Source organism: Serratia sp. GW822-FHT06E05, from assembly GCF_058799445.1.
This window is the reverse complement of the sequence record NZ_JBXALM010000015.1, coordinates 1-49800: the sequence shown is the minus strand read 5'-3', so window position 1 is coordinate 49800 and position 49800 is coordinate 1. Positions and strand designations below refer to the sequence as shown.

General features: G+C 52.9%; 42 protein-coding genes and 2 tRNA genes. 23 read left to right on the top strand and 21 right to left on the bottom strand.

Annotated features, from left to right (window positions below; translation table 11 throughout):
• Position 1: 1 nt before the first annotated feature.
• Positions 2 to 77, bottom strand: a tRNA-Gly gene (locus AC1RKC_RS23670).
• Positions 78 to 281: 204 nt separating this feature from the next.
• A complete protein-coding gene (orn, locus tag AC1RKC_RS23665; protein WP_020824899.1) occupies positions 282 to 827 on the bottom strand; it encodes an oligoribonuclease in 546 nt (181 codons plus the stop codon).
• 183 nt (positions 828 to 1010) lie between these two features.
• Here orn and rsgA point away from each other — a divergent pair, with 183 nt between their 5' ends.
• From rsgA to mscM, 3 genes are all read left to right on the top strand, one after another.
• Positions 1011 to 2060: a small ribosomal subunit biogenesis GTPase RsgA gene (rsgA, locus tag AC1RKC_RS23660; protein ID WP_020824898.1), complete on the top strand. Its 1050-nt coding sequence runs from the start codon at positions 1011 to 1013 to the stop codon at positions 2058 to 2060.
• A 76-nt stretch (positions 2061 to 2136) separates the two neighbouring features.
• Positions 2137 to 3033 (top strand): archaetidylserine decarboxylase, encoded by an 897-nt coding sequence (gene asd / locus AC1RKC_RS23655; protein ID WP_261135953.1) that lies wholly within the window; start codon positions 2137 to 2139, stop codon positions 3031 to 3033.
• Between the two features lie 13 nt (positions 3034 to 3046).
• On the top strand, positions 3047 to 6394 hold the full coding sequence (gene mscM, locus AC1RKC_RS23650) for a miniconductance mechanosensitive channel MscM (RefSeq protein ID WP_046374665.1): 3348 nt from the start codon (positions 3047 to 3049) through the stop codon (positions 6392 to 6394).
• 69 nt (positions 6395 to 6463) lie between these two features.
• On the opposite strand, the gene epmA is transcribed toward mscM, so the two are convergent.
• The gene (gene epmA / locus AC1RKC_RS23645) at positions 6464 to 7441 is read right to left on the bottom strand and encodes an elongation factor P--(R)-beta-lysine ligase (RefSeq protein WP_020824895.1); all 978 of its coding nucleotides are present in this window, start codon (positions 7439 to 7441) and stop codon (positions 6464 to 6466) included.
• Positions 7442 to 7826: 385 nt separating this feature from the next.
• On the opposite strand from epmA, the gene frdA reads away from it, so the two are divergent.
• The 5 genes from frdA to blc all read left to right on the top strand — a co-directional run bounded on the left by frdA (position 7827) and on the right by blc (position 11751).
• A complete protein-coding gene (frdA, locus tag AC1RKC_RS23640) occupies positions 7827 to 9623 on the top strand; it encodes a fumarate reductase (quinol) flavoprotein subunit (RefSeq protein ID WP_020824894.1) in 1797 nt (598 codons plus the stop codon).
• Positions 9616 to 10350: a succinate dehydrogenase/fumarate reductase iron-sulfur subunit gene (locus AC1RKC_RS23635; protein ID WP_493092771.1), complete on the top strand. Its 735-nt coding sequence runs from the start codon at positions 9616 to 9618 to the stop codon at positions 10348 to 10350. Before frdA ends, AC1RKC_RS23635 begins: the two co-directional genes overlap by 8 nt.
• Before the next feature lie 15 nt (positions 10351 to 10365).
• Positions 10366 to 10758 (top strand): fumarate reductase subunit FrdC, encoded by a 393-nt coding sequence (frdC, locus tag AC1RKC_RS23630; protein WP_020824892.1) that lies wholly within the window; start codon positions 10366 to 10368, stop codon positions 10756 to 10758.
• A gap of 12 nt (positions 10759 to 10770) precedes the next feature.
• Entirely contained in the window at positions 10771 to 11130 is a 360-nt protein-coding gene (gene frdD, locus AC1RKC_RS23625; RefSeq protein WP_020824891.1) for a fumarate reductase subunit FrdD, read from the top strand.
• An 87-nt stretch (positions 11131 to 11217) separates the two neighbouring features.
• A complete protein-coding gene (blc, locus tag AC1RKC_RS23620) occupies positions 11218 to 11751 on the top strand; it encodes an outer membrane lipoprotein Blc (RefSeq protein ID WP_116691417.1) in 534 nt (177 codons plus the stop codon).
• Here blc and sugE read toward each other — a convergent pair.
• The 4 genes from sugE to efp form a co-directional block, all read right to left on the bottom strand.
• A complete protein-coding gene (gene sugE, locus AC1RKC_RS23615; protein WP_020824889.1) occupies positions 11745 to 12062 on the bottom strand; it encodes a quaternary ammonium compound efflux SMR transporter SugE in 318 nt (105 codons plus the stop codon). The genes blc and sugE overlap by 7 nt on opposite strands.
• A gap of 214 nt (positions 12063 to 12276) precedes the next feature.
• Positions 12277 to 12408, bottom strand: coding sequence for an entericidin A/B family lipoprotein (locus tag AC1RKC_RS23610; RefSeq protein ID WP_020824888.1), 132 nt, complete (start codon positions 12406 to 12408; stop codon positions 12277 to 12279).
• A 122-nt stretch (positions 12409 to 12530) separates the two neighbouring features.
• Complete coding sequence (locus AC1RKC_RS23605) at positions 12531 to 12662, bottom strand: entericidin A/B family lipoprotein (RefSeq protein WP_115061111.1); 132 nt, start codon at positions 12660 to 12662, stop codon at positions 12531 to 12533.
• Between the two features lie 70 nt (positions 12663 to 12732).
• The gene (gene efp / locus AC1RKC_RS23600; protein ID WP_020824887.1) at positions 12733 to 13299 is read right to left on the bottom strand and encodes an elongation factor P; all 567 of its coding nucleotides are present in this window, start codon (positions 13297 to 13299) and stop codon (positions 12733 to 12735) included.
• A 42-nt stretch (positions 13300 to 13341) separates the two neighbouring features.
• Between efp and epmB the strand changes: the two genes are divergently transcribed.
• Positions 13342 to 14370, top strand: a complete 1029-nt coding sequence (epmB, locus tag AC1RKC_RS23595) for an EF-P beta-lysylation protein EpmB (RefSeq protein WP_048762794.1) — start codon at positions 13342 to 13344, stop codon at positions 14368 to 14370.
• 83 nt (positions 14371 to 14453) lie between these two features.
• Here epmB and AC1RKC_RS23590 read toward each other — a convergent pair whose 3' ends face one another.
• The 4 genes from AC1RKC_RS23590 to AC1RKC_RS23575 all read right to left on the bottom strand — a co-directional run bounded on the left by AC1RKC_RS23590 (position 14454) and on the right by AC1RKC_RS23575 (position 17698).
• A complete protein-coding gene (locus AC1RKC_RS23590) occupies positions 14454 to 14798 on the bottom strand; it encodes a DUF4156 domain-containing protein (protein ID WP_174573637.1) in 345 nt (114 codons plus the stop codon).
• Positions 14799 to 15037: 239 nt separating this feature from the next.
• Positions 15038 to 16684: a chaperonin GroEL gene (groL, locus tag AC1RKC_RS23585; protein WP_020824884.1), complete on the bottom strand. Its 1647-nt coding sequence runs from the start codon at positions 16682 to 16684 to the stop codon at positions 15038 to 15040.
• 44 nt (positions 16685 to 16728) lie between these two features.
• The gene (locus AC1RKC_RS23580; RefSeq protein WP_004952634.1) at positions 16729 to 17022 is read right to left on the bottom strand and encodes a co-chaperone GroES; all 294 of its coding nucleotides are present in this window, start codon (positions 17020 to 17022) and stop codon (positions 16729 to 16731) included.
• 184 nt (positions 17023 to 17206) lie between these two features.
• Entirely contained in the window at positions 17207 to 17698 is a 492-nt protein-coding gene (locus AC1RKC_RS23575) for an FxsA family protein (RefSeq protein ID WP_020824883.1), read from the bottom strand.
• A 345-nt stretch (positions 17699 to 18043) separates the two neighbouring features.
• Here AC1RKC_RS23575 and aspA point away from each other — a divergent pair, with 345 nt between their 5' ends.
• The 6 genes from aspA (at position 18044) to AC1RKC_RS23545 (ending at position 23892) form a co-directional block, all read left to right on the top strand.
• A complete protein-coding gene (gene aspA, locus AC1RKC_RS23570; protein ID WP_020824881.1) occupies positions 18044 to 19480 on the top strand; it encodes an aspartate ammonia-lyase in 1437 nt (478 codons plus the stop codon).
• Positions 19481 to 19606: 126 nt separating this feature from the next.
• Positions 19607 to 20908: an anaerobic C4-dicarboxylate transporter gene (locus AC1RKC_RS23565; RefSeq protein WP_044553921.1), complete on the top strand. Its 1302-nt coding sequence runs from the start codon at positions 19607 to 19609 to the stop codon at positions 20906 to 20908.
• Between the two features lie 124 nt (positions 20909 to 21032).
• On the top strand, positions 21033 to 21356 hold the full coding sequence (cutA, locus tag AC1RKC_RS23560; RefSeq protein WP_020824880.1) for a divalent cation tolerance protein CutA: 324 nt from the start codon (positions 21033 to 21035) through the stop codon (positions 21354 to 21356).
• The gene (locus AC1RKC_RS23555; protein WP_493092772.1) at positions 21332 to 23041 is read left to right on the top strand and encodes a protein-disulfide reductase DsbD; all 1710 of its coding nucleotides are present in this window, start codon (positions 21332 to 21334) and stop codon (positions 23039 to 23041) included. Before cutA ends, AC1RKC_RS23555 begins: the two co-directional genes overlap by 25 nt.
• A gap of 40 nt (positions 23042 to 23081) precedes the next feature.
• Positions 23082 to 23657, top strand: a complete 576-nt coding sequence (dicD, locus tag AC1RKC_RS23550; protein ID WP_020824878.1) for a division control transcriptional repressor DicD — start codon at positions 23082 to 23084, stop codon at positions 23655 to 23657.
• A 159-nt stretch (positions 23658 to 23816) separates the two neighbouring features.
• Positions 23817 to 23892: transfer RNA gene (locus AC1RKC_RS23545), tRNA-Phe, on the top strand.
• Positions 23893 to 25052: 1160 nt separating this feature from the next.
• On the opposite strand, the gene AC1RKC_RS23540 is transcribed toward AC1RKC_RS23545, so the two are convergent.
• Positions 25053 to 26876 (bottom strand): WG repeat-containing protein, encoded by a 1824-nt coding sequence (locus AC1RKC_RS23540; protein WP_493092773.1) that lies wholly within the window; start codon positions 26874 to 26876, stop codon positions 25053 to 25055.
• A 603-nt stretch (positions 26877 to 27479) separates the two neighbouring features.
• On the bottom strand, positions 27480 to 30221 hold the full coding sequence (gene torS, locus AC1RKC_RS23535) for a TMAO reductase system sensor histidine kinase/response regulator TorS (RefSeq protein ID WP_493092774.1): 2742 nt from the start codon (positions 30219 to 30221) through the stop codon (positions 27480 to 27482).
• A gap of 81 nt (positions 30222 to 30302) precedes the next feature.
• Between torS and torT the strand changes: the two genes are divergently transcribed.
• The gene (gene torT / locus AC1RKC_RS23530; RefSeq protein ID WP_434682214.1) at positions 30303 to 31421 is read left to right on the top strand and encodes a TMAO reductase system periplasmic protein TorT; all 1119 of its coding nucleotides are present in this window, start codon (positions 30303 to 30305) and stop codon (positions 31419 to 31421) included.
• Here torT and torR read toward each other — a convergent pair.
• Positions 31332 to 32027, bottom strand: coding sequence for a two-component system response regulator TorR (torR, locus tag AC1RKC_RS23525; protein ID WP_041414129.1), 696 nt, complete (start codon positions 32025 to 32027; stop codon positions 31332 to 31334). The genes torT and torR overlap by 90 nt on opposite strands.
• A gap of 134 nt (positions 32028 to 32161) precedes the next feature.
• Between torR and torC the strand changes: the two genes are divergently transcribed.
• Genes torC through torD form a run of 3 tightly spaced genes read left to right on the top strand, consistent with a single transcriptional unit; the run spans position 32162 to position 36526 of the window.
• Positions 32162 to 33325, top strand: coding sequence for a pentaheme c-type cytochrome TorC (gene torC / locus AC1RKC_RS23520; RefSeq protein WP_020824872.1), 1164 nt, complete (start codon positions 32162 to 32164; stop codon positions 33323 to 33325).
• Between the two features lie 12 nt (positions 33326 to 33337).
• Positions 33338 to 35872 carry a trimethylamine-N-oxide reductase TorA gene (gene torA / locus AC1RKC_RS23515; protein ID WP_493092776.1) on the top strand — a complete coding sequence of 845 codons (2535 nt, stop codon included), beginning with the start codon at positions 33338 to 33340 and terminating at the stop codon, positions 35870 to 35872.
• A 12-nt stretch (positions 35873 to 35884) separates the two neighbouring features.
• Positions 35885 to 36526, top strand: a complete 642-nt coding sequence (gene torD, locus AC1RKC_RS23510; RefSeq protein ID WP_493092777.1) for a molecular chaperone TorD — start codon at positions 35885 to 35887, stop codon at positions 36524 to 36526.
• Positions 36527 to 36656: 130 nt separating this feature from the next.
• Here the strand turns inward: torD and AC1RKC_RS23505 are convergent, their stop codons facing one another.
• The 6 genes from AC1RKC_RS23505 to AC1RKC_RS23480 form a co-directional block, all read right to left on the bottom strand.
• The gene (locus AC1RKC_RS23505) at positions 36657 to 37550 is read right to left on the bottom strand and encodes a fimbrial protein (RefSeq protein ID WP_493138077.1); all 894 of its coding nucleotides are present in this window, start codon (positions 37548 to 37550) and stop codon (positions 36657 to 36659) included.
• A 645-nt stretch (positions 37551 to 38195) separates the two neighbouring features.
• Entirely contained in the window at positions 38196 to 39212 is a 1017-nt protein-coding gene (locus AC1RKC_RS23500; protein WP_129941262.1) for a fimbrial protein, read from the bottom strand.
• Positions 39213 to 39281: 69 nt separating this feature from the next.
• Positions 39282 to 39809 carry a fimbrial protein gene (locus tag AC1RKC_RS23495; protein ID WP_261440033.1) on the bottom strand — a complete coding sequence of 176 codons (528 nt, stop codon included), beginning with the start codon at positions 39807 to 39809 and terminating at the stop codon, positions 39282 to 39284.
• An 11-nt stretch (positions 39810 to 39820) separates the two neighbouring features.
• A complete protein-coding gene (locus tag AC1RKC_RS23490; RefSeq protein WP_261440032.1) occupies positions 39821 to 40390 on the bottom strand; it encodes a fimbrial protein in 570 nt (189 codons plus the stop codon).
• 530 nt (positions 40391 to 40920) lie between these two features.
• On the bottom strand, positions 40921 to 41667 hold the full coding sequence (locus AC1RKC_RS23485) for a sulfite exporter TauE/SafE family protein (protein WP_115057997.1): 747 nt from the start codon (positions 41665 to 41667) through the stop codon (positions 40921 to 40923).
• 79 nt (positions 41668 to 41746) lie between these two features.
• Entirely contained in the window at positions 41747 to 42370 is a 624-nt protein-coding gene (locus AC1RKC_RS23480; protein WP_174573629.1) for a DUF2238 domain-containing protein, read from the bottom strand.
• 219 nt (positions 42371 to 42589) lie between these two features.
• On the opposite strand from AC1RKC_RS23480, the gene actS reads away from it, so the two are divergent.
• On the top strand, positions 42590 to 43339 hold the full coding sequence (actS, locus tag AC1RKC_RS23475; protein WP_041414127.1) for an amidase activator ActS: 750 nt from the start codon (positions 42590 to 42592) through the stop codon (positions 43337 to 43339).
• Positions 43340 to 43410: 71 nt separating this feature from the next.
• On the opposite strand, the gene gltP is transcribed toward actS, so the two are convergent.
• Positions 43411 to 44727 (bottom strand): glutamate/aspartate:proton symporter GltP, encoded by a 1317-nt coding sequence (gene gltP / locus AC1RKC_RS23470; protein ID WP_493092779.1) that lies wholly within the window; start codon positions 44725 to 44727, stop codon positions 43411 to 43413.
• Between the two features lie 833 nt (positions 44728 to 45560).
• Here gltP and acs point away from each other — a divergent pair.
• The 3 genes from acs to actP all read left to right on the top strand — a co-directional run bounded on the left by acs (position 45561) and on the right by actP (position 49572).
• Positions 45561 to 47519, top strand: coding sequence for an acetate--CoA ligase (gene acs / locus AC1RKC_RS23465; protein WP_174573627.1), 1959 nt, complete (start codon positions 45561 to 45563; stop codon positions 47517 to 47519).
• 92 nt (positions 47520 to 47611) lie between these two features.
• Positions 47612 to 47923 (top strand): DUF485 domain-containing protein, encoded by a 312-nt coding sequence (locus AC1RKC_RS23460; protein WP_493092780.1) that lies wholly within the window; start codon positions 47612 to 47614, stop codon positions 47921 to 47923.
• Positions 47920 to 49572, top strand: coding sequence for a cation/acetate symporter ActP (gene actP / locus AC1RKC_RS23455; RefSeq protein WP_048762781.1), 1653 nt, complete (start codon positions 47920 to 47922; stop codon positions 49570 to 49572). The genes AC1RKC_RS23460 and actP overlap by 4 nt, the downstream gene beginning before the upstream one ends.
• Positions 49573 to 49800 lie beyond the last annotated feature (228 nt).

The following is a 49800-nucleotide window of genomic DNA, read 5'->3' as shown; positions in this document are numbered from 1 at the left end:
TTGGAGCGGGAAACGAGACTCGAACTCGCGACCCCGACCTTGGCAAGGTCGTGCTCTACCAACTGAGCTATTCCCGCCCGGCGTATCGATGTCGGAACTAAACGAAATTCTTCATCGGTACGGGGTGCGCATTATACGAGAAATCCTTTTTGCCGCAAGCCCCTGAAAGCAAAAAAACGCGATTTTTGTTTGATTGCCGATTAAAGCGCCAAACTGATTAATTAAGCGGCGGAATCGGCTGCTTTCGGCAGTAGGGCCCCGATCAAGAGGCCCTGCATTCGTTATAACTGGATGAAATGCTCGCGGTAATAGGCCAGTTCACCTACCGACTCGCGAATGTCGTCCATTGCCTGGTGGGTGCCCTGCTTCTTGAAGCCACTGAGGATTTCCGGCTTCCAACGGCGCGCCAGTTCTTTCAGCGTACTGACGTCCAGATAACGGTAATGGAAGTAGGCTTCCAGTTCGGGCATATAGCGGAACAGGAAACGGCGGTCCTGACCCACGCTGTTGCCGCAGATCGGCGATTTGCCCGCCGGTACCCACTGCTGCAGGAAGGCGATGGTGGCCAGCTCAGCGGCATGGTCGTCGAACTGGCTGGCTTTCACCCGCTCCACCAGGCCGCTGCCGGTATGGGTGCGCACGTTCCAGTCATCCATCAGGGCAAGCTGTTCATCGGATTGGTGTACGGCGATCACCGGCCCTTCCGCGAGAATGTTCAGATTGGCATCGGTGACCAGCGTAGCGATCTCGATAATGCGATCGCGTTCAGGATCCAAGCCGGTCATCTCCAGATCGATCCAAATCAGGTTATTTTCGTTTCCTGTCATGATATTTCCTGCGTAAAAGCCAAAAGATAAACAAACTGTAGGCAAGGCGGCGACCGGCGCTGGCCGTTCAGCGGCCAAGGTGCGCTGCGCGTGGCGGCTAACAACGGTTATTTAATATAAAATAGCGTGTATCATAGTCCTTTTGGTCGCCATGAGCGATAAAGCGGATTCAAGTGAGGCGCAGTGAGCAAGAACAAACTGTCCAAAGGTCAAGAACGCCGTGTACAGGCGAACCATCAACGTCGCCTGAAACGCACCGATAAAAAACCGGAACTGGATGATTCCCAGCTGGGCGAGCCGCAGGACGGCATCGTCATCAGCCGTTTCGGGATGCATGCCGACGTTGAGGCAGCGGACGGCACCCAACACCGCTGCAATATTCGCCGTACGCTGCGTTCGCTGGTCACCGGCGATCGCGTGGTGTGGCGCCCTGGCGTTGGTACCCATGAAGGGGTCAAAGGCATTGTCGAGGCCGTGCATGAACGCACCTCGGTGCTGACACGCCCAGATTTCTATGACGGCGTGAAACCTATCGCCGCCAATATCAACCAAATCGTTATCGTTTCGGCGATATTACCCGAGCTTTCGCTGAACATCATCGACCGCTACCTGGTGGCCTGTGAAACGCTGGAAGTTGAACCGCTGATCGTACTGAACAAGATCGATCTGTTGGATGCCGAAGCGCGCAAACGGGTCGACGGCATGATGGATACCTATCGCAAGATTGGTTATCGAGTGCTGGAAGTTTCCAGCCAGACGCGCGAAGGCATGGAAGCGTTTGAACAAGCGCTGGTCGGCCGCATCAGTATCTTTGCCGGGCAGTCGGGGGTCGGCAAGTCCAGCCTGCTTAACGCTCTGCTGCCAGCTTCCAAAGAGCAAATTCTGGTAAATCAGGTTTCCGATGTCTCTGGGCTCGGGCAACATACCACCACCGCTGCACGGCTGTATCATTTCCAGCACGGCGGCGACGTGATCGACTCCCCAGGCGTACGTGAGTTTGGCCTGTGGCACCTTGAACCGGAACAAATCACCCAAGGTTTTGTCGAATTCCGTAACTATTTAGGCGGTTGCAAGTTCCGTGATTGCCGCCACGATACCGATCCAGGCTGTGCTATCCGTGCCGCAATGGAAAAAGGCGATATCGCCAAAGAACGTTTCGACAACTATCACCGTATTCTGGAAAGCATGGCGCAAGTGAAGGTTCGCAAGAACTTCACCGATGCCGCAGACTGATAATGCCGGGCGGCGTTGACGGTGGCAGAGCCAGCGTTACAATGCGCGCCCTTTACCCTGATTCAAGAGGTTAAACGTGCTGGATAGCATCAAAATTAAATTGCAGTACTGGTTACCAAAGCTGGCTCTGACCCGCCTGGCGGGCTGGGGTGCGGACAAGCAGGCCGGTTGGTTGACCCAATTGGTTCTGAAGGGCTTTGCCCGTTATTACCGCGTAAACATGCAAGAGTCCCAACATCCAGAGCTGAGCGCCTACGCCAGCTTCAACGAATTCTTTGTACGCCCGCTGCGTGACGGCGCCCGCCCGATCATCAGCGACGCCAACTGGCTGGCCCTGCCCGCAGACGGTGCCATCAGCCAGCTCGGCCAGATCCACGACGACCAAATTTTCCAGGCCAAAGGCCACAACTACAGCCTGGAAGCGCTGTTGGCCGGCAACTATGTACTGGCAGAGCCGTTCCGTAACGGTCTGTTCGCCACCACCTACCTGGCTCCGCGGGATTATCACCGCGTACATATGCCGTGCAACGGCGTGCTGCGCGAAATGATTTATGTGCCGGGTGACCTGTTCTCCGTTAACCCATTGACCGCGGCCAACGTGCCAAACCTGTTCGCGCGCAATGAGCGTGTGATCTGCGTGTTTGATACCGCTGTCGGGCCAATGGTGCAGATCCTGGTGGGCGCCACCATCGTCGGCAGCATCGAAACCGTCTGGGCCGGCACGGTAACCCCGCCACGCGAAGGCATTATCAAACGCTGGACCTATCCTGAAGAAGGTGCGGATGGCGCTATCGTGCTGGAGAAAGGCGAAGAAATGGGCCGCTTCAAGCTGGGTTCGACGGTCATTAACCTGTTTACCCCAGGCAGCGTACAGTTCGCGCCGCAGTTGAACAACGGCACCGTGACCCGCATGGGCGAAGCCTTCGCAGAAATCCCGGCCGCGTCTGCTGCCGTTGAAACACCGCAGATCTGAAGGAATTGACGCTGTGCGCCTGATTATCACGTTATTGCTCGGTTGCTTACTGGCTCAACCGGTGCTGGCCGCCACGGTGCCCACCGAAACACAGCTCAAACAGGAGCTGAAGCAGGCCGAGAGCAACAAGAGCGCGCCTAATCAGGCGGAAACCACTGAGGCGTTGCAAAGCGCCCTCAACTGGCTGTCGGAGCGTAAAGAGTCGCTAACGCGCGTTGAGCAGTATCAGCGCGTGATCGACGATTTCCCGAAGATGACACAGGAACTGCGTCGTCAGTTAGCGCTGGAAGACAGCAAAATCCTGCCGAACGGCGATAACCTGCCGGCCAGCGATTTGGAACAGCAAATCCTGCAAACCAGCAGCCTGCTGCTGGAACAGGCGCGTTTGCTGCAGCAAGAGCAGGAACGCACGCGGGAAATCAGCGATTCCCTCGGCCAATTGCCACAGCAGCAGACCGACGCTCGCCGTGCATTGACCGAAGTTCAACGTCGCCTGCAGGCACAACCCGCCAACCCGACCACTCCGCATGCTCAGGCTGCGCTGGCGTTATTGCAGGCGGAAGCCGCTGCACGCAAAGCCAAAGTCGATGAGCTCGAACTGGCACAGCTGTCGGCCAACAACCGCCAGGAACTGGCGCGGATGCGCGCCGAAGTCTACAAAAAGCGCCACGAGAAGATTGACGTTCAACTGCAGGCACTGCGCAATAACCTCAATGCCCAGCGACAGCGCGAAGCCGAACTGGCACTGGAAAAAACCGAGCAGTTGGCCGAGCAAAATGGCGATCTGCCGAAAAGTATCAGTCAGCAGTTGCAAATCAACCGTGAACTGTCTGCGGCGCTGAACAATCAGGCCCAGCGCATGGATCTGATTTCATCCCAACAACGTCAAGCCGCCGCGCAAACGCTGCAGGTGCGCCAGGCATTAAGCACCATTATCGAACAGGCCCAGTGGCTCGGCTCCTCATCGGCGCTGGGAGAAACCCTGCGTGCTCAGGTCGCCACGCTGCCGGAAATGCCCAAGCCGCAGCAGCTCGATGGCGATATGGCCCAACTGCGCGTACAGCGCCTGCAGTTTGAAAGCCAACTGGAAAAACTGTCACAGCGCGAATTCAAACGTGACGACGGCAGTGAACTGACCAGCGCGGAAAGACGCATTGTCGACGCCCAGTTACGCACTCAGAGGGAACTGCTGAATTCACTGCTGTCCGGGTGCGATACTCAGATCCTCGAGCTGACCAAGCTGAAAGTGGCCAACACCCAGTTGATCGAGGCGTTAAACGAAATCAAGGACGCCACCCACCGCTATCTGTTCTGGGTGCCTGACGTCAATCCTATCACCCTGTCCTATCCGATTAACGTCGCGCACGATCTGACGCGTCTGCTGTCGCTGGATACGCTGTCACAGCTCGGTGGGGCCTTCATGATGATGGTGACCAGCCGCGAAACGCTGATCCCCATCTTCGGAGCCCTGCTGCTGGTTATTTTCAGCATCAGCTCTCGCAAGCACTACCACGCCTTCCTGACACGCGCCAGCAGCCGGGTTGGCAAAGTGACCCAGGACGAATTCTTCCTGACCCTGCGCACCGTATTCTGGTCGATTTTGGTGGCACTGCCGCTGCCGGTGCTCTGGGCAGCGCTCGGCTTTGGCCTGCAAAGCGCCTGGAACTACCCGGTAGCCGAAGCGATCGGCAAGGGTGTCACCGCCACGCTGCCGATCCTGTGGGTATGTATGATTTGCGCCGCCTTCGCCCACCCGCAGGGGTTGTTTATCGTGCATTTCCGCTGGCCGGTGAAGCAGGTTTCACGCGCCATGCGCTATTACAAAATGTCGATCTGGCTGATAGTGCCGCTGATCATGGCGTTGATCACCTTCGACAGCCTGAAAGAACGCGAGTTTGCCAATACCCTGGGGCGGCTGTGCTTTATCCTGCTGTGTCTGGCTTTGGCCATCGTCACCAATAGCCTGAAACGCGCCGGCATCCCGCTGTATCTGGATAAAAAAGGCTCTGGCGAGAACATGGTCAACACCGCGCTGTGGGGGCTATTGCTGTCCGCGCCGCTGCTGGCGGCGCTGGCCTCTGCCGTCGGCTATCTGACCACCTCTCAGGCACTGTTGGCGCGGTTGGAAACGTCGGTGGCCATCTGGTTCTTCCTGCTGGTGATTTACCACATTATTCGCCGCTGGATGCTGATCCAACGGCGACGTATCGCCTTTGACCGCGCCAAGCAACGCCGGGCCGATATTCTGGCTCAGCGCGCACGCGGTGAAGAAGAAACGCCGCATACGCCCAATAGCACCGAAGGATCGATGGACATGGATGATTCAGAGATCGATCTGGATACCATCAGCGCCCAGTCGCTCCGGTTGGTTCGTTCGATCCTGACGATGATCGCGCTGGTGTCGGTGATCGTGCTGTGGTCAGAAATTCACTCGGCCTTCGCCTTCCTGGAAAACATCTCCCTGTGGGACGTGACGTCGACGGTCAACGGCGTGGAAACCGCGCATCCAATCACCTTGGGTGCGGTATTGATCGCCATCCTGGTGCTGATCGTTACCATGCAGTTGGTGCGTAACCTGCCGGCCCTGCTGGAGCTGGCGGTACTGCAGCACCTGGATCTGTCGCCGGGCACCGGCTACGCCATCACCACTATTACCAAGTATCTGTTGTTGTTGTTCGGCGCCATCCTCAGCTTTTCCTGGATCGGTATCGAATGGTCGAAATTGCAGTGGGTAGTGACCGCGCTCAGCGTGGGGTTGGGCTTTGGTATGCAGGAGATCTTCTCCAACTTTATCTCCGGCCTGATCATCCTGTTTGAAAAACCGATCCGCATTGGTGATACCGTGACGATCCGCAACCTGACCGGTACCGTCACCAAGATCAACACCCGCGCCACCACCATTTCAGACTGGGATCGCAAAGAGATCATCGTGCCGAACAAGGCGTTTATCACCGAGCAGTTCATTAACTGGTCGCTGTCGGACAACCTGACTCGTGTGGTACTGACCGTACCGGCACCGGCAGAAGCCAATAGCGAAGAAGTGACCAAGATCCTGACCAATGCCGCCGAACGCTGTTCGCTGGTGCTGGATAATCCGGCACCGGAGGTTTATCTGGTCGATCTGCAGCAGGGTATCCAGATCTTTGAACTGCGTATTTACGCCGCCGAGATGGGCCACCGCATGCCGTTGCGCCACGAGATCCATCAGTTGATCTTGTCCGGCTATCGCGAGCACGGCATTACGCTGCCGTACCCACCATTCCAGGTACGCAGCGAGACGCTGTCCCGCCTGACCAGCAACGGTCGCACGCCGGCCTCCACACCGGCGCCCAACACCAAACGCGAATCGGGCAGTTTGTAACCGCCGTATGCAAAAAGGGTTCGGCCATGGCCGAACCCTTTTTTTATCGCAATGGCACTGAATTAGCGGTTATGCGCGCCCGACCGGGAAGGCCAACACTTCACTCAGGCTTTCAGCGCCCAACGCCAGCATCACCAGCCGATCAACGCCTAGCGCCACACCGGAACACTCCGGCATACCGTGCTGCAGCGCATCCAGCAGGTTGTTATCAATCGGGTGCTGCGGCAAACCGCGTTCCGCTCGCTTGCGGTTATCCTGATCAAAACGCTGACGCTGCTCGCGGCTGTCGGTTAGTTCACGAAAGCCATTCGCCAGTTCAATACCTTTGAAATAGACTTCGAAACGCTCCGCCACGCGGTGATCTTCAGTGCTGATCTCCGCCAGCGACGCCTGGCTGGCCGGGAAGTGATAAACGAACGCCGGTTTGTCACGGCCGATGTACGGCTCCACGCCAACGGTAAACAACAATTGCAGCAGCGTATCGCGATCCTCTTCGGTATCGGCAATGTTGCTCAGATCGAGTTTGGCCGCCGCTTCACGCAGTTGTACCTTCTCCGCTGACAGCGGATCGATATCCAGATGGCGCAGGAAAGCCTGTTGATAAGACAGGGTCTCCGCACTCTCGCAGTCCAGAACCTGCTGCAGCAGATCATCCACCTCGTTCATCAACCGGTACATGTCGTAGTGAGGGCGGTACCACTCCAGCATGGTGAATTCAGGGTTGTGATGACGACCGGCCTCTTCGTTGCGGAAACTGCGCCCCATCTGATAGATCGGCCCGCTGCCCGCCGCCAGCAGACGTTTCATGTGGTATTCCGGGCTGGTCATCATGTACAGCGTCATGCCATCCGCCGCACCGGGCCCGACAAAACGCGTCTGGAACGGGAACAGGTGAATATCGGTGACCGTCGCCTGGCTCATGGTTGGCGTCTCAACTTCCAGCACGCCACGATCGGCGAAGAAACGCCGGATCTCAGTCAGGATCGCTGCGCGTTTCAACAAATTGGCGATGGGTGCACTTGGCTGCCAGCTTGCCGTTTCGCTCATGGTAATTACTCCGAAATCAAACAGGGGATGCAGTCTACTCGTATCCTGGCATGCAAACAAATTCTTAACAGCCCGGCCGCTTTAACCTCGACATTACCTGATAAATAGTTGGCAAAAAGGTTAATAAAAGTTGAATAAACGTTAAATCTAACCCACAGGCAATTATCCTTCCGCCCGCCGGTTAAAAGGCAAAACAATCGATCACATCAAATTTCTTCTACTTAACTTTAGGTATAGTTAATTCCACATTATTGGTGGGAGATATCTATCCTTAAGCTTTATGCAACGACAATGAACTCAGTTAGTTAGCACCCGAAGAATATTTATAAATATTAAGCATAGATATTTAATTTGCCGTTCTTAACAAGAATATTGGAGGAATGCAGTGCAAACCTTTAACGCCGATCTTGCCATTATTGGGGCCGGGGGTGCTGGTTTACGTGCAGCAATAGCCGCAGCGGAAGCCAACCCCCAACTGAAAATCGCGCTCATCTCAAAAGTCTACCCGATGCGCAGCCATACGGTAGCCGCCGAAGGGGGATCCGCCGCCGTCACTCAGGATCATGACTCTTTTGACTACCACTTCAATGACACCGTTGCCGGTGGCGACTGGTTGTGTGAGCAGGACGTGGTCGACCATTTCGTCCACAACTGCCCGCGGGAAATGACCCAGTTGGAACAGTGGGGCTGCCCGTGGAGCCGTAAACCGGACGGTTCGGTCAACGTGCGTCGCTTCGGCGGCATGAAGATTGAACGAACCTGGTTCGCCGCCGACAAGACCGGCTTCCACATGCTGCATACCCTGTTCCAGACCTCGCTCAAATACCCGCAAATCCAACGTTTCGACGAGCACTTTGTGCTGGATATTCTGGTGGATGACGGTCAGGTCCGCGGTTTGGTCGCAATGAACATGATGGAAGGCACCCGCGTGCAGATCCGCGCCAATGCGGTGATCATGGCCACCGGCGGTGCCGGACGCGTGTACCGCTACAACACCAATGGCGGCATCGTCACCGGTGATGGCATGGGCATGGCGTTCCATCACGGCATCCCACTGCGCGATATGGAGTTCGTCCAATATCACCCTACCGGCCTGCCGGGTTCCGGCATCCTGATGACCGAAGGCTGCCGCGGCGAAGGCGGTATTCTGGTGAACAAGGACGGCTACCGTTATTTGCAGGACTACGGCATGGGCCCGGAAACCCCGCTGGGCGAGCCGAAGAACAAATACATGGAGCTGGGCCCGCGCGATAAAGTTTCGCAGGCCTTCTGGCACGAATGGCGTGCCGGTCGCACCATCGCCACCCCGCGCGGCGACGTGGTCTATCTCGACCTGCGCCATCTGGGGGAAAAGAAGCTGCTCGAACGCCTGCCGTTCATCTGTGAACTGGCCAAGGCCTACGTCGGCGTCGATCCGGTAAAAGACCCCATCCCGGTACGCCCAACGGCGCATTACACCATGGGCGGCATTGAAACCGATCAAAACTGCGAAACCCGCATCAAGGGGCTGTTTGCCGTCGGCGAATGCTCTTCAGTCGGTCTGCACGGTGCCAACCGTCTGGGATCCAACTCGCTGGCGGAACTGGTGGTGTTCGGCCGGGTGGCCGGTGAGCATGCAGCTCGTCGCTCGCTGGAATCTGGCCCGGCCAATGGCAGTGCCCTTGATGCGCAAGGGCGTGACGTCGAAACCCGACTCAGCAATTTGATGAAGCAGGAAGGCAGCGAAAACTGGTCGAAGATCCGCGATGAAATGGGGCTGTCGATGGAAGAAGGCTGCGGTATCTACCGTACGCCAGAACTGATGCAAAAAACCATCGATAAACTGGCTGAGCTGAAAGAACGCTTCAAGCGCGTCAAAATCACCGATAACTCCAGCGTGTTCAATACCGACCTGTTGTACACCATCGAGCTGGGCTACGGCCTGGACGTCGCCGAGTGCATGGCGCACTCCGCCTTCAACCGCAAAGAATCCCGCGGCGCCCACCAGCGTCTGGATGAAGGCTGCACCGAACGTGACGACGTGAATTTCCTGAAGCATACGCTGGCGTTCCATAACCCGAACGGCGCACCGCGCCTGGAATACAGCGACGTGAAGATCACCAAACTGCCACCGGCCAAACGTGTGTACGGCGCTGAAGCCGAAGCGCAGGACAAAAAGGATAAGGAGCAGGCAAATGGCTGAGATGAACACCCTGAAAATCGAGGTCATGCGCTATAACCCGGAATGCGACGCAGAGCCACATTTCGAGACCTTCGCGGTGCCTTACGATGAACAAACCTCGCTGCTCGACGCGCTGGGTTACATTAAGGATAACCTGGCGCCTGACCTTTCCTACCGCTGGTCATGCCGCATGGCCATCTGCGGCTCGTGCGGCATGATGGTCAACCGGGTACCGAAGCTGGCCTGCAAGACCTTCCTGCGCGAATACACCGACGGCATGAAGGTAGAGGCACTGGGTAACTTCCCGATTGAACGCGATCTGGTGGTCGATATGACCCACTTTATCGAAAGCCTGGAGGCGATTAAGCCTTACATCATCGGCAATAACCGCAAACCGGAAGACGGCCCTAACGTGCAAACACCGTCGCAGATGGCCAAGTACCACCAGTTCTCCGGCTGTATCAACTGCGGGCTGTGTTACGCCGCTTGCCCGCAGTTCGGTTTGAACCCAGAGTTCATCGGCCCGGCGGCAATCACCCTGGCGCACCGCTACAACCTGGATAATCGCGACCACGGCCAGAAACAGCGCATGGCGCAACTCAACGGCCAAAACGGCGTGTGGAGCTGTACCTTTGTCGGCTACTGCTCTGAAGTGTGTCCGAAGCACGTCGACCCGGCCGCTGCTATCCAGCAGGGCAAGGTGGAAAGTGCCAAAGACTTCATGATCGCCATGCTGAAGCCGCAATAAGGGAGAGAAACCGCAATGACAACACAACGTAAGCCCTATGTGCGCACCATGACGCCAACCTGGTGGCAAAAGCTCGGCTTCTATCGTTTCTATATGCTGCGTGAAGGGACCTCGGTGCCGGCCGTGTGGTTCAGCATCGTGCTGATCTACGGCGTTTTTGCGCTGAAAGGCGGTGCGGAGAGCTGGGCAGGGTTCGTCGGTTTTCTGCAAAACCCGCTGGTGCTGCTGATTAACGTAGTCGCCCTGCTGGCGGCGCTGCTGCACACCAAAACCTGGTTCGATTTGGCACCGAAAGCCGCCAATATCGTGGTCAACAGCGAAAAAATGGGGCCAGGGCCTATCGTCAAAGCGCTGTGGGCGGTAACGCTGGTCGCCAGCGTGGTCATCCTGGCCGTGGCCCTGCTGTAATCCGGAGGAAACATGATAAATCAAGCACCTAAACGCTCAGACGAACCGGTTTTCTGGGGATTATTCGGCGCTGGCGGCATGTGGGGCGCGATCATCGCGCCCGCTATCGTGCTGCTGGTCGGCATTCTGCTGCCGCTGGGGTGGTTCCCAGGCGATGCGCTGGGCTATGACCGCGTGTTGGCTTTCTGCCAGAGCCTGATTGGCCGGTTGTTCCTGCTGCTGATGATTATTCTGCCGCTGTGGTGCGGTCTGCACCGTATTCACCATGCGATGCACGATTTGAAAATCCACGTGCCGGCCGGTAAATGGGTCTTCTATGGCCTGGCGGCCATCCTCAGCGTCGTCACCGTTATCGGCGTGGTAACGCTGTAAAACACTTCTGGCGGCCAACTCCCGTTGGCCGTCTGCTTTGCCTTTCGGCTACACTGTTTATTCCAACCCGGTAAACAGGAGTAACCAATGCGTTTTCGGTCAAAGCTATGCGCGATCATTCCCGCCTTCCTTTCCGCCGCTTGCAGCGTTTCCCCGCCGAAGAATATCAAAGTAGTGAATGATTTCGACAGCCAGCGCTATCTCGGCACCTGGTATGAAATCGCGCGTTTTGATCACCGTTTTGAACGCGGCCTCGAACAGGTCACCGCCAACTACAGCCCACGCGAAGACGGCGGCCTCAAAGTGGTGAACCGGGGTTTTAATACGCAAAAACAACAATGGCAGGAAAGCACGGGCAAGGCCTATTTTACCGGCTCACCGCAGGTAGCCGCACTCAAGGTGTCCTTTTTTGGGCCTTTCTACGGTGGGTATAACGTGATTGAGTTGGATGCAGATTATCGCTACGCGCTGGTTTGCGGCCCAAACCGAGGGTATTTGTGGATACTGTCGCGCACGCCGACGCTGGACGCCGCCACGCGCGACAGATTAGTGCAAACCGCGAAACACAACGGCTTTGATACGGATAAGCTAATCTGGGTGAAACAAACGCAGCATCAGTGACTGCTGAACTTCAACCCAAGTATGCCGACAACAATCAGGCACAGGCTGAGGATGCGTGCGATATTGGTTGATTCACCAAGTAACACCATCCCCATAATTGCCGCGCCTACCGCACCAATGCCTGTCCAAACGGCATAAGCCGTGCCGGCGGGCAGCGTTTTCATCGCATGTGCCAACAGCAGCATGCTGACCACCATGGCGGCAACAGTAATAATGCTGGGGGTCAAACGAGTAAAACCATGGGTGTATTTCAGGCCAACAGCCCATACGACTTCCAACAAACCGGCAATAAGCAGAATAATCCAAGCCATGAAACAGGCTCCATAACGGTGGGGTCGTCCCCGAATGCAGATGCGTAAACGGGTCGTCCCATTTAGCGTTGTGATATGCCAGGGGATTATACCCACTGCCGGGGAGGATAACAGTACAAAGCTTTCGGCAGGAGATAGTCAAGAGGGGAAGCGGTATCCCACAACGATGCCTTTGGGCAGCTTTTCGCGGAATACCGCAAGTCAGTAAAGGGAGTTATTCCGCGCTACGCTGGATAGCCTTGCCGCCAGCCTGGATGTCCTCGCCCACGCCCTGAGTGGTGTTGCATGCGGTCAATGAGGTCAAGATCATCAAAGAGAAAATCGCGATAATACTTTTCTTCAGCATAGGAAAGTCCTTATTTGTCAGTGATGAAAAAGTACGGCTTTCTAAGCGTAGTAAATATTAGCGAGAGTTGCTGTTTAAAATGGTTTTATTTCGCACGATTACATTAGAGGCATTAATGGTTATTAGCTGGCAGTACGCGAAATAGCGCCGCCGAGATGCTGAACGTCCTCACCGAAACCACGGAAAGTATTACAGCCGCTAAGGGACATCAGTATTAACAGGGAGACAACGACCAACAGAGCTTTCTTTATCATGCTGATTCTGCCAAGGTATGCGGAAGGGGATAAAGCAAAGGAGCCACGCAGGGCCCCTTTCTTTTGAAACTTATTTTACGCGTGAAACGTATTCGCCAGAGCGGGTGTCAACGCGAACAACTTCACCAATCTGTACGAACAATGGAACCTTAACCACGGCGCCAGTGCTCAGGGTTGCAGGCTTGCCGCCGGTACCGGCAGTATCACCTTTCAGACCTGGATCGGTGTCAGTGATTTCTGCTTCGATAAAGTTCGGTGGCTGAACCGCGATTGGACGACCGTCCCACAGGGTAACGATACATTCTGCGTTGTCTTGCAGCCATTTTGCCGCATCAGAAACGGTTTTTTCTTCAACACCGTGTTGCTCGAAAGTCTCAGGGTGCATGAAGTGGTAGAACTCACCGTCGTTGTACAGGTAGTTCATGTTGGTATCTACCACGTCCGCGCCTTCGCAAGAGTCGGTAGATTTGAAGGTTTTCTCAACGCGAGTGCCGGTCAGCAGACGACGCATTTTAACGCGCGCAAATGCCTGGCCTTTGCCCGGTTTAACGAACTCACTGGATTCGATAGCGTAAGGTTCGCCCTCGAACATGATTTTAAGACCCGGACGGAAATCGTTGCTAGAATAAGTCGCCATGATGGCCCTCTGAATATTTAAACTGGTAGCTTAGCCAAAAAAATGGCACACATTATAACCCAAAGTACGGCATATAGAGAAGATTGGTTGCATCAACTCGCCGATGTTATTACCGATCCCGATGAATTACTGCAGCTTTTGTCACTGAATACGCATCCGGACCTGCCGCAGGGCCGTGAAGCCCGTCGGCTGTTTGCATTGCGCGTACCCCGCGCCTTCGCCGCACGCATGCGTCCCGGCGACGCCAATGACCCGCTATTGCGTCAGGTTCTGACCGCCAGCGAAGAATTCATCAATGCACCCGGCTTCACGACCGATCCGCTGGACGAACAGCGTAGCGTGGTGCCAGGCCTGCTGCACAAATACCGTAATCGTGCTTTGCTGTTGGTTAAAGGCGGCTGTGCGGTTAACTGCCGCTACTGCTTCCGTCGCCATTTTCCGTATCAGGACAACCAGGGCAATAAAGCCAACTGGCGTCAGGCGTTGGATTATATCCGCCAACACCCGGAACTGGATGAGATTATTTTCTCCGGTGGCGATCCGCTGATGGCCAAAGATCACGAGCTGGACTGGCTGATCGGGGAACTGGAAGCCATTGAGCACGTAAAACGCCTGCGCATCCACACCCGTTTGCCAGTGGTGATCCCGGCACGTATCACGCCAGAACTGTGCCGCAGGCTGTCGGCCTCACGCCTACAGGTGCTGATGGTCACGCACATCAATCATGCCAATGAGATTGACCGTGAACTGCAGGGAGCCATGGCGCAACTGCGTCTGGCCGGCGTCACCTTGCTGAACCAAAGTGTGTTGCTGCGCGGCATCAACGACAACGCCGACACGTTGGCGGCGCTGAGCAATGCGCTGTTTGACGCCGGTATCCTGCCCTATTACATCCACGTGCTGGATAAGGTACAAGGCGCGGCACACTTTATGGTCAGCGACGATGAAGCGCGCGCCATTATGCAGGCGCTGCTGAGCAAGGTTTCCGGATATATGGTGCCGCGTCTGACCCGTGAAGTCGGCGGCAAGCCAAGCAAAACGCCGCTCGACCTGCGCCTGATGCAAGATTGACTGACCGACGGAATGACAAAAACAAAAGAGGCATGCCTGGGCATGCCTCTTTTTTATGCTATGACGTACGCATTAATCTTGCGTTACGGGCACTTATAAACCTGGCCGGCCATTTTGCTGTCCAGCGGGGCAAAGCTTGAAAGCAGGTTCTGGCTTGGGCTGGTAGCACCATAAATCACGTTGCCGCCCATTGCCGCTGCCTTGTTGCGCAGATCGTTTGCCGCGCCGCGCATGGAGCTGCCTTCACCACCGTTACCGGACAACCAGTTGCTCTGGGTGCCAGTCACTTCGCCCACCAGCTGGCATTCTGCCGCCGGTTTGGTATCGGTAAATTTAACCTGCTGACCTGCGGCGGAAAGTTCATTGGTGCTGCTGCAACCTGCCAGCAGCAAGGCTGTCGAAAGACCCAGTAAGGCTTTAATCCGCATCTTGTTCCCCATCTATATTGAGAGTTTCGCAAAAGCTTATCAGAAAGCGTTGCTATCTCTTAAGCATCCGTTGCCACTGGTGCTGGCCAACGTCTTGAGCGACAGCTGATGAAAGATCAGTTTACCAGCTAAATCAGCCCGGTCTGCATAAATATCATCAAAAGCAGTGAGACAAAGCACGCAAAAAAAAACCCCGACCAATTGGCCGGGGCTTTTGCACACGCGAACGTGGGGGATGATTACATCATGCCGCCCATGCCGCCCATGCCACCCATACCGCCAGCGCCACCTAAATCAGGTGCGTCGCTTTTTGGCAGGTCGGTCACCATGCACTCGGTGGTGATCATCAGGCCAGCCACAGAAGCCGCGTACTGCAGAGCAGAACGGGTTACTTTGGTTGGATCCAGGATACCCATCGCGATCATGTCGCCGTATTCTTCGGTGTAAGCGTTGTAGCCGTAGCTGCCTTCGCCTGCTTTCACGTTGTTGGCAATCACGGAAGCTTCTTCACCGGCGTTGATTACGATCTGACGCAGTGGAGATTCCATCGCGCGCAGAGCAACCTTGATACCGACGTTCTGGTCTTCGTTGTCGCCTTTCAGGTTAGCGATTTTGCTTGCTACGCGGATCAGTGCAACACCACCGCCGGCAACCACGCCTTCTTCAACCGCAGCACGGGTCGCGTGCAGGGCATCTTCAACGCGGGCTTTCTTCTCTTTCATTTCAACTTCAGTTGCTGCGCCCACTTTGATAACGGCAACGCCGCCAGCCAGTTTAGCGACACGCTCCTGCAGTTTTTCACGATCGTAGTCAGAGGTCGCTTCTTCGATCTGCTGACGGATCTGGGTAACGCGGCCTTGGATAGTCGCTTCGTCGCCCACGCCATCGATGATGATGGTGGTGTCTTTGTTGATCACAACGCGCTTAGCCTGGCCCAGATCTTCCAGGGTCGCTTTTTCCAGCTCCAGACCAATCTCTTCAGAGATAACGGTACCGGCAGTCAGGGTAGCGATGTCCTGCAGCATGGCTTTACGACGGTCGCCGAAACCAGGTGCTTTAACCGCAGCCACTTTCACGATGCCGCGCATGGTGTTAACCACCAGAGTAGCCAGCGCTTCGCCTTCAACATCTTCAGCAATGATCAGCAGTGGTTTGCCGGCTTTCGCTACGGCTTCCAGTACTGGCAGCATTTCACGGATGTTGGAGATTTTCTTGTCAGCCAGCAGGATGAACGGGCTTTCCAGTTCGATAGAACCGGTTTCTGGCTTGTTGATGAAGTATGGAGACAGGTAACCGCGGTCGAACTGCATACCTTCAACAACGTCCAGCTCGTCTTGCAGGCCAGTGCCTTCTTCAACGGTGATAACGCCTTCTTTGCCCACTTTCTCCATCGCTTCTGCAATCAGTTTACCCACGGTTTCGTCGGAGTTTGCAGAGATGGTGCCTACCTGAGCGATAGCTTTGGAGTCAGAGCAAGGTACGGACAGTTTTTTCAGTTCTTCAACAGCGGCGATAACCGCTTTGTCGATACCGCGCTTCAGATCCATTGGGTTCATGCCGGCAGCCACAGCTTTCAGGCCTTCGGTGATGATGGATTGAGCCAGTACGGTTGCAGTGGTGGTACCGTCGCCCGCAGCGTCGTTCGCTTTAGAGGCAACTTCTTTCACCATTTGCGCGCCCATGTTTTCAAACTTGTCTTCCAGTTCGATTTCACGAGCAACAGATACGCCATCTTTAGTGATGGTAGGAGCGCCGAAGGACTTATCCAGCACTACGTTACGGCCTTTCGGGCCCAGGGTCACTTTTACTGCATCAGCGAGAACATTCACGCCGCGGAGCATTTTCACGCGAGCGTCATTGCCGAATTTTACGTCTTTAGCTGCCATTGGTATTTCCCTTCAACTCGTTCAGTTCAGAAGATAAAGCGCACTTACGCTTCAACAATTGCCAGAATGTCGCTTTCGGACATGATCAACACTTCTTCATTGTCGATCTTCTCTGCTTTCACGCCGTAACCGTCGTTGAAAATCACGATATCGCCAACTTTCACATCCAGCGGCTGGATGTTGCCGCTTTCCAGAACACGCCCTTTACCCACCGCGACAACTTCGCCACGAGTAGATTTACCCGCTGCAGAGCCAGTCAGGACGATGCCGCCAGCAGATTTTGATTCAACTTCTTTGCGCTTGACGATAACGCGGTCATGCAATGGACGAATACTCATTGAACGCTCTCCTGTAAGAAGGTCTCTATCAGATTTAGGGTTGTCACCGGATTGTGAATACCGGCTTGTGGGATTTGAAATGGGGGCATTCCATCCCCCTTCAAGGGGGCGGCCAAAAAAATTTTCGCTTTTGATGGCAATACTGAGCTACTGATGCGAAAAACGCGGCCTGGGCCGCGTTTTTTCAACGATCGTTGCGTTTGTCATGATCGTCGGGCTGATGATCCAGCGTATAGCGATCGTCGTTTTTACGCTGGAACTCGCCGTCGAAGGTGTTGCCGTTGGCAGCATTACCGCCCTGGCTCCAACCGCCGGGGCGGTAAACGGAAAGATGAGGCATCAACTTCAACGTCAGCGATTTTTGCACCGGGGGCAGTAACAACAACAGGCCGAGGAAATCGGTAAAGAATCCCGGCACCAGCAGCAAGAAGCCCGCTAACACCAGTGAAACACTTTTCACCATTTCCGACGCAGGGCTTTCACCTGCGGCCAGCTTTTGTTGCATCTGCATGAAGGTCTTCATGCCCTGGTTGCGCACCAGCGAAATACCGACGCAGGAGGTGAACACCACCAGCAACAGGGTAATCGCCACGCCCAATACGGCGGCGACTTTAATAAATAGGGATATCTCTATGTAAGCCAACAGAAATATCAGCAGTAACGGTAACCAGCGCACCTGGTTCTCCTCTGGTAGATCTGCGCAACCGCACGTTGGCGACGGCGCGAAAAGGGGGCCGGTAAACGGCCGACCTAAATACAATGGGGTCTGCCGGCGTGCATTTCAACCAAAGGCCCTTTTTTATTGCTAAAGTTAATAAACGTGAAAGGGATCACAGAACCAGAAACAGGCAATTTAAGAAGGCTCAGAAGGTGATCTGGATTCAGTCATTTATTACTAACCAGCATATGATCTGGGCAGCAACGGGCACAGTGGTTAATCGTTTCATGCCTGAAGCCTTCGGCAACATAATTTGGTTCCCTGACAATTAATTAATTCGGCAGCAATACAAAGAAGGTTCACATGTCAAATAACATTCGTATCGAAGAAGACCTGTTAGGAACACGTGAAGTCCCCGCAGAAGCCTATTACGGTGTTCACACTCTGCGTGCGATTGAAAACTTTTATATCAGCAACAGCAAAATCAGCGATGTGCCCGAGTTTGTTCGCGGCATGGTAATGGTAAAAAAAGCCGCAGCGATGGCGAACAAAGAACTCAAAACCATTCCACGTAAAATCGCTGATGTCATCATCCAGGCCTGTGACGAAGTGCTGGATAAAGGCAAATGCATGGACCAGTTCCCGGTGGATGTGTTCCAGGGCGGCGCGGGCACTTCATTGAACATGAACACCAACGAAGTGCTGGCGAATATTGGTCTGGAGCTGATGGGCCACCAGAAAGGCGAATACCAATACCTGAACCCTAACGATCATCTCAACAAGTGCCAGTCTACCAACGACGCCTACCCAACCGGTTTCCGCATTGCGGTTTACGCCTCTAATCAGAAGCTTATCGACGCCATCAACCAGCTGCGCGAAGGGTTTGACCGCAAGGCAAAAGAGTTTGAAACCATCCTGAAAATGGGGCGCACCCAGTTGCAGGATGCGGTGCCAATGACGTTGGGCCAGGAATTCCATGCGTTCAGCGTGTTGCTGAAAGAAGAAACCCGCAACCTGCATCGCACCGCCGAGCTGCTGCTGGAAGTGAACCTGGGTGCGACAGCAATCGGGACGGCGCTGAACACCCCGGAAGGCTACCCGCAACTGGCGGTTCAAAAATTGGCAGAAGTCAGCAACCTGCCTGTCGTGCCGGCCGAAGACTTGATCGAAGCCACCTCCGACTGCGGCGCCTACGTAATGGTGCACAGCGCGCTGAAACGCCTCGCAGTTAAACTGTCTAAAATTTGCAACGACCTGCGCCTGCTGTCTTCAGGCCCACGCGCCGGTCTGAACGAAATTAACCTGCCTGAACTGCAAGCGGGCTCATCCATCATGCCGGCCAAGGTCAACCCGGTCGTACCGGAAGTGGTCAATCAGGTATGTTTCAAGGTGATTGGCAACGACACTTGCGTTACCATGGCGGCCGAAGCGGGCCAACTGCAGTTGAACGTCATGGAGCCGGTGATTGGCCAGGCGATGTTCGAGTCCATTCACATCCTGACCAACGCCTGCTATAACCTGCTGGAAAAATGCATTAACGGCATCACCGCGAATAAAGAAGTGTGCGAGCACTACGTCTTCAATTCTATCGGTATCGTCACCTATCTGAACCCGTTCATTGGCCACCACAACGGTGACATCGTCGGGAAGATCTGCGCCGAAACCGGCAAGAGCGTACGTGAAGTCGTGCTGGAACGCGGTCTGCTGACCGAAGCCGAGCTGGATGACATCTTCTCCGTGGAGAACCTGATGCACCCGGCCTATAAAGCCAAACGCTATACGGATGAAAATGAACAATAATAGACACACCCGGTAGCCCAAAAAGGCACGCTAAATCCCCCTGGATAGCGTGCCTTTTTACTTTCCATCGCCCACAAAATTTTAACTTTTCGTTTTCAAAAAAACTTATTTTAAGGAGTAGACACTATGTTAGCCGTAGAATTGGTTATCGTTCTGCTGGCCATTTTTTTAGGGGCCAGGCTGGGCGGTATCGGGATTGGATTTGCAGGCGGGCTGGGGGTTTTGGTCCTGGCGTTAATTGGCGTGAAACCGGGCAGTATTCCGTTCGACGTCATTTCCATCATCATGGCGGTGATTGCCGCGATCTCGGCGATGCAGGTCGCCGGCGGTATGGACTATCTGGTGCAGCAAACGGAAAAACTGCTGCGCAAGAACCCCAAGCACATCACCATTCTGGCACCGATCGTCACCTATTTTCTGACTATCTTCGCCGGTACCGGCAACATTTCGCTTTCCGCGCTGCCGGTGATCGCTGAAGTCGCGAAAGAACAGGGCATCAAGCCTTGCCGTCCGCTGTCTACCGCTGTGGTATCCGCCCAGATTGCCATCACCGCCTCGCCAATTTCTGCCGCGGTGGTGTACATGTCTTCAGTGATGGAAGGGCACGGCGTCAGCTATCTGCACCTGCTGATGGTCGTGATGCCGTCTACCTTCTGCGCCGTACTGGTGATGTCGCTGCTGGTAAGCTGGCTGTTCGACTCCAAATTGTCGGACGATCCGGTTTACCTGAAGCGCCTGGAAGAAGGTTTGGTGACCCTGCGCGGCAACAAGATCATGGAAATCAAACCCCGCGCCAAAGTGTCGGTGCTGCTGTTCCTGCTTGGCGTGCTGTGCGTAGTGGCCTACGCCATCATCAACAGCCCGGGCTTGGGCCTGGTAGCAAAACCGCTGATGAACACCACCAACGCCATTCTGATCATCATGCTTAGCGTCGCTACCCTGACCACCCTGCTGTGCCGCGTCGATACCGATATGGTGCTTAATTCCAGCACCTTTAAGGCTGGCATGAGCGCCTGTATCTGTATTCTGGGGGTAGCCTGGTTGGGTGATACCTTTGTTCAAGCCAACATTGACTGGATCAAAGAGACTGCTGGCACGGTGATTCAATCGCATCCGTGGCTGTTGGCCGTGATTTTCTTCTTCTGCTCGGCGCTGCTGTATTCTCAGGCCGCCACCGCCAAGGCGCTGATGCCGATGGCGCTGGCGTTGAACGTATCGCCATTGACCGCAGTGGCTTCCTTCGCCGCCGTTTCCGGCCTGTTTATCCTGCCAACCTACCCAACGCTGGTCGCCGCGGTACAAATGGATGATACCGGCACCACCCGCATCGGGCGTTTTGTGTTTAACCACCCGTTCTTTATCCCCGGCACCATCGGCGTGATATTGGCGGTGCTGTTTGGCTTCCTGCTGGGCAGCGTGATGCTGTAATGCCTCACCCCGGGGCTGCGGCCCCGGTTTCCCCTCTCCTGCCCCACTGGCGATAAACTCGCCTTCTAGCTGACCGCCCTTCAAGGTATAGTGCCCACTGATAATCTGGATGAGAGGGCTGAAGATGTCTGATTGCGAAGCTGTCGTCATACTCTGCACCGCACCCGATGAGGCCACGGCACAAGACCTGGCGGCCCGGGTTCTGGGGGAAAAGCTGGCGGCCTGCGCCACGCTGTTACCCGGCGCAACGTCGTTATATTACTGGGAAGGGAAACTGGAACAGGAATATGAAGTGCAGATGCTGTTCAAAAGCGATTGCCACCATCAAGATGCCCTGCTCAGCTACCTGAAACAACATCACCCCTACCAGACGCCAGAACTGTTGGTGTTGCCGGTGATGGCCGGAGATAAAGACTACCTGTTATGGATCAACGCCTCATTAAACTGATTTTTCTGCTTTGCAGCCTGTTCTTTCTGCCGCAGGCGGCCCAGGCTTCGCTGTTCGGCCAAAACGGCGGTAGCCAGTTCGTGCCTGTCGATCAGGCCTTCGCCTTTGATTTCAAACAGCAAGGCAATCAGCTGTCGCTGGACTGGCAAATTCGTCCCGGTTATTACCTCTATCGCCAGCAGATCAAACTGGTGCCAAAGCAGGCCACGCTGGGCGCCTTTGAACTGCCCGCCGGGCTGAGCCACAAAGACGAATTTTTTGGCGAGGTCGCCATTTTCAAGCAACAGCTGAATCTGAAGATTCCGCTGCAACAAGCAACGGCAGATGCCAGCCTGAGCGTGACCTACCAGGGCTGCGCGGAAGCCGGTTTCTGCTACCCGCCGGAAACGCGCGTGATCCCGTTGAATGCCGTGAGCGCCTCCGCCGCTCCGATACTCCCTACTGCGGCAGAGCCGGTACCGGCTCCCAATGATCTGCCGTTTTCACCGCTGTGGGCATTGCTGATCGGTATCGGTATCGCTTTCACTCCCTGCGTTTTGCCGATGTACCCTCTGATTTCCGGCATCATTCTGGGCCGTGAAAAACCGCATAGCAGCGGTCGAATTTTGGCGTTGGCCGTGGTTTACGTGCAGGGTATGGCGCTGACCTATACCTTGCTGGGTTTGGTGGTCGCTGCCGCCGGGCTGCAGTTTCAAGCGGCACTGCAACATCCGTACGTGTTGATCGGCCTCTCAGTGCTGTTTATCGCCTTGGCATTGTCGATGTTTGGCCTCTATTCATTGCAATTGCCGGCATCGCTGCAAACGCGTTTAGCGGGCTGGAGCAATACCCAAAAAGGAGGCTCGCTGCCCGGCGTGTTCCTGATGGGGGCTCTGGCTGGATTGATCTGTTCCCCTTGTACCACCGCACCACTCAGCGCGATCCTGCTCTACATTGCCCAGAGCGGTAATATGTGGGCCGGCGGCGGTACCTTGTACCTTTACGCATTAGGCATGGGGATCCCGCTGGTGCTCGTCACCCTGTTCGGCAACCGCCTGCTGCCGCGTAGCGGCCCATGGATGCAGTATGTCAAAGAGGCTTTCGGCTTTGTGATCCTCGCCCTGCCGGTATTTCTGCTGGAGCGTGTGATCGGCGATCTGTGGGGGCTGCGGCTGTGGAGCCTGCTGGGCCTGGCGTTCTTCGGCTGGGCATTTGCCCTTAGCCTGAAAACCTCCCGCGGCTGGGCCCGTGTTTTACAGATGCTATTACTGGCAGCGGCGGTGATTGCCGCACGGCCGTTGCAAGACTGGGCTTTTGGCGTTAACAGCACTCAGCAGGCAGCACCACATCTGAACTTTACGCAGATCAGTAATGTGGAGCAGCTCAACCTGGCGCTGCAGCAAGCACAGGGTAAACCAGTGATGCTGGATCTGTATGCCGATTGGTGCGTCGCCTGCAAAGAGTTCGAAAAGTATACCTTTAGTGATGCGGTCGTTCAGGCTAAGCTGGCCAATGCCGTGCTGCTGCAGGCGGATGTGACCGCCAACAATGCCGAACAGGCAGCATTGCTCAAGCACTTGAAAGTCCTGGGTTTGCCGACAATTCTATTTTTTAACGGCGCAGGGCAAGAGTTGACGGCCCAGCGGGTGACTGGATTTATGGATGCTCCAACGTTCAACGCGCATTTGCAGAAAGTAGTGCAATAAATAACACTGAAGTTCAGAACCGAATTTGGAGGGAGCAAAAGTGCAACGCGAACAAGTTCTTGATACGGCACTGGGTCTGTTGGAACAACAGGGCCTGGCAACCACCACATTAGAAATGCTGGCAGAAAAACTCGACGTACAGCCGAGCGATCTTAAACGCTTCTGGCCGGATCGCGAAGCGCTGCTGTATGACTGCCTGCGCTATCACGGCCAGCAAATTGACACCTGGCGTCGTCAGTTGCTGCTGGACGAAGCCCTGAGCCCACAGCAAAAATTGCTGGCACGCTACGACGTGCTGGCAGAGTACGTACAACACGATCGCTATCCCGGCTGCCTGTTTATTGCCGCCTGTAGCTTCTTCCCGGAAGTGGATCACCCTATCCACCAGCTGGCCGAGCAGCAGAAGCTAACTTCGCTGGAACTGACGCGCGACCTGCTGCGAGAAATGGACGCCGACGATGCGGATATGGTGGCGCAGCAGATGGAACTGATCCAAGAGGGCTGCCTCAGCAAACTGCTGATAAAACGTCAGCTCCAGGACGTATCCGTTGCCAAGCGCTTGGCTGAAGACATCTTGCAGGTCGCTCAGTGCCGCAGAAATGGCGCATTAAGCTGAATGACACCGTGGCGGCGAGCGCAACCACGGTACTTTACGCCCATCTCGCGCTTTTTTTGCTCCCTTTGACTGAAAAGCCAGCAACCGGACGCGTTTTGCCTTATTTCGTTCACAAAGCCGTTGACTGACTTCGGCCAATACGGTTTAATGCTGCGCGTTGCCCGGATAGCTCAGTCGGTAGAGCAGGGGATTGAAAATCCCCGTGTCCTTGGTTCGATTCCGAGTCCGGGCACCATATTTAGAGAACCCAGCCAATGGCTGGGTTTTTGCTTTTCTGGAGTGAGACTCTTCATCGAACACGTTCGATTATTCGGCCAGAGGCCTCACCCTGCGGGCCAACGCTAAAGCGTTGTTCAATCCGGCGCAAGCGGCGGTTGTCCGGGTCCGGGTCCGGGCACCATCTTTAGAAGAACTCGCCTATGGCGGTTTTTTTGCTTTCTGGGGTTTCGATAGATCTCTGGTCGCGTTGATCGCTGAAGTCACTACCCTGCTTCTTCCATCCAGCCTGAGCATTTCTCTTTAGTGCCCCTCCCCCTGCGGTCTCTATGGCTTTAGCTGGTCGGCTATAAACTGCCAATAACCATTATTCCCATCATGATGTATATATTTAGGGTAAATTCATCAAGACAGGCTGCATCCGATCTTTGTCCGGCCTTAGGAAACACGCTTCATCTCTCCCTTTCAGATATGTGAAACAAGTGAATCTGGCCAGGCCATCTTCTGCATTTACCTGAGCTTTATTTGCATAGTCGCACCCACTTCGGGTAAACAGTATGTGCGTGCATTGACACATCTCCTGCACCTAAAGAAAACTATGACCGTTGCATGTGCCAAGAGCGGAAGTTGCTAAAGCGGCTTGTCTTAGGGGCAATATCAACCATGTGTCGCGATACTTTAAAACGAATTTCCGGAATTGATGCTTTATCCAGATTTTTGAGTATGTACTCGGTATGGCACAAGGAACCTGGTTCACTAATCTTAGCCACGGGAGTGATATGTCTGATCTTTAATGGAGATGATTCGCCTGTTTTCGATCCCACGACTTAATAAAAACCAGCAAACCTCATCAACACTATTTTGGTAGTCCACCGAGTTAATAATATGGAAATACCATCATTTGAACTGATAGATCAAAAGGTTGAAGTTTCGTGACTGCGACTTGGAGAGCTCGGGACAATGGATACACACACTTTCAGTTTTTATCTCAACGCCGAAATAAATGTTTGAAAGTCGCGAGAAAGCACGAAAAATCAACCATAAATTATTTTAATTCTGACCAATTTAAAAACGAGTTTTGTAAATCCCCGTGAGCGTTTAAGTTGGCGCCGGTTGAACAATCGATGTTGCCCGGCGCCAGTACCGCCATGCCCCCACGCAGAGCGACCTCGCGTGGACTCAGTCGCCCTTCGAAGCCTGGGCCTGTGTTTCCTCCACCGGGCAATAAGGTGTAGGATCGACTGGCCAGATCACTTTACCGTTGCCGGCTACCAATTGTTCCGCGCCACAATGGGTATGCTTGATAGCGAATAGTGGCCTACCCTGAAGGTCGTAGGCAGCACGCAGCATGCTCACGGCGTTGTCGCCTTCACCCACTTGGTCGTACCCAAATACAACATTGCGATCTTTGTCGATGACGAGTTCCTGCCACTCAGGGGCAATCAACTGCTTACCATCCAGATTCAATAGTGCTACGTGACTCTTCTTGTCCAGGCCGTCAATCGCGCGCAAGTAGTGGCCGCTCTCATCGAGTTTGATATTTATGAAGTGCTCCGGCTTAGCCAGCACTTTACCAGCGGCATCCATTACACCTACGGCGGGAATCAATTCGTTCTGACCCAACATGGTCACGGTGATCATCGGTGTATCAACGCGGCTGAACACGAAACGATCCGGCGTAAGCACGCCCACCTGCTTGTAGGTAGTGGGCACCAACTCGCGACCGTTGTTCAGGTCATAGATGCCAGCGGTGTACGAGAACGTCGACTCTTTCTTGAACACAGAGGCATAGCCCGGTACGTAGTTGATCATGCCCAACGTGCCGAGGCCTGCCTCCTGCGCATAGTCATAGGTGGGTTGCATCATCCATGCGCCGCTACGATCGATCACGCCATACTTGGAGTTGTCCCGGTTGACACCCCCGCTGGCCTTGGCGAACGCACCTTTCTTGCTGAAAGGCATACAGTCGGCAAAGCGTGGCTCGATCACTATCTTGCCGGTGTAATCCATGTAACCGCAGGAGCTGTCGTACTTTTCGCGAAAGCTCACAAGGCCTTCGCTGGGTATACCTAACCAGTTGTACTTGGCAGGTATAGTGAGTGTACCGCTAGCATCGATAAGCCCTTTGCTCTTGAAATCGGGCGAAGTCACTACCATATGGCCGTCCCGCATCTCGCCTATTTCACTGTAATCGGCCTTTTTCTGCGAACCGTCTTTGAGGTTAATGATCCAGTTCTGGTTTCCACGCGTGCCTATGACGAGACCTCCACGTTTGGAGAAATCCTGGCGTAAAGTCAAGGAGTCATAGATCGCATCGGTGAGGTGCTTGCCGTGAACATCGAGGATGCCATTCTTGCCGTTCAACTCATAACCAATGTACTGGCCGTCGCGGACGGAAAACATATCGTCGTAACGCGCGGGCTGCACTTCGTTGCCGTGATAGTCCATGGCCCCGACCTTGCCGTCATGGGTGAAGGCGAAGTAACCGGGTGCAAGGTCATATATGTTCTCACCCAGCGTCTTGATCGGCGTCTTAGCCTTGACGTCGGCCAACTGCCATGTGTTGCCTTGTTGCAGCAGCATGGTGTCGTTCATGGGGAATGAGGCGTATGCGTCGTACTGATCGCTATTAAATGGCACCACCAACGCAGCAGTCTGGTCTATCACGGCACAACTGTCGTTGACACATATGGCGCTGTTAAATGGTTGCGGGGCAGGGACTTTCGGTTGTTGCATTTGACCGGCTGACTCGCCATCGGAGTAGCAGGCACTGAGCAGCACAGCCAGGCTGGCAACAAATAACAAACGGGGGGAAAGGTGACGATACATGTCGTTGAAATAGTCCTTATAAAGTATTAACGTGGATAATTCAGTTCGCCTGGGGAAAAGGCGTAATGAACATTCATAATTTTCAGCCTGATTGTTATTAATAAACCAGCTCAAAAACAATAGATAGTGGGGAAATCCGAAATGAGATAAAATATTATGATAGCTATCGGACATTCACTCTTTAGTGCCTTATTCTGGGGCAGTATGAAACTTACGATAAAAACGATGAACCCACTGTAAATGGCTAACCGATTATTTATTAATTATTTAAACCGCCGTTCAAGCTTCTGGATGCGCAACATTTTTTGTGGATAAACCGTCCGCAGGTATGCGGATCAAAAAACACCTTGTCATCGACTAAACGAACCTAATACATTACGTTTTTAAATCCAATAAATTAATTTGTGATTCATATGCTTACAACAATTATTCCACTTAAAAACATTCTTTTTATCAAAATCGGTTAGCACAAATAGCTATCGAGGATCACATTGGCAGCAAAACACCGATTTAATCGTCTTTTAATTACAGATGCTGTAAATTATCAATAACATGATAGCAAGTGCTGTGAATCCTTTATATTATCCAGCCCCCTCGAAACCCTGCCGCTGGCGACCCCGTGCAGATATCTGGTATGGAATAGAAGTCTGGCCGAAAGTTGAACCTTCAGCTAGCCAGTACAGATTATTACTCAAACTTGATAACGTATAATCATGCCCCCTCTTTTAAAAAACTGCCTATAGCTGGATTTTTTGCTTTCTGGGATAAGGCACGACCTTATTGCGCATCGATCCAGGCCGAAAGCTGCTGCAATTCCTCCGTGAGGATTTGCCGCAGCGGAATCAATTTATCCGGTGTCTGCTCCAGCTCGGAACAGGCCTCAACCGCACGCTGCAGGCCCAAACTGGCACAGCTGCTTTTTAGTTTATGTGCCAAATGCGCAACCTTGCGCTCATCGCCCGCTTCGCTGGCCTGTTCAAGCTCAGTAACCCATAACAAGGCATGTTCTACGAACAAGTCTCGCCACTCGCTGATTTTCTCTTTACCGAACACCGCCATATCCTGCGTTAGCTGAACGAAATCCAAACTGGGAGCGAGCCGTATCGGGCGTTTTTCTGCTGTTAAATAGTGCTCAATCAGTCGGCTTAATGCTGCACAGGCGATAGGCTTTTGTATCAATCCGCAGAATATTTCGCCGACGCGGAGCCTTAACATTTCGTCGGCAACATGGGCGCTGAAACCAATAAGGGGTAACTGTGGCTGCAACGCAGCAATCAGCCCAGAGAGCGTCACACCGTCCATATCCGGCAGATCCAAATCCACCAGTACACCGCTGAATGCGCCATCAACTGCCAATAGGTTCAATGCGCTTTGGCCATCGCCAACCACCTCAACCATGGCATGGCAAGACAGCAACATTTCGGCAGTAATACGCTGGGTGACCAGGTTATCTTCCACCAGCAGCAGACGGTAACCCGAAAGATCCGTTCGTTCTTCTGCCCGATGCTGTATTGGTGTGGCTGCAACAACCAGCGGCAGATTCAGTGAAAAGCAACTGCCGCTTCCCGGCGTGCTGTTGACGCTTAAGCTGCCTTGCAGTGCCTCCGCCAGCCCCCGGCTGATCGCCAATCCCAGCCCGGTGCCACCGCGCTTGGCCGTCAGCTGTACAAAGGGTTTGAAAATCTGTGCCAGTGCTTCACCGGCAATGCCACACCCCGTATCTGCAACGTCAATTTGCCAGCGCGGCCCATCAATATGGCAGCGAATATCCACCCGGCCTTGATCGGTGAAACGCAGGGCGTTAGCCAGCAAATTCATCACAATTTGGCGAATACGCCGCGGATCACCCTTCAGCCATTGCGGCAATTCGTCAGCACAAGTGAGAGCCAATGTAATCTCACGATGACGTACCCGCCCGGAGATTAACCTCATGATACTCGCCAGTAACTGACGTGGGTCGAATGCCTCGTCGTTGAGCGTCACGCTGCCCTTACCCGCCTCTAGCGCTGAATAATCCAGAATATCGTTGAGGATCGCCAATAGACTCTCACCGGAGTCATTGATCGCCTGTACGTAGGAAAGGTTCTTTAGCGACAGCGGCTGTTCCGACAACAGCTGAGCCGTGCCCAGAATACCGTGCAACGGGGTTCGAATTTCATGGCTCATTGCGGCCAAAAAGGCCGACTTAGCCCGGTTGGCCTTTTCCGCCTCAGCACGAGCCTGATGGTGCTCTACCACCATTGCTTCCAATTCGGCCGTACGTAATTCAACTTGTGCCGCAAGATATTGCCGCTGATTTTGTAGGGCGTCGGCATTTGCGCGGAAAGCCTCCATCAACTGCCCCATGGTATTTAATTCACGCACGCCGGATGTTGCGGGGAAGGGAGAGTTGAGATCGCCCTCCAATAACCTTTGCAAAGCTGCGGTTTGCTTCGCCAATGGCAACGTCACCGAATGCCAAACCACGCGCCACAAAATTAGCGACAGTGCCACCAACGAAAAAAAACTCAAGATAATCAGCCAGAACTTACCCGTTTCTCGAGCCTGTCGAAGGGTCTCTAACGCCTGACTATTGCGCCGTTCAATATCACCGACCTGACGACTGATTTCGGTACTGAAACGAGTAAACATATCCAGGTTGTTTTGTGACAATGCCTGAAGCTGCGCGCGGATATCCCTTTCCCGCTGATACAGTGCCGCAAGCTGTTGATAACGTGTCAGAGTCTGTAATTCACGCGCTATCTTTTCGCTTGTAAGGGGATCTTCGACTCGCTCCTGCCTGCGCTGGAGAATACGAACGTAGTTGCCGATACGGGAGATTAATTCTGCTGGCGCACGCTCGGCCAGCTCCTTCTCCAGCAGCAAAATCAGATGCTCAATTTGTATTGCATTGAGCCGCAGCTCCGCCATTTGGTTTTGGTATTCAAAATCGATATCAATCAGGCGATCCAATGCCTGCTCTGCGGCATGATTGCGATGCTGCTCAATCAAATCGTAAATCCCTGCCTGCGTGACGCCTGCGGCCGTTGCGGCATTGTTTAACTGCCCTTTGGCCAACTCGGCAATGCGGGCCGCCGCATCCATAATTTCACGGGAAAGATCGCGTTGCTGCTTGCGCAATGCCAGGCGCCGGCCCACCAATTCGCCCTGCAGGCCTAAACTGTGTGTAATGTCGGACTCCTGTTGTTCTATCGCCGCCGTATCAAATCCTTGACTGCGTAAACGTTCCAAGAGCCGGCTGATACGCAAACTTTGTACCGTGAGCATTTTCCCTTGCTCGATCCAATCTGCGTGCGTATCGGCATTCGTCAGGCTTTGAGCGGAAAACAATTCGTAAGCACTGGCCTCGCTGAGTTGACGAGCTATATTCATCGTTGGGATCACTGACCGGGTATTGTTTTGTTCGACTTCGCCAATAAAGCGAAAGCCCAACCAGCCTATCAACGAACTGATCAACGCTAACCCTGCCATCAGCAAAAAAGCCAACCAAAGTCGCCGTGTTAACGAAGGGTGCCCCATAGGTATCCTGATGATGAAATTAAAGTTGTTTTATCAGTGACGAAACCTCTAGCATAAAGGCTTATTAATTATGAGGCTATTATGCGCAACGCGATTTTCCGTTTTCTTGTATCGTTTTTCTGCGGCACGATAACCTGTTCGGCATTGGCGGTCTCACCGGCCCCTCTGGTGCGCTGGCTAAACGAGCGTCAATCTGAGCCAGCTGCCGCCACGCCAGTATTGCAGGCGGAACGTCGTTGGAAACTGTGCGCCCTCTATCCCAGTCTGAAAGACGCTTACTGGCTCTCCATCAACTACGGCATGGTGCAGGAAGCCCAACGCACCAATGTGACGCTGAAGATATTTGAAGCCGGCGGGTATTCGCAGCTTGAAGCCCAGCGCGAGCAATTAACGCTCTGTCGCCAATGGCAGGCCGATGCGATTTTGCTTGGCAGCAGCCTGGCTCAATTCCCCGATCTGGCGGCTTCCGTTGGCGACACGCCGGTGATTGCCGTAGTGAATGAGCTGAACTTTGCGACTACCCGCTCCCGGGTGGGCGTACCCTGGTTTCAAATGGGTTACCAACCCGGCCGATACCTGATCGATCATCCCCCTCACCCTTCACTCAACGTGCTGCTAATGCCTGGGCCAAAAGATGCAGGCGGTAGCCAGGAAATGATCGACGGGTTTCGCACCGCAGTTGAAGGCAGTTCGATACAGATCGTCGATGTGGTTTATGGCGATAATGACGTAGAGATCCAACGTAATTTGTTGCAGGACATGTTGGAAAAACACCCTGAAATCAATCTGGTCGCGGGGAACGCCATCGCCGCGCAAGTGGCCATGGGGGAGGCGCGCAATCGCCCTCATCCCTTGGGGATTGTCTCTTTTTATCTGTCACATCAGGTGTATCGGGGACTTAAACGAAACAGAATAATCATGGCGGTCAGTGACCAGATGGTGCTTCAGGGTGAGCTGGCTATCGATCAAGCCATCAGAGTTTTGCAGCAACAAAGCGTGGAAAATAATATCAGCCCGCAAATCCTGCTGCTGACGCCGGCGAATATCACCCCAGAGAAGGTAAAGTTGTCCCTTTCTCCCCTGGGTTTTCGTCCGGTGTACCTGTTTCCGTCAGCTGACCTCGGCCGCCAGGAAGTAACCCTCCCCGTGCCGAGTGACAAAGAGTTCGTGACTCAGTTTGTTTCTCAATCTGCGAATTAGGACATCCACGGTACGGAGATCCGGCTGTTCCACCCGCTGGGATGACAACATCCGTAACAGCCGCTCACGGCTCAATACCGTGCCCGGGTTGGTGATAAAGGCCAACAGCATTTCATATTCAGCCCGAGTCAGGCGAATTTGCTCCCCCTCACACTCCAGCGTATGCCGGGAAGGATTAAGGCAATACCCGGCGAACAGATAGCAGTTCTCCTGCTGCCCCTGCCTGGCAGGCATTTTGGCAAGATCGATGCGCCACAGAAGGTTTTTAACCCGCACCACCAGCTCACGCAACTCCAGTGGTTTGGTCACATAGTCATCCGCTCCCATCTCCAGCCCTACAATCCGATCAATCTGATCGCAACGCCCAGTAACGAGAATAATGCCGACGTTTGAACGTTCACGCAGGGCTCGTGTCAACAACAAACCATTTTCATTGGGCAGGTTGATATCCAGCAGCACCAAATCCACCGGCTGAAGCAGCATAATTTCCTTCAGCCCCGCGCCACTTTCAGCCACAGAAACCTGATAGCCCTCATGAACAAAATAATCACGTAAGCGCGCTTGCGTAACCGGATCGTCCTCAACGATAACAATGTGATGGCTCATGATTTCACTCCCGCCCCAGTCTGTTCATATCCATTCATATTCTGACTTATTCCATTCATCCAGACCCGTGACCCCGTTCATATTTACTCAATATCCTACTAAAGGAGTACCCATAATAACGAGAAGGTTTATTTATGAGCAAACTTTGGCGAAAACTGACACGGCCCAGTGCCAAGTGGTCAGTGCTGGCACTGTTAGGGATCGGTTGTATTCTCGGATTGGCCATCATCATCGTGCCGCACGCTGGCATTAAGCTGACCAGCAATACGGAATTTTGCGTCAGTTGTCATGCGATGCAGCCGGTATATCAAGAATATAAACAGTCCGTTCACTTTAAAAATGCGTCTGGCGTACGCGCAGAATGCCGTGACTGCCATATCCCACCGGATGTTCCGGGCATGCTGTGGCGCAAATTGGAAGCGGCCAACGATCTCTATCAAAACTTTATTGCTCATTCGATCGATACGCCGGAAAAATTCGAAGCGAAACGTGCCGAGCTGGCCAAGCGCGAATGGAAGCGCATGAAAGACAACAACTCCGTCGGCTGCCGTTCCTGCCATAACTACGAGGCCATGGAGCACAGCAAGCAGCACCCGGAAGCGGCCAAACAGATGAGCATCGCAGCGAAAGACAATCAGTCTTGCGTTGATTGTCACAAGGGGATTGCTCACCAACTACCGGACATGAGTAGCGGTTTCCGCAAACAGTTTGAAGATATGCGCCTGCGCGCCGACGAAAACAGCGACGGCAACACGCTGTATACGTTGGACATGAAACCTATCTACGCGGCCAAAGGCGATAAAGAACCGGCTGGCTCACTGCTGCCGGCCTCAGAAGTTAAGGTCTTAAAACGTGACGGCGATTGGCTCGAAGTGCAAATCGTGGGTTGGACAGAAACCGAGGGGCGCCAACGCGTACTGTCGCTGCTGCCTGGCAAACGCATTTTTGTGTCGTCCATTCGTGATGAAGTGCAAAAACACGCCCAAACGCTTGAAAAAACCACGGTAGCCGCCACCGGTGCGGAATGGAGCAAATTGCAAACTACCGCATGGGTACAAAAAGGCGATCTGGTCAACGATATCAAGCCTATCTGGGCCTACACCAGCGCGCTGTACACCGGCACCTGTAACCAGTGCCACGGTGCTCCTGACATTGCGCACTTTGATGCCAACGGTTGGATCGGAACGCTGAACGGCATGGTGGGCTTTACCAGCCTTGATAAGCGCGAAGAACGCACCTTGCTGAAGTATTTGCAGATGAATGCTTCCGATACCGGCGGCGCAGACCAGAAACACTAAGGGAGAATGCACATGAAATCATCACAGAATATCAGCTTGTCCCGCCGTCGCTTTCTGGCTCAGCTTGGCGGATTAACGGCCATTGGCATGATTGGTCCTTCGCTGTTAGTGCCCAAAAACGCACTGGCCCAGGGTGGCCTGCAAGAAGGCATACTGACCGGCTCCCACTGGGGGGCTATCCGTGCCACCGTGATGGACGGGCGGTTTATCGCCGCCAAACCCTTTGAAATGGATAAATATCCCTCAAAAATGATTGCGGGCCTGCCCGATCACGTTCATGGCACAGCACGCATCCGTTACCCGATGGTGAGAATTGACTGGCTGCGCAAACGCCATTTGAGTGATACCACCCAGCGCGGCGATAACCGCTTTGTGCGGGTAAGTTGGGATGAAGCACTGAACCTGTTCTATCAAGAGCTTGAGCGGGTGCAAAAAACCTACGGCCCGTCGGCTTTGTTATCCGGCACCGGTTGGCAATCGACCGGCATGTTCCACAATGCCGCCGGCATGCTGGCACGTGCGCTGGCCCTGCACGGGGATTCTGTCGGTACCGGCGGTGACTATTCAACCGGTGCCGCTCAGGTGATTTTGCCGCGGGTCGTGGGATCAATGGAAGTGTATGAACAGCAAACCTCCTGGCCGTTGGTGCTGAAAAACAGCAAAACGCTGGTGCTCTGGGGCTCGGATCTGGTCAAAAATCAGCAGGCCAACTGGTGGTGCCCAGATCATGATGTCTATGAATATTACGCCGAGCTAAAGGCCAAGGCGGCCAAAGGTGAAATCAACGTCGTCAGCATTGACCCTGTGGTGTCATCTACCCATGAGTTTTTAGGTCGCGAACATGTGCAGCATATAGCAATAAACCCGCAAACGGATGTGCCCTTGCAATTAGCGCTGGCGCACACACTGTACAGCGAGAATCTGCATGATGCCCACTTCCTCAAAACCTATTGCGTTGGCTTCGATCAGTTTCTCCCTTACTTGTTGGGCCAAACGGACAGCCAGCCCAAAGATGCCAAATGGGCATCGGCGCTGTGTGGTATTGATGCCGAAATCATCCGGGCACTGGCTCGCCAAATGGCAGCCAACCGTACGCAAATCATTGCAGGCTGGTGTGTGCAACGCATGCAACACGGTGAACAATGGGCATGGATGACGGTAGTGGTGGCGGCGATGCTTGGCCAAATAGGCTTACCTGGCGGCGGGTTCGGTTTTGGTTGGCACTACAACGGCGCAGGCACACCAAGCCGTAAAGGAGTGATCCTGAGCGGTTTCTCGGGATCCACCAACACACCGGCACGCTATGCCAAAGGGGATTTCAAAGGTTACAGCAGTACCATTCCGATCGCGCGCTTTATCGATGCCATGCTAGACCCGGGCAAGGAGATCGATTGGAATGGCAAACGCGTCAAGCTGCCAATGCTGAAAATGTGCGTATTTGCAGGTACCAACCCGTTCCATCGCCACCAGCAGGTTAACCGGATGATTGCCGGCTGGCAGAAGCTGGAAACCGTCATTTCTATCGATAATCAGTGGACCTCAACCTGTCGTTTTGCCGATATCGTTCTGCCAGCCACCACGCAATTCGAACGCAACGATCTCGATCAGTTTGGCAACCACTCCAATCGCGGCATTATCGCGATGAAACAGCTGGTACCGCCGCAATTTGAGGCACGTAATGACTTCGATATCCTGCGCGAACTTTGCAAACTGTTCGATCGCGAACGTGATTTCACCGAAGGCCTGGATGAAATGGGGTGGATCAAACGTATCTACCAGGACGGCGCACGCCAGGGCAAAGGACGCGGTGTGGCTTTGCCTGCATTCGATGAATTTTGGGATGGTGACGGCTACGTCGAGTTCCATCATCCCGAAATGTTCGTGCGTCACCAAGCGTTTCGTCAAGATCCAGACCTGGAGCCTTTAGGTACCCCAAGCGGCCTGATCGAGATTTACTCAAAGAGCATTGCCGATATGAATTATAAGAATTGCAAAGGTTACCCAATGTGGTTTGAAAAAGCAGAACGCTCACACGGCGGACCGCTTTCAGCGAGCTATCCACTGCATTTGCAGTCGGTGCATCCCGATTTCCGACTGCACTCACAGCTGTGTGAATCTGAAACCTTGCGTGCGCAGTACAGCGTCGCGGGCAAGGAGCCGGTATTTATCAGCCCACAGGACGCTATTGCTCGCGGCATCAATAATGGCGATGTTGTACGAGTATTTAACGCACGTGGCCAGGTTTTAGCCGGCGCTGTAGTTTCAGATCGCTATTCGCCGGGCGTGATCCGCATCCATGAAGGTGCCTGGTACGATCCTGAACGCGGTGGCGTGGCAGGCACACTGTGCAAATACGGTAATCCAAACGTGTTGACGTTGGACATCGGCTCATCCGAACTGGCTCAGGCGACCAGCGCCCATACGGCCCTCGTTGAGATTGAACGCTTTAATGGCAAAATCGAACCCGTTACCGCGTTTGATGGCCCGTTCGAAATGGTCGCTCGATGCGACTATGTATCGATGACGCCAGCAAACATGCCGCAGTAAGGAGAAGGCTCTATGCAAGATCAGGTTCCAGGGTTGGAAAGCCCGCATTACGCATGCCTCTATGCCTGGCTATCCGGCAGTTTCGCCCGCGAGCTGAGCGACGTGCAGATTGCAGAACTGACCAGCCCTGAGCTGGTTGCTTGGTTGGCGGTACTTGAACCCATCCCGGCGCTTACGACACCGGTAGTCCAGTTCAAACAGGCAGTCCAAACTCTGCAGCAGCGGCCCGATGCCCGGTTGGAACTGGCCGCCGACTTTGCCGGGCTGTTCTTAATGACGGAGAAATCCGCTGCGTTACCCTTTTCCTCTTGTTATCAGTTGGAATCTTCGCGTTTTAAGCAGGAACCCAGCGCGCAAATGAAAGCGCTGTTGGCACAATCGGGCATGGCGGTGGCGAGTTCCTTTGGCGAACCGGAAGACCATTTAGCTCTGGCTGTTGAACTGTTAAGTCACCTTAATTTCGCGTTAACAGAAGCTGAGGATGAACGCAGGGAGCTACTAGAGCTACGTAGCGAAGCATTAGTGCATTGCATGAGTTGGCTGCCGGAGTTTACTCAACGCTGCAGCAGTAACGATAACTTTGGTTTCTATGCCGCGCTCAGCGGCTTACTGCTCGCACTAATGCGCCTTGATGCCAGCACGCCTATGCAGTAAATCACGACCCGGCCCTCATCATTGAGGGCCAACCGCGCCACCGCCGTCATCGGCCAGAAAGACGTTTCACAGATGCTGCTTTTCTTAATCGGGCGCAGTTAGCGCCTTATCATATCCACCCTAAATCTTTCTAAGGTTCCGTCACAATCAGCGATGCTGACGCATTAAATGCACCGGTGGCAATCTCGGCCGCCGTTTTGTTGGGATCGCGCAGCAGTGAGAATGTCAGCGTTGAAGTGGTGCTGCCGTTAACCGACAGGTTAAAACTGTCATTATTACTCAGTGTCTTGCCATCTGCCGATACACTCACGCCCAGAGCACCGTTGCTTGTAGCAATCTGCGACGACGACCAGTTAGTCGGCGACATATTAAGCCTGACGTTGATGCCATGAGTGCCTGTCCCCATACAATTTACGGTTAAGGCTTTTTGTCTGTCATAAGCGCCCCCAGGCGAAGTGCCTATATCCATCCGCTCCACATTGCCAAATGCTACCTCAACCGGGTTTCCGCTATTAACATAACAAAGATTAGGCGGCGGAGGCGGGGGAGCATCTCCGGAACAGAGTGCGTAATCAGTGTTAGAGTAATAGTTATCTCCCCAAGAGAGCGCATCTCCTGTTCCTGCTGAGCGACGGACCCACGCGCTCACACAATATCCGTATCCTAGGTCAGGCACCGTGACGGCTGGCATACGAAATGTCCCAGTAGCCATAGAAACTGTTTCTATCCACGGGTGGCTACCGTCTACCATATTGCTTCCGATATCCGTACTTTTCATATAATCACAATGACCAGCCAGCCCGCCGGAACTTTTATTACAGTAACCAACAACAACCATTGAAGGGACGACAGGAAAGCGCCGATTTTTGTTTATTAAAAGGTTACCACCATTGTTATAGGTAATAATGACATCACTACCGGCGCTGCAATATCCACCTGGGCCAGTACAGCGTGCAAGCAATGGGCTCGCATTTACATAAAAACTGCATAGGATGATTAGCGACGCGACAGCGCAGCCCAACATGACCGTTCTCCATGTATTCATTGTTAGCTTATTTCCCTTAGTTCCAGTCCACACACTGCAAACGACGGTGTTCTCGATATGGGTAAAAATTTATAGTTATCTATTAAATACGCATACAGAACCCTCACCTACACGACGTATCAAATCAATTTAATGAAAATAAAAACAAGAGCCATTGCCAAACTACCCATATCACTTATGAATACTACATTGCAGATAAAGATAACAAAAGAAAATTACCCACATTGAAAGCTATTCAAATTAATAGACCTGCAAGGATAGATACATTCTTATATTGCGACTATTATCGTCGCAATACATTAAAAACAAAGATGATAATGCCACATCAAGCAGCATTAGCCACAGTTAAGATCGTAACAACTCGCAAGTTAAATTAACAATCAGCAACGTGGCGAACTTAGAGAACTTTGCTGTGATACATTTAAAGCATTGACGAAAGTCATCGCACCTATATAGGATGAAATTTTTCGAGTTTTAATCAGCGGGGATGAGTAAGGTTTGACACACCATATTCATAAGAATATGTAGACAGATGTTCCTATAAAAAAAACCCTTGCGGGCCTTTTTTATAGAAATTATTTGGTATTTAAAAATTAAAACGATGGTATATCGCAATGATATAAATTATTGCTGGGATAAAATCAAGGTAGCTGAAGCAGTGAAAGCACCTGTAGATATTTTTTCTGGTAATATACTTGCTGGACGTACCGGGGTAAAACTCAGTGTAGTAGTCGCACTGCCATTGACTCTTAAACTCTGGGTGCTGCCATTAGTCATAACATTCGTTCCCCAAAGGACGACTACACCTACATTGCTATTGCTGGTCTGAACCGCATCGCCGTTCCACGTAGCCGGAGAAGAATTCATCCGTATATTAAAGTTCACGGGAACGGAGCCGGTACATGAAATACCGAAAGATCTCTTTATTGTGTTGTTTCCAGTCCCGGACACTTTCAAATCCATACGTTCCACCTCACCAAAGCTGATATTGATGGGATCGCCGGTGCTCACAGAGCAGCTTGAGGTGTTAATTTCTATCTGATTCAATGCATAAAGGCGCCAGATATAACGTACTCTATTTGAGTTTTGATTTTGTCCTTGAATCAAGCCTATCTCTCCAAGATAATCACCTTTTTTGATATACAACTGCGAACCAGCGCTTTTTAAGTTGAAGTACATTGAAACAGGTACTGCTTTCCTTGTTACACCTGCGCCTAACCATCCTATTTGCTCAAAAATTTTTATCTCAGGTGTCGGTAAGGCGTAATCCCGACCATATACTGTAATCCCACCAGCTAGATCATTAAAAATGGCCGGGTTTAACGAGACTTTGCCCGGGTCTACCCATAAATAATCGATCCAATTTGGATCGCGCACATCATTTTGACATGCAACTTGCCCATCCAAATTAACAATCGTATTTTTCCCTTCATGAAGTTTAGGCCCGACTATCACGTTGATATTCGAAACCCCACCAGACCACCCTAATTGCCCAGCAGGTCCAAAACAGGTAAATGCACTCGTGCTACCACTCCACAAAATGCAAACCAAAAAACCTACAAATGGAGATAATTTCCGCCCGTACCGGAAAGCGGGTTGCATACCATGGACAATGCTTTTCTCTGCCTGTGCTGTGATCATAATTGATTACCTGCCTGCTACACTTTAAGAATCCCTTGCCAGCCAGTGTGATACTTTCAAAACCGTCTCTCACTGATACTCCGCCATCAGGGTGGCCGTAGCGCTGAAATTCTGCTCCGACAACCTCACCCCACTCTGCTGTACCGGTACTGCCTGCAGCATCGGCGGGCTGCCGTAGCTAATGGCAATCGGTTTATTAATCTGCATCGGTTTGCCGTCCTGTAAGATACGGATCCCCAGCCCATTCGCATTGGTCTGCAGCGCGGTGTCCTCAAACCCCGTGGGTATCCCCCGCACTGACAGCATTAACATCCAGGATGGGTCAACCTCATCGCAGCTCAGGGTATAGGGCACCGGCTGCATATAGCGTTGGCCATCCACCCGCTTGACCCCTACTTTTTCGAAGTACACGTCAATGTTCTGATCGTTGGCGATATGGCAAGGCTTCTTCTTTAATGTGCCGTGAAAGTTCACTCGTTTACTGTCGCCTGTTTGGGCCGCCTTCGCCGCGGTCATAATCGCGCTGTTCAAGAGGAGTACCACCGCCATAGAAAGTGCGGACATTTTGCCGCTAATCGGTAATCGTTTGGTTGTCATCCCAGGCATCCTTAGTTGTAAGCTACCTTGAGGGTGGCAGAGGCACTGAACTCCTGACCGTTATTAAATTCGGCACCACCTTGCTTCACCAGAACCCCTTCCAGCTTTGGTGGTGAAGAGGGGTTAAGGTCATACCAACGTCCCGGCACCATCGGGTTGTTGTCCCGTAGCAGTTTGATACCCAAGCCTTTCGCATTGGTACTTAACAAGGTGCCGTCAAAATCCGCACCGGAGCCGTCCAGTTGCAATTGGATGGTTTTACCACCGGCATCTCCGGAACAAGAGATGTTGTAATTCAATGGTTGGCGATATTTGTCGCCGACAATTTCGCTGATAAATACATCGCCGTATTCCACAGTTATCGGGCTGCCACCCGCGAAATTACAGCGGCCATTGGCGACCACGGTTCCGGTGATATTGATTTTGACGTCGGTCGCATCCATTTTGGCCAACGTCGGCGGGGAGAAAAACAGACCGCAGGCTACCAGCAGCGCTCCCCCCAAGGTCAGGTGCAAGGCTCGGGTACATTTGGACATGCATTCAGCCGACCATATCCTCTCCCACATTGCCTGTTTATTCATGAAGCTCCATCCTTAGTCATCAGTGAACCATCGCGCTCGCAACCCGATAAAGGGGAAAAAAATAATCGCCCTCATAAATTCAATAGTTGAATTGTTTCGTATATTTTAAATAGGTATTTAACGAAAGACAGGATGAGAAATCATGAAAAAAGAAAGAACACACCTCTTAAAGAATCATTAGAAAGGTGATTTATCGAAAAAATAAAAAATCGCACACACCCATTCACTTAAATAAAAACCCTACCCCTACTCAAAATCACCAGAAAATATTACATCACAGATAACCGCGAAAAAAGAAAATTATTCATAATGGCGTCAATTCACACGAATAAACCTGCAATAAAAGAAATAAATTAATATTGCGACGCCTTGCATCGCAGAGTTAATCTAAACAAGAGGAAAACGCTAAGTTAAGCGAGGGTAGCGCTAACCTGGAACACAAAGCCTATAAATTTGAATTAATCCTCTAAAATCAGAGCAAAATGCCCACATGGCAGGCGGGATCGGTCGCCACTCGCCCCGGCAGCATGTCAACTGAAGTACTTAACCATCAGCACGGTACCCGAGGCTAACAAAATCACATTGATTAGCTTCATGAATTGCTCACGTGACATTTTCAAAGTGAAATGACGCCCCAGGGTAATCCCCACCAACATCCCCGGCAGCAGCACCAATGCCAGTAGCAATAAATCAATGTCCAGATAAACACCGGCAAAGGTGAAAATAACCACCCGCGTCAGCGTACTCATGCCGATAAGTGTGGTTTGAGTCATCCGGAAAGCCTCTTTCTTCTCAATGCGACCGCTGAGATAGATGGCATAGATAAAGCCGCCACTGCCGAATAATGCGCTGAAAATCCCGCCCACCAGGCCAAAAGGCACCGAAGCCTTGGGCGAAAATTGCCGATCGGGTTTTAAACCGCTGAGCGAATAGAGAGCATAGAGCACCACAAAAATACCCAACGCCAACAAGAGAATATCCGGCCGGGTTTTCAGCAGGATCGCCGCGCCCACAAGGCTGCCGATAATCATCACCGGGATCAGCCGTTTTAATTCTGCCCATTGTGCATTGCGGCCATCACGGCTGACGTTAACAATGGCCGCGCACATGTCCAGCAGCGCCAGCAAAGGAACAATTTTCGCTACCGGAATATAAAGCGCCATCACCGGACTGGCGACCAACGCCGAGCCAAAACCGGCAATGCCGAAAATGACATAGGCCACCAGCAAGGTGGCGGCCAGTACCAGATAGCTTGAGAGCGTTAAGGTTTCTTGCATATCTATTTCCGCCTACTCCATTACCCTGAAGCGAGCTGCAGGCTAAAACCTAATACTTTAGTTGATAAACGGAGGAACGCTATTTCGCGCTTAAACCAGCAAGTTGCCGATCCTGTCGACGGCCGAACAGCAACAGTCCACATGCCGCCCCCAACAGGGCACAGAACATGTCAGACTGGGTATCCCATGGGTCGCCCTGTGTTCCCAGAAACTCATCAGCGCCTTGTCCCAACGCCAATGCGGCCCACCATTCGATCAGTTCATAAACCGCGCTGATAGCCAACGCAATGCAGCACACCACGAAACCCAACATTTTCCGGCCCTGGACATAGCCCCCACGCAACAGGATTTCCCGCGCCACCAGCGCTGGAACCAGCCCCTGGAAAAAGTGCCCGAGCTTGTCGTACGGGTTACGCCCCAACCCCAGCCATTCCTGCACATAAAACCCGGCAGGCACGCGCGCATAGCTATACATGCCACCAAAAATCAAAATTAACGCGTGGAGAAAAATCAGCTGATACAACAATGGAGTGAGCGGATAACGACGCCGGGTCAGCCACAATACTATCAGCGCTACCACAACCGGCATGACTTCCATCAGCCAGGTCACTCGATCATAAGGGTTAACACCGCTGTAAATCAGCAATGCAATCAGCAATAACGCGGCTGTTGGTAATAAATATCGGGCGGAGAAGATGAGCATGGCGAAGTTACCAAGGCTGTGAAAATTATTGGTTTATTATATCTCATAAAAAAAGCTGTAAGGCAGACACTGTTCTGCGACGCGCCTTGGTGTTGCCAGGCAGCGTTTTTGACCACATAGCCGTTGATGTTACTATACGAAGATCACTATGCCGCCGCACAGGCTCGGCCTGGCTGCATAACTAATAAGAGCGACGACGTTTAAGGACGACATTTGAGTATGGGAAGCACATTCGCTGTATGGCGGCTGATTGCCGTGTGCATAGTCTGTCTTGGGTTGATGGGCTGTGGTTCAGGGAAAAAGTCCAACACCTATGACCGCGATTACGATAGCCTGGCCAGAGGCAGCTATAGCGGCAGCACCTATACCGTTAAACGCGGTGATACTCTGTTCTATATTGCCTGGATCACTAATAGCGAAGTCAGCGAGCTGGCGCGACGCAACAAGATCCCCAAACCTTACAATCTCGAGATTGGCCAAAAGTTGGCATTGAATAATACGACGGCGCAGAAAGGTAAAACGCGTAAAACGAAATCTACAGGCCAACTTGCAGCCGTTGCGCCACCGATCCGCAGCAGCATCAAATGCTGGCGTTGGCCAACTCAGGGCAATATCGTCAGCAAGTATTCTACCGCTGACGGTGGCAATAAAGGCATTGATATCGCCGGTAACCGCGGGCAGCCGGTATTTGCCGCAGCCAAAGGGCGAGTGGTGTACGTGGGGAACCAGCTGCGGGGCTACGGCAACCTGATTATGATCAAACACAATGACGAGTACATCAGCGCCTACGCGCATAACAACACCCTGCTGGTGCGCAACGCGCAAGAAGTGAAAGCCGGGCAAAAAATCGCCACCATGGGCAGCACAGGTACCGATAAGGTCATGCTGCACTTCCAAATACGCTATCGCGCTACCGCTCTGGATCCGCTGCGCTTCTTGCCACCGCAAGGTTCCGCACCTTCCTGTTAATTCCTCTGTGGAAAATGAACGAAAAAAAACCCGCACAAGGCGGGTTTTTTCATAAGCAAGCGCAATAGCCGTTAAGACTCGTTGACCTGCTTTACCTTGCCGGACAAGAACGCTTGTTCGTAAGCCCGCGCCTTTTTGCTGTCGAACTGGTGCTCCCATTTCGCAACCACCAGTACCGCTAACGCATTACCCACCACGTTCAGCGCGGTACGCGCCATATCCAGAATACGGTCAACCCCGGCGATAAACGCCAGACCTTCCAACGGGATCCCGACGCTGCCCAGCGTCGCCAACAGCACCACAAAGGAAACGCCCGGCACGCCGGCAATGCCCTTAGAGGTCAGCATCAGCGTCACCACCAGGACAATCTCCTGCCCCAGAGACAGCTCAATACCGTACAACTGCGCAATAAAGATGGCGGCGATGCTCTGATACAGCGTCGAGCCGTCCAGATTAAAGGAATAACCCGTCGGCACCACAAAACTGGTGATCGCCTTCGGTGCGCCGTAGACTTCCATTTTTTCAATGATGCGCGGCAGTACCGTTTCTGAACTGGCTGTGGAGAAGGCCAGGATCAGTTCATCCTTCAAAATACGAATCAACGTCCATATACGCAGATTGCAGATGCGGGCAACGGCACCCAGCACCACCAAAGCGAAAAAGGCGATCGCGAAGTAAACCAGCGCTACCAATTTGGCCAAAGGCAACAACGAGGCGAAGCCGAAGTTGGCGACCGTCACTGAAATCAGACCAAATACCCCGATCGGTGCATAGCGCATGATCATATGAGTGACTTTGAACATGCTTTCGGAAACGGCTTTAAACACCTTCAACAAAGGCTCTTTGGTTTCTTTCGGCAATGACGACAGGCCAAGACCAAAGAGTACCGAGAAGAAGATAATCGGCAGCATGTCGCCCTTCGCCATCGAAGCGAAGATGTTCGACGGGATCAGCGACAGGATAGTGGCAACCAGGCTATGCGAACCCGTTTGTACTTGCTCCGTGGTTTTTTCATACTGCGAGATATCGACCGCGGTCAGCGTCGACATGTCGATGCCGTGACCGGGTTGAAAAACATTAGCTAGCGTCAGCCCCACCACGATGGCGATAGTGGTGATCACTTCGAAGTAAATAATGGTTTTCAATCCGAGCTGACCCAACTTCTTCGCATCCCCTACCCCGGCGATACCGACAACCAGTGTAGATATAACGATCGGCACGACAATCATCTTAATCAGGCGAATGAATATATCTCCCGCCGGACTAAGAATATTACTGACTAACCACTCTCTTGATTCTGTCTGATTATGAAGCACCGCTCCAACGATAATACCCAGCGCTAACGCAATAAGAATCTGCCACGCAAGACTGATTTTTACACTTTTCATACCCAAAAAGTCCTCAAAGACTCTTTTCTGCATATTTAAGGCCATATACCGAAAAGAATACTTAATCATTTAATACAGGCTTATGTTGATGACAAAGCAGCGTTCACCTGCCCTTAGTGCGACGCTATTTAAATCTGTACCATCTGAAAGGCATGCTCTGCAAGCCTTGTTTTACCTACGCTTTGTGTAAAATATAATCAACAATGAATTCAGTATTTAATTTAATCACGCATAATTTATTGTTATTAAAAGCATAATTTTATGCGATGAGCACGACTTAAGAGCCAGAGACTTTGCTTTTCAAACCGCGTAAAAGTGCGTTTATTTTCGTTAATCTTGCATATTTAGTCCGATGTCGATGTTTTTATTTTGTTAAAATAAAGTTTTAGAAATGAAAATAAAAAGGCATCGATGAATGCATTAACCCATCTATTTATTGGGATACTTCCTATGTATTTCTCTTATTAGCAAGGTCGACTGACAGCTCCGCTATTAATATCGACATAGAATATTAAAGGCCGGCGATGTTCCGAAAAGATTTAAATGAGATTTTTAACCACCGTGTTTTACATTATCTAATAGTGATAAAAGGCGGACATATGTGCGGATTGGTTATTCTTTTTGGTTCTTTAGATAGCGTTTTCTGGTGAAAACTTGGTATTTGACCATTTTTTCCTGCCAAGCAGATAGATGCCTCACACAAATAGGGCAGAACTATTACAAATCAATATCTTCGTTGCGTGATCTGCCGCGCAAAAAAGAAACAAAGAATCGGAGCAAACTATACTTAACCTTCAGTTGACATATCATTAACAACTTCAAGGAGAAAAGCTATGAGCCAAGTGCATAAACACGCTATTCCTTCTGCAATTGCAGAACACGCCCTGATCAGTCCGACACAATATCAACAATATTATCAACAATCTGTGCAAGACCCAGAAACGTTCTGGGACGAGCAGGGGAAAATTCTCGACTGGATAAAGCCTTATAGCCGGGTAAAAAACACCTCGTTTGATCCAGGCCATATCAGCATTCGCTGGTTTGAAGACGGTACCCTGAACCTGGCGGCCAACTGCCTCGATCGCCACCTGGCCGAACGTGGTGACCAAACCGCCATCATCTGGGAAGGTGACGATCCCACCCAGTCAAAAAAAGTGACCTACAAACAACTGCACCACGATGTCTGCCAGTTCGCCAACGTGCTGAAAAAGCTGGGCGTTAAAAAAGGCGACGTCGTGGCTATCTATATGCCGATGGTACCGGAAGCCGCGGTGGCCATGCTGGCCTGCGCCCGCATCGGGGCCGTGCATTCGGTCATCTTTGGCGGTTTCTCACCGGAAGCAGTCGCCGGACGCATTATCGATTCCAACTCAAAACTGGTTATTACCGCTGACGAAGGCCTGCGTGCCGGACGTGCCGTACCCTTGAAGAAAAACGTCGATGATGCGCTGAAGAATCCTGGAGTGAAAAGCGTCGCCAACGTTGTGGTGTTCCAGCGCACCGGCAAACCGGGCTACTGGCAGGAAGGCCGCGATCTGTGGTGGCATGAGCTGACCGAAGGCGTCTCAGCCGACTGCCCGCCGGAAGAGATGAATGCGGAAGATCCGTTGTTTATCCTTTATACCTCAGGTTCAACCGGCAAACCCAAGGGTGTGCTGCACACCACAGGCGGCTACCTGGTTTATGCCGCCCTGACCTTTAAGTACGTGTTCGACTACCACGATGGCGACGTGTACTGGTGTACCGCCGACGTCGGTTGGGTCACCGGCCACAGCTATCTGCTGTACGGCCCACTGGCCTGTGGCGCCATTACCCTGATGTTTGAAGGTGTGCCGAACTACCCTGGCGTCAACCGTCTGTCACAGGTGATCGACAAGCATCAGGTCAATATTCTGTACACCGCGCCCACCGCCATTCGTGCCCTGATGGCTGAAGGCGACAAAGCGATCGAAGGCACCAAACGCGACTCGCTGCGTATCATGGGATCGGTGGGTGAGCCAATCAACCCGGAAGCCTGGGAGTGGTATTACAATAAAATCGGCAACGGCAAATGCCCCATCGTAGACACCTGGTGGCAGACCGAAACCGGCGGCTTTATGATCACCCCACTACCGGGCGCTACCGAGCTGAAAGCCGGCTCGGCAACGCGTCCGTTCTTCGGCGTACAGCCAGCGCTGGTCGATAATGTCGGCACGCCGCAAGAAGGTGCCTGCGAAGGCAATCTGGTGATCACCGACTCCTGGCCTGGCCAGGCGCGAACCCTGTTCGGCGATCACGATCGCTTCGAGCAAACCTACTTCTCCACCTTTAAAGGCATGTATTTCAGCGGTGACGGCGCGCGCCGTGACGAAGACGGATACTACTGGATCACTGGCCGCGTCGACGACGTACTGAACGTGTCCGGCCACCGTCTGGGCACCGCCGAAATCGAATCCGCCCTGGTCTCTCACCCGAAAATCGCCGAAGCGGCGGTAGTCGGCATTCCGCATAACATTAAAGGCCAGGCAATTTACGCCTATATCACGCTCAATCACGGCGAGGAACCTTCGCCTGAGCTTTATACCGAAGTCCGCAACTGGGTACGTAAAGAAATAGGGCCGATCGCTACCCCGGACGTGCTGCACTGGACAGATTCCCTGCCCAAAACGCGCTCCGGCAAGATCATGCGTCGTATCTTGCGCAAAATTGCCGCCGGCGATACCAGCAACCTGGGGGATACCTCAACGCTGGCGGATCCGGCCGTAGTCGACAAGCTGTTGGAAGAAAAACAATCAATGAAAGTGCCGTCATAATTTACGCCGCCTCTGGCCGATCGGCGGGAAGATAACCCAATGATCGGCTTCAAGCGCGGCGTATTCGTTCAATACCTACTGGAGATACTCTGATGAATGACACCATTTATCAAGGGATTGAGGAAAACCCGCGCTTTATAGAGCTGGTGCGAAAACGCAGCCGATTTGCCTGGCTGCTGTCGCTGATTACACTGGCGCTCTACGTTGGCTTTATTTTATTGATCGCCTTCTATCCTCAGTGGTTGGGCACCCCGATCGCTGAAGGATCTACTATTACCCGCGGGATCCCTGTAGGCGTTGGCCTGATCGTGATCTCTTTTGTGCTCACCGGGATCTACGTATTCCGCGCCAACGGCGAATTCGATCGCCTGACTGCAGAAATCCTGCGTGAGGTGAAGAAATGAAGCGTTTACTGTCCGCCGCCGCTCTGATGATGCTACCGGGCCTGGCCTTTGCCGATGCCATTGGCGGTGAAGTGAAGCGCCAACCGTTGAACATTCAGGCCATCGTCATGTTCATCCTGTTTGTCGGCGCCACGCTGTATATCACCTATTGGGCCTCAAAACGCACTCGCTCACGTCAGGACTATTACACCGCCGGCGGGAAAATTACCGGTCTGCAGAACGGTCTGGCGATTGCCGGCGATTTTATGTCGGCGGCCTCTTTCCTGGGTATTTCTGCCCTGGTGTATACCTCCGGCTATGACGGACTGATTTACTCCATCGGTTTCCTGATCGGTTGGCCGATCATTTTGTTCCTGATTGCAGAACGCCTGCGTAACCTGGGCCGTTACACCTTTGCCGACGTGGCTTCCTACCGGTTAAAACAAAAGCCAATCCGTACGCTCTCCGCCTGTGGCTCTCTGGTGGTGGTCGCACTGTATCTGATTGCCCAAATGGTCGGTGCCGGCAAGCTGATTCAGCTGCTGTTCGGCCTCAATTACCACGTGGCGGTCATTCTGGTCGGCATTCTGATGGTGCTGTACGTCTTGTTCGGCGGGATGTTAGCCACCACCTGGGTGCAGATTATCAAGGCGGTTCTGTTACTGGCCGGCGCCAGCTTTATGGCGTTGATGGTGATGAAATCGGTCAATTTCGACTTCAACACCCTGTTTGCCGAAGCTGTGAAGGTACATCCAAAAGGCCTCGCCATCATGAGCCCAGGCGGTTTGGTCTCCGACCCTATTTCTGCGCTCTCCCTGGGGTTGGCACTGATGTTCGGTACCGCTGGTCTGCCACATATTCTGATGCGTTTCTTTACCGTGAGCGACGCTAAAGAGGCCCGCAAGAGCGTGTTCTACGCCACCGGTTTTATCGGTTACTTCTATATCCTGACCTTTATTATCGGCTTCGGCGCCATCTTGTTGGTCAGCCCTAACCCGGCGTTCAAAGATGCCACCGGGGCGCTGCTGGGCGGTACCAATATGGCGGCGGTGCATTTAGCCAACGCCGTGGGCGGCAACTTCTTCCTCGGCTTTATCTCTGCTGTCGCCTTTGCCACCATTTTGGCCGTAGTGGCGGGCCTGACGTTGGCGGGTGCTTCAGCGGTATCTCACGATTTGTACGCCAGCGTGATTAAGAATGGCAAAGCGACTGAGCGTGACGAACTGCGCGTCTCCAAGATTACCGTGGTGATCCTGGGTATCGTGGCGATAGCTCTGGGGATTTTGTTTGAGAAACAGAATATCGCCTTTATGGTCGGCTTGGCTTTCTCTATCGCTGCCAGCTGTAACTTCCCGATTATTATTCTTTCGATGTATTGGTCACGTCTGACAACCCGTGGTGCCATGATCGGCGGATGGTTAGGTCTGCTCACTGCGGTGATCCTGATGATCCTCGGCCCGACGATTTGGGTGCAGATTTTGGGGCACGAGAAACCCATCTATCCGTATGAATATCCGGCGCTGTTCTCGATGATTGTCGCGTTCGTTGGCACCTGGCTATTCTCGGTTACCGACAGCTCTTTGGCAGGGCAACAAGAGCGTGAGCGCTTCCGTTCTCAATTTGTACGTTCACAAACTGGGCTGGGGATCTCCCAGGGCAGTTCGCACTAAACGAATAATAAGTGAAAAAAGCAAACACACCCTAATCAAAGGCCCTTTGGGGCCTTTTCTCTTGGATAAAGATGATTAACGGTGTTGCTGCAAAAGGGATTTGACGACGAGGAATACAAGACCCAGCCTGGCTGCGCCTTTTTCTTTCGCGCATAGCAAAAAGGCCATCCTTGCGGATGGCCTCTTGGCTTAATTGATGCCTGGCAGTGTCCTACTCTCGCATGGGGA

Coding starts and splice junctions, on each gene's coding strand:
- epmA (WP_020824895.1), bottom strand. CDS start 7,441: ATGAGCGAAACGGCAAGCTGGCAGCCAAGTGCACCCATCGCCAATTTG.
- cutA (WP_020824880.1), top strand. CDS start 21,033: ATGTCTGATTGCGAAGCTGTCGTCATACTCTGCACCGCACCCGATGAG.
- torD (WP_493092777.1), top strand. CDS start 35,885: ATGCAAGATCAGGTTCCAGGGTTGGAAAGCCCGCATTACGCATGCCTC.
- gltP (WP_493092779.1), bottom strand. CDS start 44,727: ATGAAAAGTGTAAAAATCAGTCTTGCGTGGCAGATTCTTATTGCGTTA.
- frdC (WP_020824892.1), top strand. CDS start 10,366: ATGACAACACAACGTAAGCCCTATGTGCGCACCATGACGCCAACCTGG.
- efp (WP_020824887.1), bottom strand. CDS start 13,299: ATGGCGACTTATTCTAGCAACGATTTCCGTCCGGGTCTTAAAATCATG.
- torC (WP_020824872.1), top strand. CDS start 32,162: ATGAGCAAACTTTGGCGAAAACTGACACGGCCCAGTGCCAAGTGGTCA.
- AC1RKC_RS23460 (WP_493092780.1), top strand. CDS start 47,612: ATGAATGACACCATTTATCAAGGGATTGAGGAAAACCCGCGCTTTATA.
- torS (WP_493092774.1), bottom strand. CDS start 30,221: ATGGGGCACCCTTCGTTAACACGGCGACTTTGGTTGGCTTTTTTGCTG.
- aspA (WP_020824881.1), top strand. CDS start 18,044: ATGTCAAATAACATTCGTATCGAAGAAGACCTGTTAGGAACACGTGAA.
- actS (WP_041414127.1), top strand. CDS start 42,590: ATGGGAAGCACATTCGCTGTATGGCGGCTGATTGCCGTGTGCATAGTC.
- torA (WP_493092776.1), top strand. CDS start 33,338: ATGAAATCATCACAGAATATCAGCTTGTCCCGCCGTCGCTTTCTGGCT.
- AC1RKC_RS23580 (WP_004952634.1), bottom strand. CDS start 17,022: ATGAGTATTCGTCCATTGCATGACCGCGTTATCGTCAAGCGCAAAGAA.
- groL (WP_020824884.1), bottom strand. CDS start 16,684: ATGGCAGCTAAAGACGTAAAATTCGGCAATGACGCTCGCGTGAAAATG.
- AC1RKC_RS23500 (WP_129941262.1), bottom strand. CDS start 39,212: ATGATCACAGCACAGGCAGAGAAAAGCATTGTCCATGGTATGCAACCC.
- AC1RKC_RS23540 (WP_493092773.1), bottom strand. CDS start 26,876: ATGTCCGATAGCTATCATAATATTTTATCTCATTTCGGATTTCCCCAC.
- AC1RKC_RS23610 (WP_020824888.1), bottom strand. CDS start 12,408: ATGCTGAAGAAAAGTATTATCGCGATTTTCTCTTTGATGATCTTGACC.
- AC1RKC_RS23565 (WP_044553921.1), top strand. CDS start 19,607: ATGTTAGCCGTAGAATTGGTTATCGTTCTGCTGGCCATTTTTTTAGGG.
- AC1RKC_RS23480 (WP_174573629.1), bottom strand. CDS start 42,370: ATGCTCATCTTCTCCGCCCGATATTTATTACCAACAGCCGCGTTATTG.
- orn (WP_020824899.1), bottom strand. CDS start 827: ATGACAGGAAACGAAAATAACCTGATTTGGATCGATCTGGAGATGACC.
- AC1RKC_RS23485 (WP_115057997.1), bottom strand. CDS start 41,667: ATGCAAGAAACCTTAACGCTCTCAAGCTATCTGGTACTGGCCGCCACC.
- actP (WP_048762781.1), top strand. CDS start 47,920: ATGAAGCGTTTACTGTCCGCCGCCGCTCTGATGATGCTACCGGGCCTG.
- frdD (WP_020824891.1), top strand. CDS start 10,771: ATGATAAATCAAGCACCTAAACGCTCAGACGAACCGGTTTTCTGGGGA.
- AC1RKC_RS23605 (WP_115061111.1), bottom strand. CDS start 12,662: ATGATAAAGAAAGCTCTGTTGGTCGTTGTCTCCCTGTTAATACTGATG.
- AC1RKC_RS23590 (WP_174573637.1), bottom strand. CDS start 14,798: ATGCGGATTAAAGCCTTACTGGGTCTTTCGACAGCCTTGCTGCTGGCA.
- AC1RKC_RS23635 (WP_493092771.1), top strand. CDS start 9,616: ATGGCTGAGATGAACACCCTGAAAATCGAGGTCATGCGCTATAACCCG.
- sugE (WP_020824889.1), bottom strand. CDS start 12,062: ATGGCTTGGATTATTCTGCTTATTGCCGGTTTGTTGGAAGTCGTATGG.
- blc (WP_116691417.1), top strand. CDS start 11,218: ATGCGTTTTCGGTCAAAGCTATGCGCGATCATTCCCGCCTTCCTTTCC.
- torR (WP_041414129.1), bottom strand. CDS start 32,027: ATGAGCCATCACATTGTTATCGTTGAGGACGATCCGGTTACGCAAGCG.
- AC1RKC_RS23495 (WP_261440033.1), bottom strand. CDS start 39,809: ATGACAACCAAACGATTACCGATTAGCGGCAAAATGTCCGCACTTTCT.
- epmB (WP_048762794.1), top strand. CDS start 13,342: ATGGCACACATTATAACCCAAAGTACGGCATATAGAGAAGATTGGTTG.
- AC1RKC_RS23505 (WP_493138077.1), bottom strand. CDS start 37,550: ATGTTGGGCTGCGCTGTCGCGTCGCTAATCATCCTATGCAGTTTTTAT.
- AC1RKC_RS23555 (WP_493092772.1), top strand. CDS start 21,332: ATGGATCAACGCCTCATTAAACTGATTTTTCTGCTTTGCAGCCTGTTC.
- AC1RKC_RS23490 (WP_261440032.1), bottom strand. CDS start 40,390: ATGAATAAACAGGCAATGTGGGAGAGGATATGGTCGGCTGAATGCATG.
- acs (WP_174573627.1), top strand. CDS start 45,561: ATGAGCCAAGTGCATAAACACGCTATTCCTTCTGCAATTGCAGAACAC.
- torT (WP_434682214.1), top strand. CDS start 30,303: ATGCGCAACGCGATTTTCCGTTTTCTTGTATCGTTTTTCTGCGGCACG.